Annotated in this window: 39 protein-coding genes (1 of these 39 cut by a window edge); 23 read left to right on the top strand and 16 right to left on the bottom strand. The window is 73.2% G+C overall.

Annotated elements, in window-relative coordinates:
* The 6 genes from ACFP2E_RS16775 to ACFP2E_RS16750 form a co-directional block, all read left to right on the top strand.
* Nucleotides 1–1,525: MXAN_6640 family putative metalloprotease (locus tag ACFP2E_RS16775; protein WP_378539354.1), on the top strand; the 1,525-nt coding region annotated here is incomplete at its 5' end.
* A 162-nt stretch (nt 1,526–1,687) separates the two neighbouring features.
* On the top strand, nt 1,688–3,337 hold the full coding sequence (locus ACFP2E_RS16770) for an MXAN_6640 family putative metalloprotease (RefSeq protein ID WP_378523948.1): 1,650 nt from the start codon (nt 1,688–1,690) through the stop codon (nt 3,335–3,337).
* A 131-nt stretch (nt 3,338–3,468) separates the two neighbouring features.
* The gene (locus ACFP2E_RS16765) at nt 3,469–4,287 is read left to right on the top strand and encodes a phosphatase PAP2 family protein (RefSeq protein WP_378523947.1); all 819 of its coding nucleotides are present in this window, start codon (nt 3,469–3,471) and stop codon (nt 4,285–4,287) included.
* On the top strand, nt 4,284–5,972 hold the full coding sequence (locus ACFP2E_RS16760; RefSeq protein ID WP_378523946.1) for an alkaline phosphatase D family protein: 1,689 nt from the start codon (nt 4,284–4,286) through the stop codon (nt 5,970–5,972). Before ACFP2E_RS16765 ends, ACFP2E_RS16760 begins: the two co-directional genes overlap by 4 nt.
* 112 nt (nt 5,973–6,084) lie before the next feature.
* The gene (locus tag ACFP2E_RS16755) at nt 6,085–7,797 is read left to right on the top strand and encodes an alkaline phosphatase D family protein (RefSeq protein WP_378523945.1); all 1,713 of its coding nucleotides are present in this window, start codon (nt 6,085–6,087) and stop codon (nt 7,795–7,797) included.
* Nucleotides 7,797–9,080, top strand: a complete 1,284-nt coding sequence (locus ACFP2E_RS16750; protein WP_378523944.1) for an alkaline phosphatase family protein — start codon at nt 7,797–7,799, stop codon at nt 9,078–9,080. The genes ACFP2E_RS16755 and ACFP2E_RS16750 overlap by 1 nt, the downstream gene beginning before the upstream one ends.
* A 201-nt stretch (nt 9,081–9,281) precedes the next feature.
* Here the strand turns inward: ACFP2E_RS16750 and ACFP2E_RS16745 are convergent, their stop codons facing one another.
* Together ACFP2E_RS16745 and ACFP2E_RS16740 are read right to left on the bottom strand one after the other, a co-directional pair.
* Nucleotides 9,282–11,279, bottom strand: coding sequence for an ATP-dependent DNA helicase (locus ACFP2E_RS16745; protein ID WP_378523943.1), 1,998 nt, complete (start codon nt 11,277–11,279; stop codon nt 9,282–9,284).
* A gap of 250 nt (nt 11,280–11,529) precedes the next feature.
* Nucleotides 11,530–12,273 (bottom strand): SGNH/GDSL hydrolase family protein, encoded by a 744-nt coding sequence (locus ACFP2E_RS16740; protein ID WP_378523942.1) that lies wholly within the window; start codon nt 12,271–12,273, stop codon nt 11,530–11,532.
* 172 nt (nt 12,274–12,445) lie between these two features.
* Here ACFP2E_RS16740 and ACFP2E_RS16735 point away from each other — a divergent pair, with 172 nt between their 5' ends.
* On the top strand, nt 12,446–13,915 hold the full coding sequence (locus ACFP2E_RS16735) for a PhoX family protein (RefSeq protein ID WP_378523941.1): 1,470 nt from the start codon (nt 12,446–12,448) through the stop codon (nt 13,913–13,915).
* Between the two features lie 70 nt (nt 13,916–13,985).
* Here the strand turns inward: ACFP2E_RS16735 and hflX are convergent, their stop codons facing one another.
* Nucleotides 13,986–15,563 (bottom strand): GTPase HflX, encoded by a 1,578-nt coding sequence (gene hflX, locus ACFP2E_RS16730; protein ID WP_378523940.1) that lies wholly within the window; start codon nt 15,561–15,563, stop codon nt 13,986–13,988.
* Nucleotides 15,564–15,693: 130 nt separating this feature from the next.
* Nucleotides 15,694–16,140, bottom strand: a complete 447-nt coding sequence (locus ACFP2E_RS16725; RefSeq protein ID WP_378523939.1) for an SRPBCC family protein — start codon at nt 16,138–16,140, stop codon at nt 15,694–15,696.
* Between the two features lie 183 nt (nt 16,141–16,323).
* Here ACFP2E_RS16725 and ACFP2E_RS16720 point away from each other — a divergent pair, with 183 nt between their 5' ends.
* From ACFP2E_RS16720 to ACFP2E_RS16710, 3 genes are all read left to right on the top strand, one after another.
* On the top strand, nt 16,324–18,825 hold the full coding sequence (locus ACFP2E_RS16720; RefSeq protein ID WP_378523938.1) for an FAD-dependent oxidoreductase: 2,502 nt from the start codon (nt 16,324–16,326) through the stop codon (nt 18,823–18,825).
* A gap of 17 nt (nt 18,826–18,842) precedes the next feature.
* Nucleotides 18,843–19,514, top strand: a complete 672-nt coding sequence (locus ACFP2E_RS16715) for a nucleoside/nucleotide kinase family protein (RefSeq protein ID WP_378523937.1) — start codon at nt 18,843–18,845, stop codon at nt 19,512–19,514.
* Between the two features lie 96 nt (nt 19,515–19,610).
* Entirely contained in the window at nt 19,611–22,811 is a 3,201-nt protein-coding gene (locus tag ACFP2E_RS16710) for a hypothetical protein (protein ID WP_378523936.1), read from the top strand.
* An 85-nt stretch (nt 22,812–22,896) separates the two neighbouring features.
* Here ACFP2E_RS16710 and ACFP2E_RS16705 read toward each other — a convergent pair whose 3' ends face one another.
* The 6 genes from ACFP2E_RS16705 to miaA all read right to left on the bottom strand — a co-directional run bounded on the left by ACFP2E_RS16705 (nt 22,897) and on the right by miaA (nt 27,945).
* A complete protein-coding gene (locus tag ACFP2E_RS16705; protein ID WP_378523935.1) occupies nt 22,897–23,673 on the bottom strand; it encodes an SDR family NAD(P)-dependent oxidoreductase in 777 nt (258 codons plus the stop codon).
* Between the two features lie 78 nt (nt 23,674–23,751).
* Nucleotides 23,752–24,570 (bottom strand): diaminopimelate epimerase, encoded by an 819-nt coding sequence (gene dapF / locus ACFP2E_RS16700; protein ID WP_378523934.1) that lies wholly within the window; start codon nt 24,568–24,570, stop codon nt 23,752–23,754.
* Between the two features lie 73 nt (nt 24,571–24,643).
* Entirely contained in the window at nt 24,644–25,294 is a 651-nt protein-coding gene (locus ACFP2E_RS16695; RefSeq protein WP_378523933.1) for a pyridoxamine 5'-phosphate oxidase family protein, read from the bottom strand.
* A gap of 132 nt (nt 25,295–25,426) precedes the next feature.
* The gene (locus ACFP2E_RS16690; RefSeq protein ID WP_378523932.1) at nt 25,427–25,972 is read right to left on the bottom strand and encodes a dihydrofolate reductase family protein; all 546 of its coding nucleotides are present in this window, start codon (nt 25,970–25,972) and stop codon (nt 25,427–25,429) included.
* Nucleotides 25,969–26,901 carry a helix-turn-helix domain-containing protein gene (locus tag ACFP2E_RS16685; protein ID WP_378523931.1) on the bottom strand — a complete coding sequence of 311 codons (933 nt, stop codon included), beginning with the start codon at nt 26,899–26,901 and terminating at the stop codon, nt 25,969–25,971. Before ACFP2E_RS16685 ends, ACFP2E_RS16690 begins: the two co-directional genes overlap by 4 nt.
* 48 nt (nt 26,902–26,949) lie before the next feature.
* On the bottom strand, nt 26,950–27,945 hold the full coding sequence (gene miaA, locus ACFP2E_RS16680; RefSeq protein ID WP_378523930.1) for a tRNA (adenosine(37)-N6)-dimethylallyltransferase MiaA: 996 nt from the start codon (nt 27,943–27,945) through the stop codon (nt 26,950–26,952).
* A 61-nt stretch (nt 27,946–28,006) separates the two neighbouring features.
* On the opposite strand from miaA, the gene ACFP2E_RS16675 reads away from it, so the two are divergent.
* The 7 genes from ACFP2E_RS16675 (at nt 28,007) to ACFP2E_RS16645 (ending at nt 30,972) form a co-directional block, all read left to right on the top strand.
* Nucleotides 28,007–28,246 carry an antitoxin gene (locus ACFP2E_RS16675; RefSeq protein WP_378523929.1) on the top strand — a complete coding sequence of 80 codons (240 nt, stop codon included), beginning with the start codon at nt 28,007–28,009 and terminating at the stop codon, nt 28,244–28,246.
* Nucleotides 28,246–28,497 (top strand): hypothetical protein, encoded by a 252-nt coding sequence (locus ACFP2E_RS16670; RefSeq protein WP_378523928.1) that lies wholly within the window; start codon nt 28,246–28,248, stop codon nt 28,495–28,497. The genes ACFP2E_RS16675 and ACFP2E_RS16670 overlap by 1 nt, the downstream gene beginning before the upstream one ends.
* A 37-nt stretch (nt 28,498–28,534) precedes the next feature.
* Nucleotides 28,535–28,729: a hypothetical protein gene (locus ACFP2E_RS16665; protein ID WP_378523927.1), complete on the top strand. Its 195-nt coding sequence runs from the start codon at nt 28,535–28,537 to the stop codon at nt 28,727–28,729.
* Between the two features lie 8 nt (nt 28,730–28,737).
* The gene (locus ACFP2E_RS16660) at nt 28,738–29,253 is read left to right on the top strand and encodes an NUDIX domain-containing protein (RefSeq protein WP_378523926.1); all 516 of its coding nucleotides are present in this window, start codon (nt 28,738–28,740) and stop codon (nt 29,251–29,253) included.
* On the top strand, nt 29,204–29,431 hold the full coding sequence (locus ACFP2E_RS16655) for a hypothetical protein (RefSeq protein ID WP_378523925.1): 228 nt from the start codon (nt 29,204–29,206) through the stop codon (nt 29,429–29,431). Before ACFP2E_RS16660 ends, ACFP2E_RS16655 begins: the two co-directional genes overlap by 50 nt.
* Nucleotides 29,428–29,730 (top strand): hypothetical protein, encoded by a 303-nt coding sequence (locus ACFP2E_RS16650; protein WP_378523924.1) that lies wholly within the window; start codon nt 29,428–29,430, stop codon nt 29,728–29,730. Before ACFP2E_RS16655 ends, ACFP2E_RS16650 begins: the two co-directional genes overlap by 4 nt.
* 135 nt (nt 29,731–29,865) lie before the next feature.
* A complete protein-coding gene (locus ACFP2E_RS16645; RefSeq protein ID WP_378523923.1) occupies nt 29,866–30,972 on the top strand; it encodes an oxidoreductase in 1,107 nt (368 codons plus the stop codon).
* Here the strand turns inward: ACFP2E_RS16645 and miaB are convergent, their stop codons facing one another.
* On the bottom strand, nt 30,973–32,472 hold the full coding sequence (gene miaB / locus ACFP2E_RS16640; RefSeq protein ID WP_378523922.1) for a tRNA (N6-isopentenyl adenosine(37)-C2)-methylthiotransferase MiaB: 1,500 nt from the start codon (nt 32,470–32,472) through the stop codon (nt 30,973–30,975). It abuts the gene before it with no gap.
* Nucleotides 32,473–32,629: 157 nt separating this feature from the next.
* On the opposite strand from miaB, the gene ACFP2E_RS16635 reads away from it, so the two are divergent.
* The 5 genes from ACFP2E_RS16635 (at nt 32,630) to ACFP2E_RS16615 (ending at nt 37,359) form a co-directional block, all read left to right on the top strand.
* Entirely contained in the window at nt 32,630–33,382 is a 753-nt protein-coding gene (locus ACFP2E_RS16635) for an amino acid ABC transporter ATP-binding protein (protein WP_378524179.1), read from the top strand.
* An 80-nt stretch (nt 33,383–33,462) separates the two neighbouring features.
* Complete coding sequence (locus ACFP2E_RS16630) at nt 33,463–34,341, top strand: glutamate ABC transporter substrate-binding protein (RefSeq protein ID WP_378523921.1); 879 nt, start codon at nt 33,463–33,465, stop codon at nt 34,339–34,341.
* 77 nt (nt 34,342–34,418) lie between these two features.
* Nucleotides 34,419–35,069 (top strand): amino acid ABC transporter permease, encoded by a 651-nt coding sequence (locus ACFP2E_RS16625; protein WP_378523920.1) that lies wholly within the window; start codon nt 34,419–34,421, stop codon nt 35,067–35,069.
* Nucleotides 35,066–35,950, top strand: a complete 885-nt coding sequence (locus tag ACFP2E_RS16620) for an amino acid ABC transporter permease (RefSeq protein ID WP_378523919.1) — start codon at nt 35,066–35,068, stop codon at nt 35,948–35,950. Before ACFP2E_RS16625 ends, ACFP2E_RS16620 begins: the two co-directional genes overlap by 4 nt.
* A 113-nt stretch (nt 35,951–36,063) precedes the next feature.
* Nucleotides 36,064–37,359 (top strand): cation:proton antiporter, encoded by a 1,296-nt coding sequence (locus tag ACFP2E_RS16615; protein ID WP_378523918.1) that lies wholly within the window; start codon nt 36,064–36,066, stop codon nt 37,357–37,359.
* Between the two features lie 24 nt (nt 37,360–37,383).
* Here ACFP2E_RS16615 and ACFP2E_RS16610 read toward each other — a convergent pair whose 3' ends face one another.
* From ACFP2E_RS16610 to ACFP2E_RS16600, 3 genes are read right to left on the bottom strand one after another with little or no spacing between them, the layout of a single operon-like run.
* A complete protein-coding gene (locus ACFP2E_RS16610) occupies nt 37,384–37,845 on the bottom strand; it encodes a hotdog fold domain-containing protein (RefSeq protein ID WP_378523917.1) in 462 nt (153 codons plus the stop codon).
* 17 nt (nt 37,846–37,862) lie between these two features.
* Nucleotides 37,863–38,255 carry a VOC family protein gene (locus ACFP2E_RS16605; RefSeq protein WP_378523916.1) on the bottom strand — a complete coding sequence of 131 codons (393 nt, stop codon included), beginning with the start codon at nt 38,253–38,255 and terminating at the stop codon, nt 37,863–37,865.
* Nucleotides 38,252–39,037 (bottom strand): methyltransferase domain-containing protein, encoded by a 786-nt coding sequence (locus ACFP2E_RS16600; protein ID WP_378523915.1) that lies wholly within the window; start codon nt 39,035–39,037, stop codon nt 38,252–38,254. Before ACFP2E_RS16600 ends, ACFP2E_RS16605 begins: the two co-directional genes overlap by 4 nt.
* Before the next feature lie 95 nt (nt 39,038–39,132).
* Between ACFP2E_RS16600 and ACFP2E_RS16595 the strand changes: the two genes are divergently transcribed.
* On the top strand, nt 39,133–39,621 hold the full coding sequence (locus tag ACFP2E_RS16595; protein WP_378523914.1) for a MarR family winged helix-turn-helix transcriptional regulator: 489 nt from the start codon (nt 39,133–39,135) through the stop codon (nt 39,619–39,621).
* A 105-nt stretch (nt 39,622–39,726) separates the two neighbouring features.
* Here the strand turns inward: ACFP2E_RS16595 and ACFP2E_RS16590 are convergent, their stop codons facing one another.
* Nucleotides 39,727–41,613, bottom strand: coding sequence for an ABC-F family ATP-binding cassette domain-containing protein (locus tag ACFP2E_RS16590; RefSeq protein ID WP_378523913.1), 1,887 nt, complete (start codon nt 41,611–41,613; stop codon nt 39,727–39,729).
* Nucleotides 41,613–42,331: the 3' portion of a 4-(cytidine 5'-diphospho)-2-C-methyl-D-erythritol kinase gene (locus ACFP2E_RS16585; protein WP_378523912.1), read on the bottom strand. It continues 214 nt past the right edge of the window; the window shows 719 of its 933 coding nt (coding positions 215–933); its start codon lies beyond the right edge, outside the window; it ends in the stop codon at nt 41,613–41,615. The genes ACFP2E_RS16590 and ACFP2E_RS16585 overlap by 1 nt, the downstream gene beginning before the upstream one ends.

The following is a 42,331-nucleotide window of genomic DNA, read 5'->3' as shown; positions in this document are numbered from 1 at the left end:
GGCGGCGACCGACCGGGCGCGCGCCGCGGCCGCCGCGCTGGACCGGGCGACGGCGCTGCTGACCGGCGCCGACCGCGCGCCCGACCGCGCGCCCGACCGCGAGGCCACCCTCGTGCTGCGCGACCTCGCGCTGCAGCGCGCCGCGCTGACCGGCGCCGACCGCACGGCCGCCGACGCGCTGCTGGCCCGGCCCACCGCGGCCGAGGGCGGCGCACACCTCGGGGCCCCGGCCGCCCGCACCTGGGCGCCGCCGCTCTGCGGGCCGAACGTCTGCGTCCACTACGCCCTCGACACCGACGACGCCCCCGACCTCACCGACGGACCGGACGAGGGCACCACGCCCGACTACGTCGACGCCGTCCTCGCCACCCTCGAGCAGGTGCACGCGACGTACGTCGCCGCCGGCTACCGGCCGCCCAAGTCCGACGGCACCAACGGCGGCGACCCCCGCACCGACATCTACCTCGCCGACGTCGGGGCGCTCGGCCTCTACGGCTTCTGCACCAGCGACCAGCAGCCGATCGGGCCGCCGTGGGACGTGTGGGCCTACTGCCTGCTCGACAACGACTACGCGCCCGACGAGTTCCCGACGAACACCCCGCTGGAGAACATGCAGGTCACCGCGGCCCACGAGTACTTCCACGCCGTGCAGTTCGCCTACGACATCGGCGAGGACACCTGGTTCATGGAGGGCACCGCGACCTGGGCCGAGGACGAGCTGTTCGACGACGTCGACGACAGCGCGTTCTACCTTCGCTACGGCCAGCTCGGCGACCCCGGCCCGGGCCCGTCGTACGCCGGGCCGGCGACCTCGCTCGACGCCGGGCGCGGGCTGAACGTCTACGGCAACTGGGTCTTCTTCCGCTACCTGACCGAACGCTTCCCGGCGGAGGCCGGCGGCCTGCCGACGCTGGTCCGGTCGATGTGGCGCAACGCAGACGCGGCGCCCGGCGCGAAGGACCGCTACTCCCTGCAGGCGGTCCGCCGGGCGCTCGCGGGCGCCGGCGCCGACCTCGGCACCGTGTACGCCGACTTCGCCGACGCCAACCGCCGGCCCGGCAGGGTCTACGAGGAGGGCGGCAGCCACCCCTACCCGCGGCCCCCGCTCGCACGCCGGGCCACGCTGACCAGGAACCAGCGCGTCGCCGAGCGCCGGGTCGACCTCGACCACCTCACCAGCGCCACAGTCCGGTTCCGCCCCGGCTCCGGCCTGGCGGCCCGCGGCTGGCGGCTGCGCCTGGTCCTCGACCTGCCCCACCGCGGCCGCGGCTCGCACGCCGTGGTGACGTCGTACGACCGCGACGGGGACGTCACGACCCGCCGGGTGAAGCTCGACCGCACGGGCGCGGGCGCGGTGTCGGTGCCCTTCGGCAGCCGCCGGGTCCGGCACGTCGAGGTCACGCTCGTCAACGCCAGCACCCGGACGACCCGGTGCTGGTCCGACGAGAGGCTCACCTACTCCTGCGGCGGCGTGCCCCGCGACGACGGGCTGCGCGCCCGGGTCCGCGGCACGGCGCGGCAGTAACGAGACGTTTCCTGCCGCGACCGGGCCCTGAGTGAGAATGACCGGGCACGCGGGGGGCCACGGGCAGAACCCCCTATTTCAGGTATCCCCCGCACATCCGGTCGCCGAGCCGGTGGCAGGGCCCTTGAATCGGGAGGACTGCCGCCGTCTCGAGGAGCCGTCATGCGCACCAGACCCTTCGTCGCAGCAGCCGCTGCGCTCGCGCTCGCGACCACGCTGGGCCTGACGGCCGCCAACGCGGGGGCATCCCCGGCCGGTCGCTCCGCACCGGACCGCGTCGAGCTCGACCGGTCCCGCGCCGAGGCCGCACGGACCCTGGCCGCGGCCGAGCACCTCGCCGGCGGCGAGCACGCACCCGAGGACCCCGCGGAGGCGCACGCCCACGGCCGCGAGGCCACGCTGGTGCTCCGCGACCTGATGCTGCAGCGGCAGGCGCTCAGCGGCGCGGAGCGGCGCCGGGCCGACGCGATGCTGTCGAGGCCGACCGCGCCGGGAGGCGACGGCGTGTTCTCGGAGTACACCGTGGCCGAGGAGACCCCGCTGTGCGGCCCGAACGTGTGCGTCCACTACGTCGCGAGCACCGCCGACGCCCCGGACCTCACCGACGGTCCCGACGCCGGCACCACGCCCGACTACGTCGACGCGGTCCTCGCCACCATGGAGCAGGTGCACGCGGCGTACGTCGCGGCCGGCTACCGCGAGCCACTGGCCGACGGCGTCCTGGGCGGTGACGCGAAGACGGACATCTACCTCGCCGACATCGGCAACCAGGGCGTCTACGGCTACTGCACCAGCGACCAGACGCCGATCGGCCCGCCGTGGGCGGTCTGGGCGTTCTGCGTCCTCGACGACGACTACGCCGCCGGCCAGTTCCCGTTCAACACGCCGCTGGAGAACATGCAGGTCACCGCGGCCCACGAGTACTTCCACGCCGTGCAGTTCGCCTACGACGTCGGCGAGGACACCTGGCTGATGGAGGGCACCGCCACCTGGGCCGAGGACGAGCTGTTCGACGGCGTCAACGACAGCGTCTTCTACCTGCCGTTCGGCCAGCTCGGGAACCCGGCGACCGGCCCGGACTACGCCGGACCGCTGGCCCCGCTCGACGGGGCGTTCGGGCTCAACGTCTACGGCAACTGGGTCTTCTTCCGCTACCTCACCGAGCGGTTCCCGGCCGAGTCAGGCGGCATGCCGGTGCTGATGCGCAAGATCTGGGAGCGGGCCGACGACGCGCCGGGAGGCCCGGCCGACTACTCGCTGCAGGCGGTCAAGAAGGCCGTCCAGGCCGTCGGCCCCGACTTCGGCAAGGTGTACGCCGGCTTCGCCGACGCCAACCGCCGCCCGGCCAAGACGTACGACGAGGGCCGCGCCCAGGGCTACCCGACGCCGCCGCTGGCGGGCAAGGCGACGCTGACGAAGAACCGTCGCGGCGCGGTCGGCCAGATCGACCTGTGGCACCTCACCGCCGGCACCATGCAGGTCAAGCCCGGCCGCGGGATCCGCGGCAAGGCGTGGAAGCTGCTCGTGGTCGTCGACATGGCGGCCCGCAAGCGCGGCTCGCACGCGGTCGTCACCGTGCTCTACAAGAGCGGCAAGGCGAAGACCTTCCACGTGCGGCTCAACAAGAAGGGGAACGGGAAGAAGGCGGTGCCGTTCAACGGCCGCAAGGTGAGGAACGTGCAGGCCACGCTCGTCAACGCCAGCACGCGGATCGGCCAGTGCTGGACCGACGGCAGCTTCACCTACTCCTGCGCCGGTGTGCCGAAGGACGACAACCTGACGCAGAAGATCCGGTTCACCGCGAAGCGGTAGCCCGCAGGTCCCGGCCCGGCCCCGCCCTGCCCAGGGGGCCGGCGGGGCCGGGCCGGGTCAGGGGAGCCCCGGGGACGGCTCAGGGGCGGCACCCGATGCCCGTGACGTGACGCCACGGCGACCCTCGAGCGGTGACCCTGCTCGACACCCCCCGGACCCCGCTGCCACCACCCCGTCCGCGTCTGGCGGGCGGCCTGCGGGAGCTCGCCCTCGTGGCGCTGCTGTACGTCGGCTACAGCGCCAGCCGTCTCGTCGCGGACGACGCGCCCGGTCCCGCGGTCGCCCGCGCGATGGACCTCGTCGCGGTCGAGCAGGTCCTGGGGATCGCCTGGGAGGGCCCGCTCACGGCGCTGTTCGTCGACGTGGGCCTGCTGGGGCTGCTCGCGTCGTTCCAGTACGCGACCGCCCACTACGTCGTCACGGCCGGGGTGCTCCTGTGGCTGCACCGCCGCGGCCCTGCGGCGTACCTGCCGGCGCGCCGGGCGCTCGTCCTCGCGACGGTGGCGGGCCTCGTCGTCTACCTGCTCGTCCCCATGGCGCCGCCGCGCCTGACGCCGGGCTGGTCGGTCGACGTGCTGCAGCTCCACGCGTCGGCCGGGTGGTGGGGCGCGGAGGCCTCCGCGCCGCGCGGTCTGGGCGGTCTCACCAACCAGCTCGCGGCGTTCCCGTCGCTGCACGCCGGCTGGGCGCTGTGGGTGGCGCTGGCGGTCCGCGCCACGACCACGAGCCGGGTCGCGCGCTCGCTCGGCTGGGCCCACGCGGCGGTCACGGCCGTCGTGGTGGTCGGCACCGGCAACCACTGGGTCCTCGACGTCGTCGCCGGCTGGCTCGTGGTCCTGCTCGGGTACGCCGTCGCCGGGTGGCGCGCGGGTGACCTCGGGGTGAACTCTCCGCCCGGGGTGCCGCGTGGCCGTCACGCGGGCGGACGAGCCTCGTTGCCCCGACCGTGACCACTCCGCTGCACACCCGTCGTACCGTCCTCGCCGGCACCGGAGCCGCCGTCGGCGCCACCAGCCTCGGCGTGCTCGGCGCCGTCCCCGCCGACGCCCGTCGCGGCGGCAAGGCGGCCGCCGGCGACCGGGACGTATTCGCCCACGGCGTCGCGTCCGGCGACCCCGAGCCCACCGGCGTCGTGCTGTGGACGCGAGTCACCCCCACGCCCGAGGCCACCCCCGGCTCCGGCCGCGGCCCCCGCGTGACGGTCCGCTGGGAGGTGGCCCGCGACGCGGACTTCCGCGACGTCGTCCGGTCCGGCAGCTTCCAGACCAGCCCCGGCCGCGACCACACGGTCAAGGTCGACGCGCAGGGCCTCGCCCCGGACTCCTGGTACTTCTTCCGGTTCCACCTGCGCGACGCCACCAGCCGGGTCGGCCGCACCCGGACCGCCCCCGCCGCCGGCGCCACCCCCGACAACCTGCGGGTCGGCGTGGTCTCCTGCTCCCACTTCGAGGCCGGCCACTTCGCGGCGTACGGCCACCTCGCCCGCCGCGACGACCTCGACGCGGTGCTCCACCTCGGCGACTACCTCTACGAGTACGCCGCCAACGAGAAGGCGGTCCGGCAGCACTTCCCGGACCGGGAGATCGTCGCGCTCGCCGACTACCGGCAGCGGCACGCGCAGTACAAGACCGACCCGCACCTGCAGGACCTGCACGCCCGGCTGCCGTTCGTGACGATCTGGGACGACCACGAGGTCACCAACGACAGCTACGAGGACGGCGCCGAGAACCACCAGCCCGACACCGAGGGCGACTACCTGCGCCGCCGGGCCCGCGCCCACCGCGCGTACGACGAGTGGATGCCGGTGCGCCTCGACGGCACCGCCCGGCTCGGCGACGGCACCCGGCTGTTCCGGCGGGTCCGCTGGGGCACCCTGGCCGAGCTCACCATGCTCGACCTGCGCACCTACCGGGACAGGATGGTCGAGACGGCCGCACCGTTCCCGCTGCCGCAGCTGCAGACCGAGGCCGACGACGAGGACCGCACCATCACCGGCGACGAGCAGATGGCGTGGCTCAAGGAGTCGCTGGCGAGCTCCGCGTCGCAGTGGAAGCTGGTCGGCAACTCGGTGATGATCGCGCCGCTGTCGACGGCGCAGCTCCCCGAGGAGACGGTGACGGTCATCCACCAGGTCACGGGCGAGAGCCCGCGCGACGGGGTGCCGATCAACGTCGACCAGTGGGACGGCTACACCGCCGACCGGCGCGAGCTGTTCGACCACATCGCGTCGACCGGGATCACCGACACGGTCTTCCTCACCGGGGACATCCACTCCGGCTGGGCGTGCGACCTGCCGCTGGACACCGGCGCCTACCCGATCGGCGGCACCGCCGGCGTCGAGTTCGTCTGCACCTCGGTGACGTCCTCGAACATCGACGACATCACCGGCGCCCCGCCGCGCACCGCCACCCGCGCCATCGAGGCGACGCTGATGGCCAACAACCGGCACATCAAGCACATCAACTTCGACGACCACGGCTACTCCGTGCTCGACGTGACGCCGGAGCGGGCGCAGATGGACTGGTTCGTGCTGGCCGACAAGACCGACCCCGACAGCGCGGCCGCCTGGGAGACGTCGTGGGCGACGGCGACAGGCTCCGGGAGCGTGGCCCGCGCGGACGGGCCCGTGGGGTGAGGCGGTTCCCGCGATGGCGCCCGGTCAAACGCGGAACAGATCACGGGTGAACGGACGGAGGTCACACCGTCGAGGCCTTCACCATCGCCGGCCTCGCTCGTTCAATCTTCCCGTGAACACTCCGCCGCTGCCCCCCGTCAGCCGTCGGACCGTGCTGGCCACCGGCGCCACCGGCGCCGGCCTCGCCGGCCTGTCCGGCGCCTCGCTCGCCTCGCCGGCCCTCGCGGCCAAGTCGTCCCCCTCCAGGGCGGTCTTCGCCCACGGCGTCGCCTCCGGTGACCCGCTGCCCGACGCCGTGGTCCTCTGGACCCGGGTCACCCCGACCCCCGAGAGCACGCCGGGCTCGGGGGTCGGCCCGCGCGTCTCCGTGAAGTGGGAGGTCGCCACCGACTCGGCGTTCAGGAAGATCGTCCGGAAGGGCACCTTCGAGACCGGGCCCGACCGCGACCACACCGTCAAGGTCGACGTCACCGGGCTCGCCCCGGCCCGGTGGTACTGGTACCGGTTCCGCTACGACACCGTGACCAGCCGCGTCGGCCGGACCCGCACCGCACCCGCCGCCGACGCCCTCCCGTCGAACCTGCGGTTCGGGGTCGTGTCGTGCGCCAACTGGCAGGCCGGCTGGTTCTCGGCGTACCGCGGCCTGGCGCAGCGCACCGACCTGCACGCCGTGCTCCACCTGGGTGACTACCTCTACGAGTACGCGCCCGGCGAGTACGGCTACGGCCAGTCCAACGTCGACATCCGACCGCACGACCCGCCACGCGAGATGGTCACGCTCGAGGACTACCGGCGGCGCCACGCGCAGTACAAGACCGACCCCGACCTGCAGGACGCGCACGCCCTGTGCCCGTGGATCGTCACGTGGGACGACCACGAGGTGACCAACGATGCGTGGGCCGAGGGCGCCGAGAACCACCAGCCCCAGACCGAGGGCGACTACCTCGTCCGCCGGGCCCGCTCGCACCGCGCGTACGACGAGTGGATGCCGGCCCGGATGAACGGCACCGCCGCCCTCGACGACGGCTCCCGCCTCTTCCGCCGGCTGAGGTTCGGCCGGCTCGCGGAGCTGAGCATGCTCGACCTGCGCACCTACCGCAGCCAGCAGGTCCACTCGCCGACCGCGTCCGTCGACCCCGCCGTCAGCGACCCGTCGCGGACCATCACCGGCGACCAGCAGATGGTCTGGCTCAAGGACTCGCTGCAGCCCGGCCGCGCCCAGTGGAAGCTGGTCGGCAACCCGGTGATGGTCGCGCCGGTGAACTTCGGCGACCTGCCGGACGAGCTCGTCAACCCGGTCGCCGACGTCACCGGGCTGCTGCCGCGCAACGGGGCGCCGTACAACGTGGACCAGTGGGACGGCTACACCGCCGACCGGACCGAGGTCTTCGAGCACATCCGCGACAACGGCGTCCGCGACGCGCTCTTCATCACCGGCGACATCCACTCCGGCTGGGCGTGCGAGCTGCCGTACGACGCGTCGACGTACACCGGCGTCAACCCGGCCGAGGACTCGGCGGGCGTGGAGTTCGTGTGCAGCTCGGTGACCTCGAACAACCTCAAGGACATCACCGGCACCCCGCCCCGCACGACCAGCGTCGCCGTCGAGGAGGGGATCAAGGCGAACAACCGCCACGTCCGGTACCTCGACTTCGACAGCCACGGCTTCTCGGTGCTGGACCTGACGCCGGAGCGGGCGCAGATGGACTGGTTCGTCATCGGCGACCGGGCCGACAAGAACACGCCGATCACCTGGAGCACGTCCTTCCGGACCCGGTCGGGCACGAACAAGGTGGAGAAGGCCGACTCGGAGGTGCGTGGCTGATGTGTGAGACCAGGTCCGACGCGTTCACGCGTCCCGCGACGAGCCGGCGTACGTTCCTGACCGTCGGCGCGGCCGGCACCGGCGCCGTCGTGCTGTCGAGCCTGCCGGGCGCGGCGCAGGCCGCGAAGGCACGGGGACGCAGCCCGAAGCGCGCCTACGTGCTCGTCGTCGACGGCTGCCGGCCCGACGAGATCAGCGACGTGCTCACGCCCAACCTGGCCGCGCTGCGGGCCGGCGGGCGGAACTACCCGACGGCGTCGTCGGTGCCGATCATGGAGACGATCCCGAACCACGTGATGATGATGGCCGGGGTCTTCCCCGACCGGACGGGCGTGCCGGCGAACTCCTTCTACGACCCGGCGCTCGGCGCGGTCCGCACGATGGACCGACCGTCGGACGTGAAGGTGCAGACCGTCATCGAGCGGCTCAACGGCGCCGGCCTCACCACCGGCACCGTGCTCAGCAAGGAGTACCTGTACGGCGTCTTCGGCGACCGGGCCACGCACCGCTGGGAGCCGGCGCCGGTCATCCCGGTGTCGGGGCACGCGCCCGACGCGGCCACGATGGACGCGACGCTGGCGATGATCGACCAGCATGACCCCAACCTGGTCTTCGTCAACCTCGGCGACATCGACCGGTTCGGCCACTCCGACCTCACCGGCCCCTACGACCTGAAGGCGGCCCGTCGGCTCGCGCTCACCGACACCGACCAGCAGGTGAAGCGGTTCGTCGACCACCTCAAGGCGACCGGGCGGTGGAAGAACTCGATCGTCGTCGTGCTGGCCGACCACTCGATGGACTGGTCGGTGCCGGGCAACCTGATCACCCTGCAGGACGACATGGACGCCGACCCGATGCTGGCCGGCAAGGTCGCCATCGCCGACCAGGGCGGCGCCGACCTGCTCTACTGGCTCGGCGCCGACGCCGAGCGGGACGCCGCGATCGCCCGGATGCGGCAGATCGCGCTGGCCTCGCCGGGCGTGCTGTCGGCGCAGCCGCGGACCTCGCTGCCGCTCGGCCCCGAGGCCGGCGACGTGGTCGTCTACTGCAAGGCAGGCTGGCGGTTCAGCGAGCCGGATCCGTTCGGCAACCCGATCCCCGGCAACCACGGCCACCCCGCGACGCTGCCGATCCCGTTCTTCATCGGTGGCGGCTCCTCGGCGGTCCGCAAGGGCACCTCGTCGTCGGCGCAGGCGCTCACCCTCGACGTCGCGCCCACGCTGTCGGCGTACTTCGGGGTCGGCGGGCCGTCCGGCGGGTACGACGGCGCCAGCCGCCTCTGATCTCGGGTGACCGGGATCGTGCCCGTCCCGGGCGGGCACGAACCCACCGCCGGTGGTTGAGGCGCGAGGCGCGCCAGCGGTGCCCGTCCCGGGCGGGCACGAACCCACCGCCGGTGGTTGAGGTGCGAGGCGCGCCAGCGCCGAGCCTCGAAACCCCCGCACCGGTGCAGGGCGGCGACCACCGGTAGCCGAGGCCCGCGATCAGCCGGCGGCGATCCGGGCCAGCGCCTTGCGGACGACGGCCGGGTCGTGGGTGGTCCACATCGGCGGCAGGCTGGCCTTGAGGAAGCCGGCGTAGCGGGCGGTCGCGAGCCGCGGGTCGAGCACGGCCACGACGCCCTTGTCGGTGGTGGTGCGGATCAGCCGGCCCGCGCCCTGGGCGAGCAGCAGCGCCGCGTGGGTGGCGGCGACGGTCATGAAGCCGTTGCCGCCGGCCTTCTCGACGGCCCGCTGCCGCGCCGACATGAGCGGGTCGTCGGGCCGCGGGAACGGGATCCGGTCGATGATCACCAGCTGGCAGGTGTCGCCCGGGACGTCGAGGCCCTGCCACAGGCTGAGGGTGCCGAAGAGGTTGGTGTGGGGGTCCTCGACGAACTGCTTGGCCAGCTCGGGCAGCTGGGCATCGCCCTGCGCGAGGGTGGTCAGGTGGGGCAACCGCTCGCGGACCACCTCGGCCGCGGCCTCCGCCGCGCGGCGTGACGAGAACAGCCCGAGCGTGCGGCCCTCGGCTGCGTCGACCAGCTCGACGATCTCGTCGAGCTGCTTCGGGCCCAGGCCGTCGCGGCCGGGCTGCGGCAGGTGGCGGGCGACGTAGAGGATCCCCTGGCGGCCGTAGTCGAACGGCGAGCCGACGTCGATGCCGCGCCACGGCAGCGCGCCGCCCTCGGCTGCGTCGCCCATGTTGCCCTCGTCGACCGGGCCGGGCTCGACGACCCGCTCCGACGGCTTGAGGCCCACGCTGGTCGCGATCGAGGAGAAGTCGCCGCCCAGCATCAGCGTGGCGCTGGTGAAGACGACGGTCTTGTCGGTGAGCAGCTTGTCGCGCATCGTGCCCCACACCTGGAGCGGCGCGACGCACAGCCGCGGCGGGAACCGGTCGCCCCCCTCGGTCAGCCAGAGCACGTCGGACTCGAGGTCGGCGGCCATCCGCTCGGCGTTGGCGAAGACCTCCTGCACCGAGCCCTTCGCCTGGGTGAGCCCGGCGTCGCCGCCCTCGGCGTCGTCGCCCTTCGGGTACGCCGAGAGGCAGGCGCGGGCCGCGTCGCGGACCAGCACCAGCGCGTCGCCGAGCTGGTCGGGCATGGTGTCGAACCGGCCCGGCGACGCGGCGGCGATCGCGTCGGCCAGCGCGTCGGCGGCGTCGGCGAGGTCGTCGGCCTCGGAGCCGTCGACGTGGCGCTGCGAGCGGCGGGCGGCGCGCTCCACGTCGCTGACGCCGAGCTCGTCGGTGGCGGCCTGGGTGACCCGGGCGACGAGCTCGTGGGCCTCGTCGATCACCACGGCGTCGTACTCCGGGATCATCGGCACGCCCTCGATGGCGTCGATGGCGAGGAGCGAGTGGTTGGTGACGATCAGGTGGCTGCGGTGGGCCTTCTCGCGGGCGAGCTCGACGAAGCACTCCTGGCCGAAGGGGCACTTCGAGGCGCCGAGGCAGTCGCGGTGGCCGACGGAGACCTGCCGCCACTCGCGGTCGGTGTGGCGCGGGGCGTTGTCACGCTCGCCGCTGCCGCCGGCCCCGGCCTCCTCCTCGGCCCAGGCGCGCAGCTCGAGCACCTTCTCGGCCATGGAGCCCTGCGGCACGTCGACGAGCACGCCCTGGTCGTCGGGCACGCCCTCGCGGATCCGGTGGAGGCAGGCGTAGTTGGAGCGGCCCTTGAGCACGGCGTAGCTGGCGTCGAGCCGGTCGCCGACGGCCTCCACGAGCCGCGGGATGTCGCGCTCGACGAGCTGGTGCTGCAGCGCGAGGGTGGCTGTGGCGACGACGACGCGCTTGCCGTGGAGCAGGCTGGGCACGAGGTAGCCGAGCGACTTGCCGGTGCCGGTGCCGGCCTGGACGAGGAGGTGCTTCCCCTCCTCCATCGCGTCGGCGACGGCGCGGGCCATGGCGACCTGGCCGGGTCGCTCCTGACCCCCGAGCGCGGTCACGGCAGCGCCGAGCACCTCCTCGACGGACGTCTCCCGGGCGGTGGTCTGCGGCACCCGCAAACTCTAGACCCGCCCGCCGACACCCGGGCCGGTGGTCGGGCGGCACCGGTGGTCGGGCGGCACCGGTGGTCGGGCGGCACCGGTGGTCGGGCGGCACCGGTGGTTGAGGTGCGAGGCCGATCACGGCCGAGCCTCGAAACCCCTGCACAGACGCAGGGCACCGACCATTGACAGGCCCTGCGCCTCTCACCGGGTTTCGAGGCTCAGGCGCTGCGCGCCTTCGCACCTCAACCACCGACTCGGGTCAGCCGTGGATCGCGTCATCGACCAGGTCGCCGAAGGTGCGGTGCCCCTCCGGGGTGAGGTGGAGGCCGTCGGAGAGGTAGTCGAGTGTCCAGCCGGAGGTGGCGACGTACTCGACGCCGTGCTCGGCGCTGAGGTCGGCGAGCAGCCGGTCGACGCGGGGTACGCCGGCGAGGCGGGCGGGTGCCGACGGCGGTCCGACCACCACGACCCGGTGGCCGTCCAGCGCCGTCATCAGCCGGTCGAACCCGGCCCGGATCGCCCTGGACGGCTGGTCGTGGTCGTTGAGGCCGCCCTCGACGACCACGACCAGCGCTGGGCCCACCTCCGAGCCGTCGCCGGCGGCCCGCACCGCGGCTGCGGCCCGGGCGGCGAAGGACACCGCCGGGCCGCAGCCGCTGGCGAGGGCGCTGAAGCCGGACCCGGAGAACCCCGCCACGTGGACCGTGCCGTCCAGCTGCACGGGCCACGAGGCGGTCGGGTCGTCCAGGCCCAGCCCGGCCGCGTAGGAGTCGCCGATGACGACCACCCGCGAGCCGGAGCCCGTCACCGCCTGCGCCCGGAGGACGGAGGCGGCCTCGAACCGCTCGCACCGGGAGGAGTCCGCACCGCCGGCCCGTGCGGCGACGTGCACCGCGAGCACCGCCGCCACGAGGACGACGAACGACACGGCCACGACGCGGTGGCCGCGGCCGTCGCGGGACTCGTCACGAGCCGCGCTGCGAAGCCTCCCCCCGTCGTTCACCCGGAGATCCTGCGTGACGATCACGCCGATGCGAAGGCGGTTGACCGTTTCGAGAACGCACCGTTACCGGGTGGTGACGGAATCACCCGAACGAAGGAGCCCCGAACGGCCGATCAGCCGCTAGGTTCCCCGGTGATCCACCTCACCTTGAACCAATGATTGGGAGTCACGCGTGTCCCTCGACCGACGAACCCTTCTGAAGACCTCCGCGGCCGCCACGGTCGCCGCGGGCGGGCCTTTCGCGGGTCTGGCAGCGATGCCGGCCCAGGCCCAGCCCCCGCAGCCCTTCGACCTCGTCCCCATCCCGGACGAGCGCGACGGCAAGGTCCGGCTCCACCTGCCGGAGGGGTTCCAGTACCGCTCCTTCCACGACACCGAGGAGCCGGTCACCCTCGACGACTCCACGATGCTGCCGGGCCGCCACGACGGCATGGGCTCCTTCCGCGGACCCAAGGGCCACTACCTGCTGGTCCGCAACCACGAGGTCAACAACCCGATGCCGGCCTTCGGCCCGGGCGACCCGTACGACGAGATGGCAGGTGGCGGCACGACCACCATCCGCGTCAACCGCAAGGGCGAGGCGAAGCGCGCCTTCACCAGCCTCAACGGCACGATGATGAACTGCTCCGGCGGCGAGATGCCGTGGGGCGCCTGGATGACCTGCGAGGAGACCGTCAACGGTCCCGACGTCGGCCCCGACTTCACCGGCAAGTCCAACAAGGACCTCAAGAAGCCGCACGGCTACGTGTTCGAGGTGCCCGTCAGCCACGACGCCGCCGAGGGCCAGTCCGACCGCAAGCCGCTGACCCACGCCGGCCGGTTCGCCCACGAGGCGGTCTCGTTCGACCCGAAGAACGGCCACCTCTACCTCACCGAGGACAACTACGGCTTCGCGTCCGGCTTCTACCGCTACATCCCGCCGGTACACCCGATGAAGGCGGGCCGCCTCAAGGACGGCGGCCGGCTGCAGATGCTGAAGATCAAGGGCGTCGACAACGCGCACATGGAGGCGCAGAAGGTCAACGGAGCGACGTTCAACGTCGTCTGGGTCGACATCGACGAGCCCGACTTCCAGTACGACTACGAGCCCGGCACGGACGCCCCGACCCCGAACAACACGGCGCTGACCCACGTCAGCAGCCAGGGCTGGGCGAAGGGCGCGGCGTTGTTCTCGCGCCTCGAGGGTCAGGTGTACGACCGCGGCACGGTCTTCTTCACCTCCACCCAGGGCGGTGGCGCGGCCGAGCCCGACACCACCGCCAGCACGGGCGGCGGCTACGGCCAGGGCTCCGGCCAGGTCTGGGCCTACAACATCAAGAACGAGACCCTGCGCTGCGTCTACCAGTCCCCCGGTCCGCTCGCGCTCGACATGCCCGACAACGTGACCACCTCCAAGCGCGGCACCCTCGTCGTCTGCGAGGACAGCTCGGGTGACAACTACCTGCGGGGCCTGACCCGTCGCGGCAAGATCTGGGACATCGCCCTGAACCGGCTCGAGAGCAACACCGGTACGCCGCGGTACGGCGACGAGTTCGCCGGCTCGACGTTCAGCCCGGACGGCCGGATGCTGTTCGTCAACATCCAGAGCAGCAAGGGCATGACCTTCGCGATCTGGGGCCCGTGGGGCCGCATCGGCTGCTGACGCCCTGAAATGACGCTGCCCCGCCCGAAACTTTCGGGCGGGGCAGCGTTCAGTTTCGGGCGGGTCGGCGTCAGACGGCGTACGGCTCGAGCTCGCCGGCCAGGTCCGCGTTGGCGCGGCCGTGGACGAGCGTGCCGTCGCCGGTGTGCTCCATCGAGGCGATCTCGCCGTGCTGGTGGAGCCGGTTGATCAGGTCGCCCCGCTCGTAGGGCACCAGCGCCTTGAACTCGACGCCGGGCCGCGGCAGCTCGCCCTCGATGACCTGGAGCGCGGCCTTGATGCCCTCGCCGGTCTTCGCGCTGACGACGACCGAGTGGGGCTCGCGCTGCTGCAGCCGGGCCAGCACCATCGGGTCGGCCGCGTCGGCCTTGTTGATGACGACCAGCTCCGGCACGTCGCCGGCGCCGATCTCGGCGAACACCTCCCGCACCGCGGAGATCTGCCCCTCCGGGTCGGGGTGGGAGCCGTCGACGACGTGGAGCACCAGGTCGGCGTCGGCGACCTCCTCCAGCGTCGAGCGGAACGCCTCGACGAGCTGGTGGGGCAGGTGGCGGACGAACCCGACGGTGTCGCTCATCGTGTAGACGCGGCCGTCGGCGGTGGTGGTGCGCCGGGTGGTGGGGTCGAGGGTCGCGAACAGCGCGTCCTCGACGAGCACCCCGGCGTTGGTGAGCCGGTTGAGCAGCGACGACTTGCCGGCGTTCGTGTAGCCCGCGATCGCGACGCTGGGGATGTGGTGGCGCCGCCGCTCCTGCCGCTTGGTGTCGCGGGTGCCGCGCATCTCCTTGAGCTCGCGGCGCAGCTTGGCGATCTTGGTGTTGATCCGGCGCCGGTCGGTCTCGATCTTCGTCTCACCGGGACCGCGGCCACCGATGCCGGCGCCGCCGGCGACCCGGCCGCCGACCTGGCGGGACAGGTTGCCGCCCCAGCCGCGGAGCCGCTGCTTGAGGTAGTTCAGCTGCGCCAGCTCGACCTGCGCCTGGCCCTCCTTGGACTTCGCGTGCTGGGCGAAGATGTCGAGGATCAGCGCGGTGCGGTCGACGACCTTGACCTTGAGGCGGTCCTCGAGGTTCCTCAGCTGCGAGGGGGCGAGCTCGCCGTCGCAGATGACGGTGTCGGCGCCGGTGGCCTGCACGATCTCGCGGAGGCCGTCGACCTTGCCGCGACCGATGTACGTCGCGGGGTCGGGCTTCTGCCGCCGCTGGTAGATCGCGTCGAGCACCTCCGAGCCGGCGGTCTCGGCGAGCAGCGCGAGCTCGGCCATGGAGTTCTCGGCGTCGTCGACGGTGCCTTCGGTCCACACGCCGACCAGGACGACCCGCTCGAGGCGGAGCTGGCGGTACTCGACCTCGGTGATGTCCTCGAGGTCGGTGCGGAGCCCGGCCACCCGGCGCAGCTCGTGGCGCTCGGCCAGGTCGAGGTCACCGGTGGTGAGCTCCTCGGGGTCGGGCTCGTCGGCCCAGGAAGGACGGCGTGCCTCGTCGGCGTACCCGCTCTCGAAGTCGGTGTCCCCGTCGGTGTCCTCGTCGGCCTCGAGGTCGGGGGCCGGCTCGTAGCCGTCGTCCCCGGTTTCCTCGAAGTCCTCGTCCTCCCAGGCGCGGGTGGCGGCCAGCTCGGCCTCGAGGGAGAAGTCGCGTGCGTTCGTCATATGCCTCTCAGGGTAGGTCCGCGGCACCGCAGAGTGCGAGCCGATAAGGCTTCAACACCCGCGCGGCGCCGCGGATTCCCTCCCACACGCTCCCGGGGCACGCTCCCCGGGACACGCCCCGGGGTGCGGCTCAGGTCTCGACCGCCTCCTTCACGCGGGCCAGCATCGCGTCGAGGTCCTCGTCGCCGTTCCAGCTGAAGCGGTCGGCCATCTCGCCGAGCCACGTCGCCGGGCCTGCCCAGCCGAAGGCCAGCGAGTACGTCGTGCCGGTGTCGTCCGGTGCGAACGTGTGGGTCCACACCCCGCCGAGGTTGGCGTGGTCGACGATGCGCTCGTTCGGGACGAACTCCTCGCGGGTGAACACCCACTCCATGTGGAAGAGCAGGAACATCCGGCCCATCATCCGGAAGGTCGAGCCCAGACCGTCGGGGGTGAGGTGGACCTCCGCCAGCGCCGAGTGGCGCCGCATGTCCTCACCGAAGCCCATGAGGAAGTTCTCGGGGACCTTGACGTAGTCGAAGACCTTGTCCACCGGAGCGTCGATGTGGACGCTCCTCCTGTGCAGCTCCTTGGTCATCTCGGGACCCCCTTTCGAGTCACCTCCAGCATCTGACCGTGGGCGCTCACCCGGCAGAGCACCACTGCCCACGCGGCCGGGACCGTGGTCGGGGGCGCCGCGGGCGAAGGGCCCGCCGCGGGCCCAGAGAGGGGCGCGGAAACCCCGGCGCCGACCGGCCGCGCCCGGCAGTAGGTTGGCCCGGTGACCTCCCCCACGCTCCCCGACCGCGCCCGCGTCGTGATCGTCGGCGGCGGCGTCATCGGCTGCTCGATCGCCTACCACCTGGCCCACGAGGGCTGGACCGACGTCGTTGTCCTCGAGCGCGACCGGATCACCTCCGGCACCACCTGGCACGCCGCCGGGCTGATGACCTGCTTCGGCTCCTTCTCGGAGACCTCGACGAAGATCCGGCTCTACTCGCGCGAGCTGTACGCACGGCTCGAGGAGGAGACCGGCCAGTCGACCGGCTTCAAGCCCGTCGGGCTGATCGAGGCGGCTGCCGACGAGGACCGGCTCGAGGAGTACCGCCGGGTCGCCGCCTTCCAGCGCCACCTCGGCCTCGAGGTCGAGGAGATCTCGCCGCGCGAGATGGCCGACCTGTTCCCGTGGGCCCGGACCGACGACCTGCTCGCCGGCTTCCACGTGCCCGGCGACGGCCGGGTCAACCCGGTCGACGTCACGACCGCGCTCGCCAAGGGCGCCCGGAAGCTCGGCGTGCGCATCCTCGAGGGCGTCACCGTCGAGGACGTGCTCGTCGACGGCGGCCTCGTGAAGGGCGTGGAGGTCTCGACGGGCTCGACCGGAGGCTCGGGCGAGCGCCACCGCATCGAGGCGGAGTACGTCGTCAACTGCGCCGGCATGTGGGCCCGCGAGCTCGGCGCCCGCAACGGCTTGGTGATCCCCAACCAGGCGGCCGAGCACTACTACCTGATCACCGACACGATCGAGGGCATGGACCCGAACGCGCCGGTGTTCGAGGACCCCGCCTCCTACGGCTACTACCGCGAGGAGGGCGGCGGCATGATGGTCGGCCTCTTCGAACCCGAGGCCGCGCCGTGGAAGGTCGAGGGCATCCCGCGCGACTTCTCCTTCGGCACGATCCCGCCCGACTGGGACCGGATGGCGCCGTTCCTGGAGAAGGCGATGGCGCGGGTCCCGGTCACGCTCGAGGTCGGCGTCCGCACCTTCTTCTGCGGCCCCGAGTCCTTCACCCCCGACCTGTCCCCCGCGGTCGGCCAGGCGCCCGGCATCCGCAACTACTTCGTCGCCGCCGGCATGAACTCCGTCGGCATCCTCTCCGCCGGCGGCCTCGGCCGGGTGCTGGCGCACTGGATCACCACCGGCCGGCCGGACGTGGACGTCACCGGCTTCAACGTCGACCGGTTCCGGCCGTGGCAGGCCGACGACGACTACCGGGCGGCCCGCACCACCGAGATCCTCGGCACCGTCTACGCCGCCCACACTCCCGGCAAGCAGCTGCGCAGCGCCCGCGACCGGCTGCTGTCCCCGGTCCACGACCGGCTGGTCGCCCACGGCGGCCTGCTGCGCGAGGTGTCCGGCTGGGAGGGCGCCGACTGGTTCGCCGGCGCCGGCGAGACGGCGTACGCCGAGCCGACCTGGGGGCGGGCGCCCTGGTTCGCCCACTGGGAGGCCGAGCACCGCGCCGTCCGCGAGGGCGTCGGGCTGATGGACATGAGCTTCATGGCCAAGTTCGCGGTCGACGGTCCCGACGCCGGGGCGGTGCTCGACCGGGTCTCCGCCGGCGCCGTCGACGGCGAGCCCGGGATGATCACCTACACCCAGTGGCTCGACGAGGACGGCCGGATCGAGGCCGACCTCACCGTCACCAAGCACGAGGACAACGACTTCCTCGTCGTCGCCTCCGACACCGCGCACGGCCACGCGCAGGCCTGGCTCGAGCGGCAGATCGCCGCCACCGGCGCGGACGCGTTCGTCACCGACGTCACGGACAAGTACGGCCAGCTCAACCTGCAGGGCCCGCGCTCGCGCGACGTGCTCGCCAAGGTCACCGGCGCCGACCTGTCGACCGACGCCTTCGGCTTCCGCGCCGCCCGCTGGATCGAGGTCGCCGGCGTCGACGTGCTCTGCGTCCGCATCACCTACCTCGGCGAGCTCGGCTACGAGCTCTACGTCCCGGCCGGCCACACCGTCGGGGTGTACGACGCGCTGCTCGCGGCCGGCGAGCCCGAGGGCATCCGGCCGGTCGGCCTCAAGGCGCTGTCGTCGCTGCGGATGGAGAAGGCCTACCGCGACTTCGGCCACGACATCGACAACACCGACTGCCCGCTCGAGGTCGGCCTCGGGTTCGCCCTCGCGCTCGACAAGCCCGGCGGCTTCGTCGGCCGCGACGCGGTACTGGCCCGCAAGGAGGCCAACCAGGCCGCCGGCGGGATGGCGCAGCGGCTGGTGCAGCTGCGGGTGCTCGACGCCGAGCCGCTGCTGTACCACGCGGAGATCGTCTACCGCGACGGCGTCGATGTCGGCTACGTCCGCGCGGCGTCGTACGGCTGGACGCTCGGCGGCGCGGTCGGGCTCGCCTTCGTCTCCGGCGGCGGCGAGCCGGTGACGCCCGACTGGCTGCGCTCCGGCACGTGGGAGGTCGACGTCGCCGGCACCCGCCACCCGGTCGAGGTGTCGCTGCGGCCGATGTACGACCCGGCCTCCGAGCGCATCAAGGTCTAGGGCGCGTGGGCCGCCTGGTGACCGTCTCGACGGACGGCCGGGAGCTGGCCGACCTGCTCGACGGGCTGGTCGGCGAGCCGGTCGGCGGGGACCCGGCCGGCCCGGCCGACCGGGTGCTGCTCGGCATCAGCGGCGCCCCCGGCTCGGGCAAGTCGACGCTCGCGGCCGCGCTCGCGGCGCTGCGGCCCGAGGCGGCGGTGGTGCCGCTGGACGGCTTCCACCTCGCCGACGTCGAGCTCGCGCGACGCGGGCTGCTCGACCGCAAGGGCGCGCCGGAGTCCTTCGACGGCCACGGGTACGCCGCCTTGCTGACCCGGCTGCGGGAGCGGCCGGACCACGTGGTGATGGCGCCCGGGTTCGAGCGGGACCTCGAGCAGCCGCTGGCCGGGGCGCTGCCGGTGCCGCCGTCGGCCGGCCTGGTCGTCACCGAGGGCAACTACCTGCTGCTCGACGCCGACCCGTGGCCGCAGGCGCGGGCCCGGCTCGACGCGGTCTGGCACGTCGTCGTCGACGACGCGTTGCGGCGTACCCGGCTGGTGGCCCGGCACGAGGCGTTCGGCAAGCCGCCAGCCGCCGCCCGGGCCTGGGTCGACCGGGTGGACGAGCCGAATGCGCGGCTGGTCGAGGCCGCCCGCGACCGGGCCGACCTCGTGCTCGACCTGACGGGGTGGCGCCCGGTCGGGGGCTAGCCCGATCCGATCGGGCTATGGCGGCACACCGGGCCGTCTGGCCACACTGGTCACAGCAGCCTTCCCGGCTGTACGCCGGAGACGGGTGGTCGGCGCATGGACCAGCAGGACACGGGAGCCCCTCCCCCGGCTGACGACGCTCCGGGGGGCCAGCAGCGGGGTCGACCGAAGGGTCGACCGGGGGCCCGGCCGCTGGGCGAGCGCTGGTGGGAGCGGGTCCTGCTCGCTGCCGTCCTGACCGCCGCCGGCGCCTTCTTCGCCTCGCGCGCCACCCCCGACGACCCCGGCGGCGGGCCGATCGACGGGCCCGGCATCGCGGCGCTGCAGCTGGCCGGCTCCGCGGAGGCAGCGCGCTCGTGGGTCGGCTACTACGGCAGCGAAGCGCTGCAGGCGGCGGTGCTGTGGGACCTCGGCCTGGTCTTCTGCTGGACCGTCCTGCTGACGCTGCTGGCGCTGTGGACCGGCCGGGAGTACCGCACCGTCACCGCCCGCCGCGCCGCCCCCGGCCTCGCCGGTCTGACCGTGGGCGGCGGCGTCCTCGACGTCGTCGAGAACCTGCTGCTCGTCGACGCCGTCGAGGGCAGCGACCCGTGGGCCTGGCCGGCCATCGCGATCGCGGCCTGGGCGAAGTGGCTGATCGTCGTCGTGGTGGTCGCCTACGTCGCCGGCGGGCTGCTGTCGCTGCTGCTGCGGCGCGACGTCCGCGAGGTGCTGCGCTGCGCCGACCGTGCGGACGGCTCAGGCGACCCCACCGCACCCCCGCCGTCGCGCACCACCGGCGAGGAGCGGTTCGGGCTGGCGTTCTCCGGCGGCGGGGTGCGGGCCGCGTCGATCGCGCTCGGCGCGCTGCAGGCGCTGGAGCGGTACGACGACCTCGGCTGGGGCCGCGCCGGCCACGTCACGTCGGTCTCCGGCGGCTCCTACATGGCGGGCGCCTGGAGCCTGGCGCGCGGCGTACCCCGCCCGCTCGCGCCCAACGCGCCGTCACCCTGGGCGAGCGCCGGCCTGCAGCCGGGTCCCGAGGAGCGGCACCTGCGCGGCAACCTCGGCTACCTGCTCACCCGCACGCCCCGCGGCGCCGGGCAGGACGCCCTCGCCGCCGCGGAGACCGACTCGCCCCGGCGGGCCCGCCGGCTGCCGTCGGTGGTCGCCACCGTGCTCACCGGGCTGCTCCTCAACGTGCTCGTCTTCCTCGGGGCGCTGTGGGTGGTCGCGCAGCTCACCGGCTGGTTCTACCGCTGGTACTTCGGCATCGGCTGCCCCACCTGGCGGCTCGACCGCAGCCTCGACGTCGCGCTCGACCAGCCCTGCGTCACCGAGCCGAGCCGGGTCGTCTGGCCGATCCTGGGCTGGCTGATCCTCGGCCTCGGCGCGCTGCTGGTGTGGGTGCTCGCGAGCAAGGTCGTGGAGATCCTCGGCCGCTCGGAGCCGCCCACCTGGCTGCTCGGCCCGAAGTTCCTCGGCTACGGCGGCCTCGTCGTCGCCGGCGTGCTGGCGGTGCTGCTGGGGCTGGTGCCGTTCCTGGTCTCGCTGCTGTGGCGGCCGGTCGACGCGCAGGGTGTGCTCACCGACGTCGTCGCCGCGCTCGGCGCGCTCGGCTCCGCCGCCGCCGTGCTCCGGCTGCTGCGCCGGCCGCTGGCCCGGGTGGCGCCGCTGCTGGCCGGCCTGCTGTTCGCGCTGCTGCTGCTCTTCCTGCTCTGCCGCTGGGCGCTGTCGGCGATGGTGACCGCGCCCGACGACCGGCCGGTGGGCGCGGTCGTGGTGGTCGCCGTCGTGCTGCTCGCGCTCCACCTCGGCGGCACCGCGGAGTTCTGGTCGCTCTCGGCGTACTACCGCGGCCGGCTGCGGTCGGCGTTCGCGACGTACCGCGTCGTCGGCGGTGTCGGTGAGGCCGGCGTGCACGCCCGGGCGTACGTCGACAACGACCTCGCGCCCGACGACGAACGGGTGGAGCCCAGCCTGTCCGCGCTCGAAGTCCGTGGGCCCGCGCCCGCCGGCCGGGACGAGGGCATCGGCACGCCCCTGACGATCTGCGCGGCCGCCACCGTCACCGGCCGGCAGGTCCGCACCCACTACGGCATCCCCGCACTCAGCGTCACCTTCACGCCGCGGCAGGTGCAGATGTTCGCGCCGGTCGAGGAGGACGGGCTGTGGCAGCGCTACGCCTGCACGACCGAGGACCTCGACCTGCTGCGGCCGCGGCTGCGCCCGCGGCTGACGACGATGATGGCGGTGGGCCTCTCCGGCGCCGCGGTCTCGCCGGCGATGGGGCGGTTCCGGATCGGCCCGGTCAGCATGGTGCTGGCGTTCCTGAACGTCCGGCTCGGCGCCTGGCTGCCCAACCCGCGGTACGCCGCCACGATCGCCGCCCAGGAGCGGGCTCGCGCCGACGCGGGCCGGCCGCCGCGACCGCTGCCGCGGCCCGGGCTGGGCTACCTGTTCAAGGAGTTCCTCGGCTGGTTCGACCCCAGCGACCTGTTCGTCTACGTCAGCGACGGCGGCCACTGGGAGAACACCGCGCTCGTCGAGCTGCTGCGCACCGCGCACCACCGCGAGGTCGTCTGCGTCGACGCCGACGCCGGCCCGGGCAACCTGGCCACGTCGGTGTCGAAGGCGATCGACCTCGCCCAGCTCGAGTGCGCCGCGCAGGTGGTGCTCAACCTCGACGTGCTGCGCGCCGACCGCGACCCCTCGCCCGGCCGCGACTACTCGCCGCGCTCGGTGAACCTCGGCCTGGTCCGCCGCTTCGACGGCGACCCGACCGAGTGGACGGGCAGCCGGGAGGACATCGAGGCGTCGGCCGAGCGGATCGGGCTGCTCTGGTACACCAAGCCCGCCCTCACCGAGGACATGCCGCCGCAGCTGCTCGCCTACCGCGAGGTCGACCCGACCTTCCCGCGGGTCAGCACGGTCAACCAGTTCTTCCACGCCGCCCAGTTCGCCGCCTACCGCGACCTCGGCCGCTTCAACGCCCGCAAGGTGGTCGCCGCCCGCCGCACCCTGGCGGCGGCCGTCGCCGACCACCCGACGTACGACGGCTTCCGGGCCGCCGTCACCGAGCAGCCCGACAGCGCCATCGCCGAGATCGCCGGGCTGGTCTCGATGCTCACCGGCCAGGGCCCCGCCGAGGAGCCGCCCGCCGGCTGGGTGCTCAGCGAGCTGGTCAGCCTCGTCGAGCAGCTCGCCGCCGACCGGGTCGCGGCCGACCGGCCGGCGTACCGGCAGCGGGTCTACGACCAGGTCCGCGCCACGCTCGCCGAGCATCCGCCCGCCGAGGACCGCCCGGTGACGCCCTGAGAATGCACGCGGGACGTCATACGAAACGGTCGCTATTGCGACCGGACCGTATGACGTCCCGCGCGGGCGTCAGCGGGAGATCAGCTCACTTGGGAGGCATCCGGATGCCGCCGTCGACGCGCACCGTCTCGCCGTTCATGTAGGAGTTGGTGACGCACTCGACGACCATCGAGGCGAGCTCCTCGGGCTGGCCGAGCCGCTTCGGGAAGAGCACGTTGGCGCCGAGCCGGGCCTTGAACTCCTCGGCCGCCTCGCCCTCGCCGTAGATCGGGGTGTCGATGAGGCCGGGGGCGACGGTGTTGACGCGCACCGCGATGGCGGCGAGGTCGCGTGCGACCGGCAACGTCATGCCGACGATGCCGCCCTTGGAGGAGGAGTACGCCGCCTGGCCGATCTGGCCGTCGAACGCCGCCACGCTCGCCATGTTGACGATCGCGCCGCGCTCGCCGGACTCGAGCGGCTCGAGGTTGCCCATCGCGGTGCCGGCGATCCGGATCGCGTCGAAGGTGCCGATCAGGTTGATCGCGATGACCTTCTTGTAGAGGTCGAGGTCGTGGGCCGACTCGACGGTGCCGTCGCGGCCGACGGTGCGGGCGGCGGGGCCGATGCCGGCGGAGTTGACCAGGACGCGCAGCGGGCCGAGCTCGCCGGCCTTCTCGACGGCGGCCTTGATCTGCTCGGTGTCGGTGACGTCGACGTGGACGAAGACGCCGCCGATCTCCTTGGCGAGCGCCTCGCCCTTGTCGGCCTGCACGTCGGCGACGACGACCTTGGCGCCGCGGGCGGCCAGCGCGCGGGCGACGGCGGCGCCGATGCCCGAGGCGGCGCCGGTGACGATGGCGGAGGATCCGGTGATGTCCATGAGGCGAGATCCTAGGCCGGTCGTGTGGCTGGGGCCGTCGCGGGTGACGCCCTCAGCCACACGACGTCAAAGTCGGCGTCAGAGGTCCGTGGTGCCACGGGCGACGACGACCGCGGGACCGGTCAGCAGCACCCGGTCGTCCTCGGTCCAGGTGACGTGGAGCGTCCCACCCGGCACGTCGACGCGGTACGTCGCGGGACGGGGTGCGTCGTCGCCGAGCGCTGCGGCGACCGCCACCGCGCAGGCGCCGGTGCCGCAGGAGCGGGTCTCCCCCGAGCCTCGCTCGTGGACCCGCATCGAGACGTGCTGCTCGCCGCTCCGGACGAAGAACTCGACGTTGACGCCGGACGGGTAGATCTGCGGGTCGAAGGTGGGCTCGTCGAGCAGCAGCCCGGCGTCCGCGAGGTCCTCGACGAGCGCGACGGCGTGCGGGTTGCCCATGTCGACGTGGCGCGCGGGCCACGACCGGTCCTCGACGCCGACCGTGGTGTCGCCGAGCACCTTCGGCATCCCCATGTCGGCGGTGACCCGGTCGCCGTCGGCGGTCAGCACCTTGATCCCGTCGCGGGTCGCGATCGGCACCGGCTGGCCGGCCGGCACCAGCCCCTCGTCGAGGAGGTGCCGGACGAAGACGCGGATGCCGTTGCCGCACATCTCGCTGGTCGAGCCGTCGGAGTTGCGGTAGTCCATGAACCACTCCGCCTGGTCGGCCTGGCTCGGGTCCCACACGCTGGTGCGGACCACGCGGAGCACCCCGTCGGCGCCGATCCCGGCGCGGCGGTCGCACAGGGCGCGCACCCGGGCCGCGTCGAGGTCGCCGTGGAGCGTCCCGTCGTGGTCGGGCAGCAGCACGAAGTCGTTCTCGGTGCCGTGGCCCTTCAGGAAGGGGTAGCTCATGGCGTCATTGTCCACGACTTCCCGCGAGAGTCACGGGGTCGACCACCGGCAGCCCGGCCACCGACCACCGGGGTCAGCGGTAGAGGTTCTCGGCGTACGACGGCCCGTAGTACTCGTCGAGCTCGGCCAGCGTCGCGTCCGCCCGGTCGAGCTCCTTGGCCAGCACGGCCCGGCGCGGCACGCTGCCCATCGGGTCCCAGGTCTCCGGGTCCCACAGCCCCGACCGCAGGAACGCCTTCTGGCAGTGGTGGAAGACCTCCTCGACGTCCACCACGAGCGCGAGCACGGGCCGATGCCCGTCGACCACCATCTCGTCGAAGAACGGCGCGTCGCACACCAGCCGCGCCCGGCCGTTGACGCGGAGGGTGTCGCCGCGGCCGGGGATGAGGAAGATCAGCCCGACCCGCGGGTTCTCGAGCAGGTTGCGGTAGCCGTCGGCACGCCGGTTGCCGGGCCGCTCGGCGATGGCGAGGGTGCGGTCGTCGAGGACGTGCACCAGCCGCCCCGCCGGGTCGCCCTTCGGCGAGGCGTCGCAGCTGCCGTCGGCCGCCGCGGTGGCGATGATGCAGAACGGCGACGCCGCCAGCCACGCCCGGTCCAGGTCGACGAGCGCCGGTCGGGTCTTGTCGCGCGCCCGCTGGCTCGGCTCGCCGAGCAGCGCGGCGAGCTCCTCGGCGCTGTCGATCCCGGTCCAGGTGCTGCGGTCGGCGTTCGGCTGGGTCACGCTCGCACGGTACGCCGTCCTCGCGGCCCGGAGCGTGCGGCTTCACCATGGTCCCGTGGTGAAGCCGCACATCCCGTGGCGCAGGACCCTTGGGAGGTGCAGGTCCACCACGGGACCTTGGTGAACCTGTGGTCACTCGGCGAGCGGGCCCACCACGTCGTACCGGGCGCACGCGAAGGCCCCGTTCTGCGCGAGCTCGGTCAGCCGCAGGTCGAACCGGCCGGGGAACAGCGGCCGGCCCGCGCCCAGGGTGACCGGGGCGATCGCGACGACCACCTCGTCGAGCAGGCCGGCCCCGGCGAACTGCGCGGCCAGGCCTCCCCCGCCGCAGACCCAGACGTCCTGACCGGCGGCGGCCTCGACCATCTCCGCGTGGACCTCGCGCACGTCGTCGGAGGTGAAGCGGATGTCGCCGTCCGGCTCCGGGAAGGTGCGGTGCGTGAACACCCAGGTCGGCTGCTCGAACGACCACCCCTCCCCCGAGGTGGCCATGTGGTCGAGCAGCCACTGGTAGGTGGTCGCGCCCATCGCGATCGCGCCGACCCCCTTGAAGAACGCCCCGAAGCTGAGGGGCCCCTCCTCGTCGTGCTCCTGCTTGAAGAGCCAGGCGAGCGAGTCGTGCTCGTCGGCGAGGTACCCGTCGAGGGTGGTGGCGGTGTGGAAGACGGTGCGGGTCATCGGCCGGCTCCTTCCGCCGCCTCGCCCATTCGCCGGCGCAGCCACAGGATCGGGTCGCCGTCGTCGACCTCGCCGCCAGCCGCGCGGACCAGCTGCCGCGCCAGGCTGCGGCGGGCGGCCGAGAACGTCAGCACGTGCGCGACGACGCTGCTCATCACGAACGACTCCGGCGGGTCGCACAGCGCGTCGATGAGCCGGTCGTCCCAGGCGCCGCGGCGTTCGATGTCGGCGACGGCGGACCGCCACCGCGGCGCGACCTCGTCGTGGCGCTCGATCAGCGTTGCCGGGTCGTCGGCCCGCTGGGGCGGGAAGTCGGTGCCCTCGATCGCGGCGAGCCACACCTCCTTAGTGGCGACGAGGTGGGCGAGCACCTGCGCGAGCGACTCGTCGGGGCCGTCGAAGCCGACCACGGCGGCGCCGGGCAGCCGGGGTTCGCGGTACGCCGCGTCCGGCAGCTGCTTGGCCAGGTCGAGGAGGTCGCGGGTGTCGTCGAGGTCGTGGGCGACCAGCTGCTCGGTGAGGGGACTCATGGGCTGCTCCGTGGTGTGCACCCACAGCGAGGCGGGCGGGTGGAAGTGGATGCCGTTCGGGGCCGGGAGCCAGTGCCCGTCCCGCGGCGCCGGGACGCTCGGCGCGTGCCCGTGGGCGCGGGTGAACGCCCGGCTGAAGCCCTCGACGGACTCGTAGCCGGCGGCGAACGCCGCCTCGGTCACCGACGCGCCCCGCCGCAGCTGCCACGCGGCGCGCTCGAGCATCACGCGGCGCCGCAGCGCGACCGGTGACTCGCCGGCGCCCCGCGCGAGCTGGCGACTGAAGTGGAACGGCGAGGCGAAGGCGCCGCCGGCCATGTCGCCGAGGGTCCGGTGCTCCTCGTCGAGCACCGCGTCGAGCAGCTCGCGGAGCCGGTCGCGCCCGGAGGTCTCGGTCATGCGGCCAGTCTGCCGCCGCGTGGGCCTTCCGCGCCCGACCGATCTTGCTCAGTCGGTGGCGCCCCGGGCGGCCGCCACGGCGTCCAGCGCCCTCGCCACGCGTTCGGGGTCGTCGTACGCCACCCAGTGGATGCGCGGGTCCTTGCGGAACCAGGCGTCCTGCCGGCGCGCGAACCGCCGGGTCGCGACCACGGTGCGCTCGCGGGCCTCGTCGAGGCTGATCTCCCCGTCGAGGTACGCCGTCACCTCGGGGTAGCCGATCGCCCGCCCGGCGGTGCGGGAGCCGTCGAGCCCCTGCTCCCGCAGCCGGGCCACCTCGTCGACGAACCCGTCGGTGAACATCCGGTCCACCCGCTGCTCGATCCGGGCGTCGAGGGTGGGCCGGTCGATGTCGACGCCGATCTGGACGCTCGCGGGGTCGGCGTACTCCAGCCGGGGCAGCGACGCGCTGAACGGGCGGCCGGTGATCTCGATGACCTCGAGCGCGCGGACGACGCGGCGGCCGTTCTCGGGCAGGATCCGCTCGGCGGCCTCGAGGTCGCGCTCGGCGAGCCGGCGGTGCAGCGCCCGGGAGCCGACCTCGGCCAGCTCGCCCTCGAGCCGCTCGCGGACGGCGGGGTCGGTGCCGGGGAACTCGAACCGGTCGAGGATCGCGCGGGTGTAGAGCGCCGAGCCGCCGACCAGCACGGGCGTCGCGCCGCGGCCGCGCAGCTCGGCGATCACGGACCGCGCCTGCTGCTGGAACTCCGCGACGGTCAGCGGCTCGGCCACGTCGAGCAGGTCGAGCAGGTGGTGCGGGATGCCGCGCCGCTCGGCCGGCGCCGGCTTGGCGGTGCCGATGTCCATGCCGCGGTAGACGGCCATCGCGTCGGTGTTGACGATCTCGCCGTCGAGCCGCTCGGCCAGGTCCAGCGAGAGGGCGGTCTTGCCCGAGGCGGTGGCGCCGACGACCGCGACGATCGGGACCTGGTCGGCTGCGGGGCCGGAGGGAGTGCCCGCGGGACGGGACGACGGGACGGAGCCCGTCGTGCGCCCGCTCGTCATGTGGCTAGTGTGTCAAGGGAGGGGTTCCCCCGAGGAGCCGACCCGACCCGAGAGGAGCGCGATGAGCTTCCTGGACAAGGCCCGGGCGAAGCTGACCGAGGCCGTCGACAAGCACGGGGACAAGGTCGCGGAGGGCGTCGACAAGGCGGCCCGCACGCTCGACGAGAAGACCAAGGGCAAGCACTCCGACAAGATCCGGGGCGGCGCCTCCAAGGCCAAGGAGGCCCTCGAGAAGCTCGACGGCCGCGACGACGGCGACCTCGGTCGCCCCGGCAGCAGCGGGACCGGAGGCACCCCCTGATGGCGGACGAGCGCGACGAGCGGCTCGACGCGCCGGCTCCGCCGGGCGGGCCGCAGCGCGCCGACGCCCCCGACGGGCCGGTGACGCCCGGCGAGCCGGCGCCCGACCCGGGCCCGGAGGTCCAGCGGGTCACCCGCCGCGAGGAGGGCGAGGCGCACGAGCCCGGCCCCGGCGAGGAGGGCCAGTCCCAGGTCGAGGCCGCGCTCCAGGCGGAGAACGCCGAGACCTCGCTCGACCAGCCCAGCCAGTAGGCCCGCCACACCAGCCGCACGACCGCGAGGAGGACGCATGACCGAGAAGTCCGCCGACGATCTCGAGGAGCTCGTGGAGCTCGACGACGCGGAGGAGGCGCGCCACGACCCCGAGGAGTACGAGCCCGACGCCCCCGTCTCCGGCGACACCGGCACGGAGTTCGAGGCCACCGGCGAGCCCGCCCACACCCCGCACGACGAGGCGGCCGAGGTCGAGGACGGTGCGCCGTAGACCGCTTCGTGGTCGTCCCGGCGGCCTACGTGTTCCTGCTGCGCGACGGCGTGGCCGGGCCGGAGGTGCTGCTGCAGCTGCGGCAGAACACCGGCTTCATGGACGGCCACTGGGCCGCCGCCGCGGCCGGTCACGTGGAGAAGGGCGAGACGGCGTACGACGCTATCCACCGCGAGGCCGCCGAGGAGATCGACGTGACGGACCTGGCGCTGGAGTTCGTGACCTCCATGCACCGGACCCGTGGTGGCGAGCCGATCGACGAGCGGATCGACTTCTTCTTCACCGCCCGGTCCTGGACCGGGGAGCCGCGCATCGTGGAGCCCCACAAGTGCGCCGACATGGGGTGGTTCCGCCTGGACACGCTGCCCGACCCGGTGGTGCCGCACGAGCGCCGCGTGTTGGAGGCGCTCCGGCTGGGTATCACCACTCCCTACACGACCTTCGGATTCCCTGCTGCGAGGGAGGAGCAGACCGATGAGCTCAGACCTGGGCCCGATGCCCGAACCCGAGATCGAGCCGGGTGAACCCAATCCCGGTGGCGTCGACGCCATCGAGGAGAAGGACATCCCACCCGCGGTGCCCGACCTCCAGGCCAACCCGGCCATCGGCGGTGAGCCGGAGGAGCTCGCCCAGCCGGAGGAGACCGACGACGGTCCGACCTCCGACGGCGCGAGCAACCCGACCGAGGAGACGCCGGCGTGACGCCGGAGCAGCCGGAGCATCCGGAGCAGCCAGGGCAGCCCGGCGAGGAGGAGCTGCGGCAGTCGCAGCCCAACGCGACCGGCCCCGAGGGCGCCGCCGGCGACATGGGCGTGAGCAGCGAGCGGGTCGGCCCCGGAGGCGAGACCGACGGGATGCGCGACACCACCCCGCAGGAGCGCGACCCGGACGCCGACGTGCCCCCCGAGCAGCGGCCGGGCCAGGTCGAGGAGAACCCCGAGGGCATCCCGCCGAAGTCGGGCTACTCCTCGGTCGACCCCCGCGCCGACGACGAGGTCTGACTGCCCGAGCCGGTGGTCGAGGTGCGAAGGCGCGCTGAGCGCCTGAGCCTCGAGGCCCCCTGACCGGAGGCAGGGCGGCGACGACCGCCCGCACAGGTCTGGACAGCCCGGCGCACCCGCGACAGGGTGCTCGGCATGCGCAACCATCTCGGGACCCTTGCCCTGACCCTTGCCCTCCTACCCGCCGGCCTCGCCGCCACCGGCACCGTTGCCTCGGCCGCCCCGGGCGACGACCGCCCGGACCGCGACCGTCCCCGCGACAACGGCTGGACCACCGCCGTCGTCGACCCCGACCAGTCCTTCCGCGGCCTCGACGCCGTGAACCGGCGTACGGCGTGGGTGACCGGCGGCAGCGTCTCCGGCGGTGCCGGCCGGGTCTTCCGCACCACCGACAGCGGCGGCTCGTGGACCGACGTCACGCCCGACGGCACCGACGGGCTCATGCTCCGCGACGTCGAGGCCCGCGGCCGCGACACCGCGGTCGTCCTGGCGATCGGCCCGGGCGAGGCGTCGCGGATCTACCGCACCACCGACGGCGGCGAGAGCTGGACCGAGACGTTCCGCAACACCGACGAGGCGGCGTTCTACAACTGCCTCGACTTCTTCCCCGGCGGCAAGCGTGGGCTGGCCGTGAGCGACCCCGTCGACGGGAGGTTCCGCGTCATCTCCACCCGCGACGGCGGGCGCAGCTGGGAGGTGCTCCCCACCGAGGGGATGCCGGCCGCTGACGGTGAGTACAACTTCTCCGCCAGCGGCGACTGCCTCGTGATCGCCGGCCGCCACGCCTGGTTCGGCACCGGCGGCGAGCAGGCCCGAGTCCTCCACTCCGACGACCGCGGCCGCACCTGGCACGCCACCGACTCGGGGCTGGCCGCTGGCGAGGCCGCCGGCGTCTTCGCGCTCGCGATGAAGAACCCGCGTCGCGGCGTCCTGGTGGGCGGCGACTTCGCCGCACCGGCCGACGGCACCGGCGCTGCCGCGGTCACCCGCAGCGGCGGGGGCTCGTGGGCCGGCGGCGCCGACCTCCCCCACCTCGGCGAGGACGCCGCATGGGTGCAGGGCCGTCGCGCGACCGTGCTGGCCGTGGGCGAGGGCGGCGGCGAGGGTGGCACCGCCATCAGCCGCGACGGCGGCCGCACCTGGGCGACGTGGTCCGACGAGGCGTTCCACACGCTCGACTGCACCCGCGACGGCGCCTGCTGGGCGGCCGGCGGCGGGGGCCGGGTGGGCACCCTCTCCTGATCAGCGGCAGGCGGGCCCGTCCGGGAGCGGGGCGGGCACGCCGACCGCCGGCATGCCGAGCGAGACGCCCTGCGGGGCGGCCGGCCCGGAGGTGCGGGCCTCCCAGGCGTCGCCGGAGCGGGTACGCCGCACGTCGAGCACCGGCCCGTCGGCGACGAGGTGGTGCGGCGCGGCGTAGGTGACCTCGACGGTGACCATGTCGCCGGGGCGGACCTCGGCGGTCCCTTCCGCCAGCGCCGAGAAGTCCGGCGTGAAGTGGACGAGCCGGTTGTCGGGACCCCGCCCGGAGAGCCGGTGGGTCTCGGCGTCCTTGCGGCCCTCCCCCTCGGCGACCATCAGCTCGACCCGGCGGCCGACCAGCTTCTTGTTCTCGTCCCAGGCGATGTCGTTGACCAGCTCGACCAGCCGCTCGTAGCGGTGCTGGACGACCTCGCGCGGGACCTGGTCCTCGAGCACGGCCGCGGGGGTGCCGGGCCGCTTGGAGTACTGGAAGGTGAAGGCCCCGGAGAAGCGGGCCTCGCGGACCACCTTCATGGTCTCGAGGAAGTCCTCCTCCGTCTCGCCGGGGAAGCCGACGATGATGTCGGTGGTGATCGCCGCGTCCGGCATCGCCTCGCGGACCCGCTCGATGATCCCGAGGAACTTCTTCTGCCGGTAGGAGCGGCGCATCGCCCGCAGCACCGTGTCGGAGCCGGACTGCAGCGGCATGTGCAGCTGCGGCATCACGTTCGGCGTCTCGGCCATCGCGGCGATGACGTCGTCGGTGAACTCGGCGGGGTGCGGCGAGGTGAAGCGGACCCGCTCGAGGCCCTCGATCTCGCCGCAGGCGCGCAGCAGCTTGGAGAACGCCTGCCGGTCGCCGAACTCGACGCCGTAGCTGTTGACGTTCTGGCCGAGCAGGGTGACCTCGGAGACGCCCTCGGCGACCAGCGCGCGGACCTCGGCGAGGATGTCGCCGGGCCGGCGGTCCTGCTCCTTGCCGCGCAGCGACGGGACGATGCAGAACGTGCAGGTGTTGTTGCAGCCGACCGAGATCGACACCCACGCGGCGTACGCCGACTCACGCTTGGTCGGCAGCGTGGACGGGAAGACCTCGAGCGACTCGAGGATCTCGACCTGCGCCTCCTCCTGGACCCGGGCGCGCTCGAGCAGCGCCGGCAGCGAGCCGATGTTGTGGGTGCCGAAGACCACGTCGACCCACGGCGCCTTCTCGACGATCGTCGAGCGGTCCTTCTGCGCGAGGCAGCCGCCGACGGCGATCTGCATGCCGGGCTTCCTCGCCTTGATCGGCGCGAGGTGGCCGAGGTTGCCGTAGAGCCGGTTGTCGGCGTTCTCGCGGACGGCGCAGGTGTTGAAGACGACGACATCCGCCTGCTCACCGTCCGGAGCCGCGGCGTACCCCGCGTCCTCCAGCAGGCCGGTGAGCCGCTCGGAGTCGTGGACGTTCATCTGGCACCCGTAGGTGCGGACCTCGTAGGTGCGGGGGGCTGCCTCAGACATGACGTGTCAAGGGTAGGACGGCCCCAGTGCAGTCACGGAATCGTGACGGGGAGGTGACGGTACGCCGACACCTGCAACGGTCTGGACCGACCGGCGTGGCAACTGCCCGGTAAATGCCGATAGGTTGAAAAACATGACCGTGGAGCAGACGGAGGGCATGTCGGCCGCCCAGGGGCAGCCGCTGGTGGTGCTCGAGAACGTGAACAAGTGGTTCGGCGAGCTGCACGTCCTCCAGGACATCAACGTCAGCATCGACCGCGGCGAGGTCGTCGTCGTCATCGGACCGTCGGGGTCGGGCAAGTCCACGCTCTGCCGCGCGATCAACCGACTGGAGACGATCCAGGAGGGGACGATCACCCTTGACGGCAAGCCGCTGCCCGATGAGGGCAAGGGCCTCGCCTCGCTGCGCGCCGAGGTCGGGATGGTCTTCCAGAGCTTCAACCTCTTCGCCCACAAGACGATCCTCGAGAACGTCACCCTCGGCCCGATCAAGGTCCGGGGCAAGAAGAAGGACGAGGCGGAGAAGCGCGCCCAGGAGCTGCTCGACCGCGTCGGCGTCGCCCACCAGGCGAACAAGTACCCCGCCCAGCTCTCGGGCGGCCAGCAGCAGCGCGTCGCGATCGCGCGGGCGCTGGCGATGGAGCCGAAGGTGATGCTCTTCGACGAGCCCACCTCCGCGCTGGACCCCGAGATGATCAAGGAGGTCCTCGACGTCATGGTCGACCTCGCCGAGCGCGGCATGACCATGGTCGTCGTGACCCACGAGATGGGCTTCGCCCGCACCGCCGCCGACCGCGTGCTCTTCATGGCCGACGGGGCCATCGTCGAGGAGAACACCCCCGAGGAGTTCTTCACCAACCCGCAGACGGACCGCGCCAAGGACTTCCTCGGCAAGATCCTGAAGCACTGAGAACGGGCCGGAACCGAACACAACTGCACGACCCACCAACGGGGGCCGGAGTGCCGGCTCGGGACACAAAGGAGATGAAGATGCGTTTCACCAGGACCAAGGGCGCCGTCGCCGGGCTCGGGCTGGCGCTCGTGCTCGCCGCCTGTGGCGGGGACGACGGCGGCGAGGTCGAGGTCGCGCAGGACACCGACTTCGAGTCGGGCACGACCATGGCCGAGATCGCCGAGCGCGGCACCGTCACCATCGGCACCAAGTTCGACCAGCCCGGCTTCGGCCTGCAGAACCTCGAGGGCGAGCCCGAGGGCTTCGACGTCGAGGTCGCCAAGATCATCGCGGCCGAGATGGGCATCGCTCCGGAGGACATCGAGTGGAAGGAGACCCCTTCCGACATCCGTGAGCAGGTCATCGAGAACGGCGAGGTCGACTTCGTCGTCGCGACGTACACCATCAACGACGAGCGCAAGGAGCGCATCTCCTTCGCCGGCCCGTACTACAACGCCGGCCAGATGCTGATGACCCGCTCGGACGACGACCGCTTCTCCGGCCCGGAGGACATCGCCGAGAACCCCGACGCGAAGGTCTGCACCGTGACCGGCTCGACGCCGTCGGTCAACATCGAGGAGTACCTCGCCAGCGACGACCAGCTGGTGCTGTTCGACGTCTACGACAAGTGCGCGAGCGCGCTGAGCAACGGCCAGGTCGACGTCGTCACCACCGACAACGTCATCCTCGCCGGCTTCGTCGGCGAGTCGGACGGCGAGTTCCAGCTGGTCGGTGAGCAGTTCACCGAGGAGCCCTACGGCATCGGCATCGAGAAGGGCGACACCGCCTTCTGCGAGTTCATCAACGAGACGCTCCAGGAGAACGAGGACGCCTACCTCCAGGCCTGGGAGGACACGGCCGGACAGGTCGAGGGCAGCCAGACCCCCGAGCTCCCCGAGCCCGACACCTGCGCCTGACCGCCTGACCGAACGACTGAGGGTCGCGGTGCCGCCGCTCTGGCGGCGCCGCGACCCGGCTCCCGGAGAGGAGTGACGTGGACCCCGTCCTCGACAACCTGGACCTCTACTGGTCCGGCTTCCTGCGCTCGCTGGGGATCTGCCTGTGGGCGATGGTGGGGTCGCTGCTCCTCGGGACGCTGATCGCCGCCTTCCGCGTCTCCCCCGTGGCGTCGCTGCGGGCGTTCGGCACCGCCTGGGTGACGACGCTGCGCAACTGCCCGCTGACCGTGGTGCTGTTCTTCATGGCGTTCGGCATGCCGGAGATCGGCGTCAACTTCAGCTTCTACACCTTCGGCGTGCTGGCGCTGATCCTCTACACCTCGGCCTTCGTCTGCGAGGGCGTGCGCTCCGGCATCAACTCCGTGCAGGCCGGCCAGGCCGAAGCCGCCCGCGCGATCGGGCTCACCTTCACCCAGACGCTGACCCAGGTCGTGATGCCGCAGGCGCTGCGCAGCTCGATCCCGCCGGTCGGCAGCGTCATCATCGCGATGTTCAAGAACTCCGCGATCGTCGGCGCCTTCGGTGTCGGCCGCGACCTGTGGTCGGTCGGCAAGCGGCTCTCGAGCGCCGCGGGCTTCGACGCCCTCCCCGTCTTCACCGGGGTGGCCATCGGCTACCTCGTCATCACGCTGTCCGCCGGCGCACTGCTGGCCCTCGCCGAGCGTCGTCTGGAGGTCGCGCGATGAGCAACGTCCTCTACGACGAGCCCGGACCCAAGGCCCGCCGGCGCGCCCAGGTCGGCACCGTCATCAGCCTCGTGCTGATCGCCGGGCTGCTCTTCGTCGCCGGCCGACGGCTGGCCGACCGCGGCCAGTTCGACATGGAGCTGTGGGGTCCGCTGATCGACCCGTCCAACGAGGTCTTCGGCCAGGTCTGGAAGCTGCTGGGCGAGGGGCTCGTCGCGACGCTGACCGCGGCCGTGCTCGCGATCATCTTCTCGCTCATCATCGGCACCCTGCTGGGGAGCGCCCGGATGATGCTCGGGACGCTGGCACGGATCCCGCTCGTGGCGCTCATCGAGCTGCTGCGCGGCCTGCCGGTGGTCGTGACGATCTTCTACGTCTACGTCGTCTTCCAGTCCACCGACACCGACATCGGCTTCATGCCGGGCGACGACGGCCTGTGGTACCTCGTCATCGGCCTGACGCTCTACAACTCCGTGATCATCGCCGAGATCCTCCGCGCCGGCGTCAACTCGCTCCCCAGCGGGCAGCGCGAGGCTGCGCTCGCGATCGGCATGACGCCGCGCCAGACGATGACCAACGTGCTGCTGCCGCAGGCGTTCCGCACCATGCTGCCGGCACTCATCAGCCAGCTCGTCGTGGTCCTCAAGGACACCTCGATCGTCGCGGTGCTCGGCCTCTACATCGAGCTGCTGCGGCAGGGGAACCTCATCGCGCTGAACCTCGACAACCCGATCCAGGTGCTGTTCGTGGTGGGCCTGATCTTCATCCTGCTGAACTACCTGCTGTCGCGGGTCGCGGTGTGGGTGGAGCAGCGGCTCAGCCGGTCCCGCAGCGGTGGCGCGGGGATCCCCGTCGACGAGTCGGCGGTCGCGCAGACCTGACCGCTGGGCTGACGGCTGGGCTGACGGCGGGGCTGACGGCTGGGCTGACGGCTGGGCTGACGGCTGGGTCACACTCCGCGCCACCCGGTTGGGCGGGGCTGTATGACTGACGCGTGACCGCTGACCTGGTGTACGTCGTCGCCGGCGCGACGCTGCTGCTGGCGATCGTGCTGCCCGACCTGCTCAGCAGGTGGGCGGTGTCGGCACCGATGGTGCTCGTCGGCATCGGGATGCTGCTCGGGCTCACTCCCCTGCCAGACGGGATGCCGCTGGACCCGCAGGCCAACCGAGAGGTCATCGAGCACGTCACCGAGCTGGTCGTGATCGTGGCGCTGATGGGCGTCGGCCTGGCGATCGACCGGCCGCTCGACCCACGCAGCCGGGACAGCTGGCGGACGTGGGCGCCCACGTGGCGGCTGCTCGTCATCGGCATGCCGCTCACCATCGGCGCCGTTGCGCTGCTCGGCTGGTGGGCCGGGGTGGCGCCCGCGGCCGCGCTGCTGCTCGGCGCCGCGCTCGCGCCCACCGACCCGGTGCTCGCCTCCGACGTCCAGGTCGCCGGCCCGCAGACCGGCGACCACGAGGTCGACGAGACCGACGAGGTGCGGTTCACGCTGACCTCCGAGGCCGGCTTCAACGACGGCCTGGCCTTCCCCTTCGTCTACGCCGCCATCCTGCTCGCGACGGAGCGGACCTTCTCGGGCGTGGCGCTGGAGTGGGTCGGCTGGCACCTCCTCGGCAAGGTCGCGATCGGCGTCGTGGGCGGCCTGCTCGTCGGGCGGGTGCTGGCCGCCGTCGCCTTCCGCTCGAGGAGCCCGTCGCTGCGGGTAGCCGAGCGCGGCGAGTCGCTGCTGGCGCTGGCCGCGCTCGTCTCGTCGTACGGCGTCGCCGAGGTCGCCGGCGGCTACGGCTTCCTCGCCGTCTTCGTGTGTGCCCTGACCTTCCGCTCCGCCGAGCGCTCGCACGACTACCACGCCGCGATGCACGAGGTCGCCGAGCGGCTGGAGCGGCTGCTCACGCTGTTCGTGCTGCTGGTGCTCGGCATCGCAGTGACCCGGGGGCTCCTCGAGGCCCTCGACTGGCGCGGCGTCGTCGTCGGGCTGGCGCTGATCTTCGTGATCCGGCCGCTGGCGTGCTTCGTCGCGCTGGCGCCGTACGCCGGCCGCACCGACCAGACCGGCGGGCTGTGTCGGGAGCAGCAGTGGGCGGTGGCGTTCTTCGGGGTCCGCGGGATCGGCTCGATCTACTACCTGGCGTACGCCGCCGGCGCCTCGGCGCTGCTCAACGTCGACTGGCTGTGGTCGACCGTCGCGTTCACCGTGGTCGCGTCGGTGATGATCCACGGCGTCCTGTCGACGCCGGTGATGACCCGGCTCGACCGGAAGCTCGAGGCCGCCGGCCGGGCGTAGGCCTGTGGAGCGCGCCGGACCCGGCTACTTTCGCGGCGTGACCCAGAGGTTGATGACACCCTCGATGACGACCTCGCCGTCCTCGCGGACGCCGCGCACCCGCACCGGCAGCTCGGGGTCGTCGCCGGTCCACTGCTCGCGGTCGGTCTCGGCGATGCAGGTGATGTCCGAGGTCGCCTTCGCGGTGTAGGAGACCGTCATGCCCTTGGGGATCCAGCGCTTGTCGGCCGGGATGCTCGCCTCGGCGAGCGCGCCCATGGCGGCCTCGAGGCCGTTGCACAGCGCGATCGCGTGCACGGTCCTGATGTGGTTGTGGACGCCGCGACGCTTGGGGATCACCAGCTCCGCGTAGTCCGGGCGGATCTCCACGAACCGGGGCCGGATGGAGGCGAAGTAGGGCGCCTTCTGCGAGAAGAGCAGCGAGAAGAGCCGCTTGCCCTGGGGCAGGGGGCTGGTGCGGTTCCAGAGGGCGAGCACTTGGGACATGGCGAGCATGTTACTCATCAGTCACTTCGCGGCGCCAGCACCTCAACCCGGTTGCCGTGGTCGTCGAAGCAGTGGAACCGGACGTGGCCGGGGAACGAGTCGCGCTGACCGCCGTCCACCTCGAAGCCCAGGGCTGCGAGCCGGGCCGCGGTCGCCTCGAGTGTCGCCACGTCGTCGAGCACGAACGCCGGGTGGGCCTTGCGGGCCGGGCGGAACGGGTCCTCCACCCCGACGTGCACCTCCGCGGCCACGTCCCCGGAGGCGTCGTACGCGCGGAACCAGGCGCCGCCGCGGGCGGCGAGCTCGGCGGGCTTGTCGACCTCGGTCATGCCGAGGCCCTCGACGTAGAAGCGACGGGCGGCATCCTCGTCGCCGTGGGCGCAGGCGACCTGCACGTGGTGGAGCCTCATGCCGCACCCACCCGGGCGGCGGCGAAGATCCGGCGGAAGGGCAGCACGGTGCCGAAGGACCGGCGCGGGTAGGTCTCGCGGAGCCGCCGCTTCAGCTCCGCCTCGAAGCCGGGGCGCAGGTCGGCGGGCAGCGCCTGCAGCGTGGGCCGTGCGCCCGTGCCGGAGATCCAGGTGAAGACCGGGTCCTCGCCGGGCAGCACGTGGAGGTACGTCGTCTCCCACACGTCGGCCTCGCAGCCGGCGGCCGCGAGCACCTCGAGGTAGGCGGCCGGGGCGTGGCTGCCCGGCGCCGCGACGCCGGCGGTGTGGGCGGCGTACGGCTCCTCGGAGGCGAGCGCGGAGCGGAGGGTGTGGCTGGGCTCGTCGAGGTTGCCGGGGACCTGGAACGCCAGCCAGCCACCCGGACGGACCCGCGCGACGAGGCGGGGCAGCAGGTCGAGGTGGTCGGGCAGCCACTGCAGGGTCGCGTTGGAGACGAGCACGTCGACCGGCCCGTCGTCGCGGGCGGCCCAGTCGCGCAGGTCGGCCTGCTCGAAGGCGATGCCCGGCACGTCGGCGCGTGCCCGCTCGACCATGTCGTCGCTGCTGTCGACGCCGAGCACGCTCGCGTCGGGCCAGCGGTCCGCGAGGAGCCGGGTCAGGTTGCCGGGGCCGCAGCCGAGGTCGACGACCGTGGCGGGGTCCTCGGCAGCGACCCGGGCCAGGAGCTCGACGAACGGGCGGCCGCGCTCGTCGGCGTAGGTCAGGTAGCGGTCGGGGTCCCAGCGCGGGGAGGTCGTCACTGCGAGCTCCTTTGTCTCGACATCAAGATATCTGCACTCTGCTCCGAGTTTGTCTCGATGTCAAGATTCTCGATCGGTGGTCTACGATGGCGCGCATGAGGGACGAGGTCGACGAGCTCACCGAGGCGTGGGAGCGCGAGCGCCCCGACCTCGACCTCGCGCCCGTCGCGGTCTTCAGCCGGATCAGCCGGCTCGCGCGCCACCTCGACCTCGCCCGTCGCGAGGCGTTCACCGCCCACGGCATCGAGTCCTGGGAGTTCGACGTGCTGGCGGCGCTGCGGCGCGCCGGGGCGCCGTACGAGCTCTCCCCCGGCCGGCTGCTGCGCGAGACCCTCGTGACCAGCGGCACCATGACCAACCGCGTCGACCGGCTCGCCGGCCGCGGCTTCGTCGAGCGCCACCCCGACCCCGACGACCGCCGCGGCGTCCTCGTCCGGCTCACCGCCGAGGGCAAGCAGGCCGTCGACGGCGCCTTCACCGCCCTGCTCGCCGCCGAGGCCGAGCTCCTCGCCGACCTTCCCGACCGCGAGCGGCAGCGCCTCGCCAAGCTCCTCCGCACCCTGCTGGCCCCCTTCACGCCGTAGCCCGGGGCGTCGCGATCCCCGGATATCCGGGGATCGCCGCGCTTCTAGGCCACTGGAGTGCCCGAGAAGCGCGGCGAGTGGCCGAGCGGCGTGACGGTTGGGGCGTCACTCCAGCAGCTCGGCGGCCTCCAGCCACTCGAGCTCGAGCTGCTCCTTCTCGGCTGCGACCTCCTGGAGCTGCGCGGAGAGGACGGCGAGCTTCTCGTAGTCCTGCGCGTGGGTGAGCACCTCGGCGTTCAGCTCCGCCTCGCGCACGCCGAGTCGCTCGAGCTGCTTGTCGATCCGGGCGATGACCTTGCGCGCGGCCCGCTCCTCGGCGGACCCGGCCTTCGCCCTGGCCGGCGCGGCCGGCGACGCGGCAACTCGTGGCGTCTCGGCGCTCCCCGCGGGTGAACTGCTGGCAGCTCGCGGGGTTTCGGAGGACAACTGAGGACCACTCGGCGCGGATCCGGGGGGAACTGATGGCAGCTCGGCGTGGGGGGTGGCGTGGGGGGACGGGTAGCCGCCGGCGGCGCGGCGCTCGAGGTACTCGTCGACGCCGCGGGGCAGCATCGAGATCTGGCCGTCGCCGAGCAGCGCCCAGGTGGAGTCAGTGACCCGCTCGAGGAAGTACCGGTCGTGGGAGACCACGACGAGGGTGCCGGGCCAGCCGTCGAGGAAGTCCTCGAGCACGTTGAGCGTCTCGATGTCGAGGTCGTTGGTGGGCTCGTCGAGCAGCAGCACGTTCGGCTCGGTCAGCAGCAGCCGCAGCAGCTGGAAGCGCCGCCGCTCGCCGCCGGAGAGGTCGCCCAGCCGGGCGGTGAGCCGGTCGCCGGTGAAGCCGAAGCGCTCCAGCATCGCGGTCGCGCTGATCTCGCCGTCGGCGGTACGGGTGATCCGGCGGATCCCCTCGACCGTGGCGAGCACCCGCGCCTCCGGGTCGAGCTCGTCGATGTGCTGGGTGAGGTGCTGCAGCGCGACGGTCCGGCCGTGGCGCACCCGCCCGGCCGCCGGCGCCAGCTCCCCCGAGAGCAGCGACAGCACCGAGGTCTTGCCGGCGCCGTTGACGCCGACGATCCCGATCCGGTCCCCCGGCCCGATCCGCCAGGTCGCGTGCTTCAACAGCACCCGGTCGCCGCGCACCAGGTCGGCGTCCTCGACGTCGACGACGTCCTTGCCGAGCCGCTGGGTGGCGAACTTCTGCAGCTCGAGCCGGTCCCGCGGCGGCGGGACGTCCTCGATGAGCGCGTTGGCGGCGTCGATGCGGAACTTCGGCTTCGAGGTGCGGGCCGGCGCGCCGCGGCGCAGCCAGGCGAGCTCCTTGCGGACGAGGTTCTGGCGGCGGGCCTCGGCGGCGGCGGCCTGCCGCTGCCGCTCGGCCTTGGCGAGCACGAAGGCGGCGTACCCGCCCTCGTAGGTGTCGACGACGCCGTCGTGGACCTCCCACGTCGACTGGCAGACCGCGTCGAGGAACCACCGGTCGTGGGTGACGACGACGAGCGCGGAGGTACGCCGGACCAGGTGGTCGGCCAGCCACGCGACGGCCTCGACGTCGAGGTGGTTGGTGGGCTCGTCGAGAACGATCAGGTCGTGGCTGTCGAGCAGCAGCGCGGCGAGCGAGCAGCGGCGCCGCTCGCCGCCGGAGAGCCCGGCGACGGCCCGGTCGAGCTCCACCCCGGCGAGCAGCACCTCGACGACCTCGCGGGTGGCCGGGTCGGCCGCCCACTCGTGGTCGCTGCGGCCGCCGAGGACGGCCTCGCGGACAGTGTGGGTGTCCTCCAGCGCGTCGCCCTGGTGCAGGTAGCCGACCAGCAGGCCGCGGCTGCGCGAGACCCGCCCGGTGTCGGGCTCCTCGAGGCCGGTCATCACCTCGAGCAGGGTGGTCTTGCCGTCGCCGTTGCGGCCGACGATGCCGACGCGCTCGCCGGCGGAGATGCCGAGCGACACGTCGGTGAGCAGGGGGCGGACGCCGTACGACTTCGACACCCGCTCCAGGTTGAGCAGGTTCGCCATCAGATCGCCTCCACAGGCTCCGGGTCGTCGGTGGCCAGGATCGTCGCTCCGTACGCAGGCCCCACCGCGGTCAGCACGCTCTCGTGACCGGCGCCGCGCAGCGCGGCCGCGACGGCCTCCTGGTGGGCCTCGTCCTCGCACAGGAAGACGCACGTCGGTCCGGACCCGGAGACCAGGCCGCGCAGCGCGCCCTCCGCCTCGCCGCGCGCGACCAGGTCGCGCAGGTCGGGACGCAGGTCGAACGCCGGCTCCTGCAGGCCGTTGTGCAGGGTGGCAGCGAGCCGGCGCGGGTCACGCCCCGCGAGCGCACCGAGCAGCGCGTCCGGGGCGGGCGGCGTCGAGGAGGCGTCCGGGAACATCTCGTCGAAGTGGCGGTAGACCGCGGGGGTCGAGAGACCCTCGCGGGACGGCACGACCACCCAGCGCCACTGCCCCGGGTCGGGGACCGGCTCGACGACCTCGCCGCGGCCCGTGCCGAGGGCGGTGCCGCCGACCAGCGCGAACGGCACGTCGCTCCCGAGGTCCGCGGCGAGCTCGAGCAGCCGGGTCCGCGGCGTCCCGAGCTCCCAGAGCGCGTCGAGCAGCACCAGCGCAGCGGCCGCGTCGGCCGAGCCGCCGGCCAGCCCGCCGGCCACCGGGATCGCCTTGTCGAGCTCGACGGCGGCCCGCACGGGCACGCCGTGCTCCGCGGCGAGCAGCCGCGCCGCGCGGGTCACGA

The organism is Nocardioides sp. GCM10027114, assembly GCF_042659625.1.
Classification (GTDB): domain Bacteria; phylum Actinomycetota; class Actinomycetes; order Propionibacteriales; family Nocardioidaceae; genus Nocardioides.
The sequence above is the reverse complement of the archived record's forward strand: the minus strand, read 5'-3'. Positions and strand labels throughout refer to the sequence as shown.

Excerpts from the sequence above, each read along its gene's own strand:
- ACFP2E_RS16770 (WP_378523948.1), top strand. The coding sequence starts at position 1,688 with ATGCGCACCAGACCCTTCGTCGCAGCAGCCGCTGCGCTCGCGCTCGCG.
- ACFP2E_RS16750 (WP_378523944.1), top strand. The coding sequence starts at position 7,797 with ATGTGTGAGACCAGGTCCGACGCGTTCACGCGTCCCGCGACGAGCCGG.
- hflX (WP_378523940.1), bottom strand. The coding sequence starts at position 15,563 with ATGACGAACGCACGCGACTTCTCCCTCGAGGCCGAGCTGGCCGCCACC.
- ACFP2E_RS16725 (WP_378523939.1), bottom strand. The coding sequence starts at position 16,140 with ATGACCAAGGAGCTGCACAGGAGGAGCGTCCACATCGACGCTCCGGTG.
- ACFP2E_RS16710 (WP_378523936.1), top strand. The coding sequence starts at position 19,611 with ATGGACCAGCAGGACACGGGAGCCCCTCCCCCGGCTGACGACGCTCCG.
- ACFP2E_RS16705 (WP_378523935.1), bottom strand. The coding sequence starts at position 23,673 with ATGGACATCACCGGATCCTCCGCCATCGTCACCGGCGCCGCCTCGGGC.
- dapF (WP_378523934.1), bottom strand. The coding sequence starts at position 24,570 with ATGAGCTACCCCTTCCTGAAGGGCCACGGCACCGAGAACGACTTCGTG.
- ACFP2E_RS16690 (WP_378523932.1), bottom strand. The coding sequence starts at position 25,972 with ATGACCCGCACCGTCTTCCACACCGCCACCACCCTCGACGGGTACCTC.
- ACFP2E_RS16685 (WP_378523931.1), bottom strand. The coding sequence starts at position 26,901 with ATGACCGAGACCTCCGGGCGCGACCGGCTCCGCGAGCTGCTCGACGCG.
- miaA (WP_378523930.1), bottom strand. The coding sequence starts at position 27,945 with ATGACGAGCGGGCGCACGACGGGCTCCGTCCCGTCGTCCCGTCCCGCG.
- ACFP2E_RS16675 (WP_378523929.1), top strand. The coding sequence starts at position 28,007 with ATGAGCTTCCTGGACAAGGCCCGGGCGAAGCTGACCGAGGCCGTCGAC.
- ACFP2E_RS16670 (WP_378523928.1), top strand. The coding sequence starts at position 28,246 with ATGGCGGACGAGCGCGACGAGCGGCTCGACGCGCCGGCTCCGCCGGGC.
- ACFP2E_RS16665 (WP_378523927.1), top strand. The coding sequence starts at position 28,535 with ATGACCGAGAAGTCCGCCGACGATCTCGAGGAGCTCGTGGAGCTCGAC.
- ACFP2E_RS16655 (WP_378523925.1), top strand. The coding sequence starts at position 29,204 with ATGAGCTCAGACCTGGGCCCGATGCCCGAACCCGAGATCGAGCCGGGT.
- ACFP2E_RS16645 (WP_378523923.1), top strand. The coding sequence starts at position 29,866 with ATGCGCAACCATCTCGGGACCCTTGCCCTGACCCTTGCCCTCCTACCC.
- miaB (WP_378523922.1), bottom strand. The coding sequence starts at position 32,472 with ATGTCTGAGGCAGCCCCCCGCACCTACGAGGTCCGCACCTACGGGTGC.
- ACFP2E_RS16635 (WP_378524179.1), top strand. The coding sequence starts at position 32,630 with ATGTCGGCCGCCCAGGGGCAGCCGCTGGTGGTGCTCGAGAACGTGAAC.
- ACFP2E_RS16630 (WP_378523921.1), top strand. The coding sequence starts at position 33,463 with ATGCGTTTCACCAGGACCAAGGGCGCCGTCGCCGGGCTCGGGCTGGCG.
- ACFP2E_RS16620 (WP_378523919.1), top strand. The coding sequence starts at position 35,066 with ATGAGCAACGTCCTCTACGACGAGCCCGGACCCAAGGCCCGCCGGCGC.
- ACFP2E_RS16610 (WP_378523917.1), bottom strand. The coding sequence starts at position 37,845 with ATGTCCCAAGTGCTCGCCCTCTGGAACCGCACCAGCCCCCTGCCCCAG.
- ACFP2E_RS16605 (WP_378523916.1), bottom strand. The coding sequence starts at position 38,255 with ATGAGGCTCCACCACGTGCAGGTCGCCTGCGCCCACGGCGACGAGGAT.
- ACFP2E_RS16595 (WP_378523914.1), top strand. The coding sequence starts at position 39,133 with ATGAGGGACGAGGTCGACGAGCTCACCGAGGCGTGGGAGCGCGAGCGC.
- ACFP2E_RS16590 (WP_378523913.1), bottom strand. The coding sequence starts at position 41,613 with ATGGCGAACCTGCTCAACCTGGAGCGGGTGTCGAAGTCGTACGGCGTC.